Source organism: Nocardioides pacificus (assembly GCF_054775955.1).
In genome coordinates, this window is the sequence record NZ_BAAHCI010000008.1 from 170790 (window position 1) to 226033 (window position 55244).

The 55244-nt window shown below is 71.9% G+C and carries 54 protein-coding genes and 1 pseudogene (2 of these 55 cut by a window edge); 33 read left to right on the forward strand and 22 right to left on the reverse strand.

Annotation, left to right across the window (positions count from 1 at the left end; translation table 11 throughout):
* On the reverse strand, positions 1-136 hold the 5' portion of the coding sequence (locus ACYU7L_RS12975; RefSeq protein ID WP_460797232.1) for a hypothetical protein. Its footprint begins 62 nt before the window's first position; 136 of the gene's 198 nt are visible here — the first part of the coding sequence; its start codon is at positions 134-136; its stop codon lies off the left edge, out of view.
* A gap of 31 nt (positions 137-167) precedes the next feature.
* On the opposite strand from ACYU7L_RS12975, the gene ACYU7L_RS12980 reads away from it, so the two are divergent.
* From ACYU7L_RS12980 to ACYU7L_RS13005, 6 genes are all read left to right on the forward strand, one after another.
* Positions 168-1169 (forward strand): methylenetetrahydrofolate reductase, encoded by a 1002-nt coding sequence (locus ACYU7L_RS12980; RefSeq protein ID WP_460797234.1) that lies wholly within the window; start codon positions 168-170, stop codon positions 1167-1169.
* Positions 1166-1927, forward strand: a complete 762-nt coding sequence (locus tag ACYU7L_RS12985; protein WP_460797236.1) for a class I SAM-dependent methyltransferase — start codon at positions 1166-1168, stop codon at positions 1925-1927. Before ACYU7L_RS12980 ends, ACYU7L_RS12985 begins: the two co-directional genes overlap by 4 nt.
* Positions 1928-1996: 69 nt before the next feature.
* Positions 1997-2575 (forward strand): helix-turn-helix domain-containing protein, encoded by a 579-nt coding sequence (locus tag ACYU7L_RS12990; RefSeq protein WP_460797238.1) that lies wholly within the window; start codon positions 1997-1999, stop codon positions 2573-2575.
* Positions 2572-3918 (forward strand): MFS transporter, encoded by a 1347-nt coding sequence (locus ACYU7L_RS12995; RefSeq protein ID WP_460797241.1) that lies wholly within the window; start codon positions 2572-2574, stop codon positions 3916-3918. The genes ACYU7L_RS12990 and ACYU7L_RS12995 overlap by 4 nt, the downstream gene beginning before the upstream one ends.
* Before the next feature lie 61 nt (positions 3919-3979).
* Complete coding sequence (locus ACYU7L_RS13000) at positions 3980-4684, forward strand: PaaI family thioesterase (protein ID WP_460797243.1); 705 nt, start codon at positions 3980-3982, stop codon at positions 4682-4684.
* An 87-nt stretch (positions 4685-4771) separates the two neighbouring features.
* Positions 4772-6904 carry an oxidoreductase gene (locus ACYU7L_RS13005; protein WP_460797245.1) on the forward strand — a complete coding sequence of 711 codons (2133 nt, stop codon included), beginning with the start codon at positions 4772-4774 and terminating at the stop codon, positions 6902-6904.
* A 22-nt stretch (positions 6905-6926) separates the two neighbouring features.
* On the opposite strand, the gene ACYU7L_RS13010 is transcribed toward ACYU7L_RS13005, so the two are convergent.
* The 8 genes from ACYU7L_RS13010 to ACYU7L_RS13045 all read right to left on the reverse strand — a co-directional run bounded on the left by ACYU7L_RS13010 (position 6927) and on the right by ACYU7L_RS13045 (position 15126).
* Positions 6927-7733: an ABC transporter permease gene (locus tag ACYU7L_RS13010; RefSeq protein WP_460797247.1), complete on the reverse strand. Its 807-nt coding sequence runs from the start codon at positions 7731-7733 to the stop codon at positions 6927-6929.
* Positions 7730-8668, reverse strand: a complete 939-nt coding sequence (locus ACYU7L_RS13015; protein ID WP_460797249.1) for an ABC transporter ATP-binding protein — start codon at positions 8666-8668, stop codon at positions 7730-7732. The genes ACYU7L_RS13010 and ACYU7L_RS13015 overlap by 4 nt, the downstream gene beginning before the upstream one ends.
* 120 nt (positions 8669-8788) lie before the next feature.
* Positions 8789-9076 carry an acyl carrier protein gene (locus ACYU7L_RS13020; RefSeq protein ID WP_460797251.1) on the reverse strand — a complete coding sequence of 96 codons (288 nt, stop codon included), beginning with the start codon at positions 9074-9076 and terminating at the stop codon, positions 8789-8791.
* The gene (locus ACYU7L_RS13025; protein WP_460797254.1) at positions 9073-10377 is read right to left on the reverse strand and encodes a dihydrolipoamide acetyltransferase family protein; all 1305 of its coding nucleotides are present in this window, start codon (positions 10375-10377) and stop codon (positions 9073-9075) included. The genes ACYU7L_RS13020 and ACYU7L_RS13025 overlap by 4 nt, the downstream gene beginning before the upstream one ends.
* 3 nt (positions 10378-10380) lie before the next feature.
* On the reverse strand, positions 10381-11364 hold the full coding sequence (locus ACYU7L_RS13030) for an alpha-ketoacid dehydrogenase subunit beta (protein ID WP_460797256.1): 984 nt from the start codon (positions 11362-11364) through the stop codon (positions 10381-10383).
* Positions 11361-12371 (reverse strand): pyruvate dehydrogenase (acetyl-transferring) E1 component subunit alpha, encoded by a 1011-nt coding sequence (gene pdhA, locus ACYU7L_RS13035; protein WP_460797259.1) that lies wholly within the window; start codon positions 12369-12371, stop codon positions 11361-11363. Before pdhA ends, ACYU7L_RS13030 begins: the two co-directional genes overlap by 4 nt.
* Complete coding sequence (gene acsA, locus ACYU7L_RS13040) at positions 12368-14137, reverse strand: acetate--CoA ligase (protein ID WP_460797262.1); 1770 nt, start codon at positions 14135-14137, stop codon at positions 12368-12370. Before acsA ends, pdhA begins: the two co-directional genes overlap by 4 nt.
* A 140-nt stretch (positions 14138-14277) precedes the next feature.
* Positions 14278-15126: a universal stress protein gene (locus ACYU7L_RS13045; protein ID WP_460797264.1), complete on the reverse strand. Its 849-nt coding sequence runs from the start codon at positions 15124-15126 to the stop codon at positions 14278-14280.
* Between the two features lie 267 nt (positions 15127-15393).
* Between ACYU7L_RS13045 and ACYU7L_RS13050 the strand changes: the two genes are divergently transcribed.
* Genes ACYU7L_RS13050 through ACYU7L_RS13095 form a run of 10 tightly spaced genes read left to right on the forward strand, consistent with a single transcriptional unit; the run spans position 15394 to position 23548 of the window.
* Positions 15394-15753, forward strand: a complete 360-nt coding sequence (locus tag ACYU7L_RS13050; protein ID WP_460797266.1) for a hypothetical protein — start codon at positions 15394-15396, stop codon at positions 15751-15753.
* A complete protein-coding gene (locus tag ACYU7L_RS13055; RefSeq protein WP_460797270.1) occupies positions 15750-16694 on the forward strand; it encodes a hypothetical protein in 945 nt (314 codons plus the stop codon). Before ACYU7L_RS13050 ends, ACYU7L_RS13055 begins: the two co-directional genes overlap by 4 nt.
* Positions 16681-18132: a V-type ATPase 116kDa subunit family protein gene (locus ACYU7L_RS13060; RefSeq protein WP_460797272.1), complete on the forward strand. Its 1452-nt coding sequence runs from the start codon at positions 16681-16683 to the stop codon at positions 18130-18132. Before ACYU7L_RS13055 ends, ACYU7L_RS13060 begins: the two co-directional genes overlap by 14 nt.
* Positions 18129-18566, forward strand: coding sequence for an ATP synthase subunit C (locus tag ACYU7L_RS13065; protein ID WP_460797274.1), 438 nt, complete (start codon positions 18129-18131; stop codon positions 18564-18566). Before ACYU7L_RS13060 ends, ACYU7L_RS13065 begins: the two co-directional genes overlap by 4 nt.
* A 4-nt stretch (positions 18567-18570) precedes the next feature.
* Complete coding sequence (locus ACYU7L_RS13070) at positions 18571-18792, forward strand: V-type ATP synthase subunit F (protein ID WP_460797276.1); 222 nt, start codon at positions 18571-18573, stop codon at positions 18790-18792.
* Positions 18789-19316 carry a hypothetical protein gene (locus ACYU7L_RS13075; protein ID WP_460797278.1) on the forward strand — a complete coding sequence of 176 codons (528 nt, stop codon included), beginning with the start codon at positions 18789-18791 and terminating at the stop codon, positions 19314-19316. Before ACYU7L_RS13070 ends, ACYU7L_RS13075 begins: the two co-directional genes overlap by 4 nt.
* Complete coding sequence (locus tag ACYU7L_RS13080) at positions 19313-21025, forward strand: V-type ATP synthase subunit A (protein ID WP_460797281.1); 1713 nt, start codon at positions 19313-19315, stop codon at positions 21023-21025. Before ACYU7L_RS13075 ends, ACYU7L_RS13080 begins: the two co-directional genes overlap by 4 nt.
* On the forward strand, positions 21022-22446 hold the full coding sequence (locus ACYU7L_RS13085; RefSeq protein ID WP_460797284.1) for a V-type ATP synthase subunit B: 1425 nt from the start codon (positions 21022-21024) through the stop codon (positions 22444-22446). The genes ACYU7L_RS13080 and ACYU7L_RS13085 overlap by 4 nt, the downstream gene beginning before the upstream one ends.
* Positions 22443-23093, forward strand: coding sequence for a V-type ATP synthase subunit D (locus ACYU7L_RS13090; protein WP_460797287.1), 651 nt, complete (start codon positions 22443-22445; stop codon positions 23091-23093). The genes ACYU7L_RS13085 and ACYU7L_RS13090 overlap by 4 nt, the downstream gene beginning before the upstream one ends.
* Positions 23090-23548, forward strand: a complete 459-nt coding sequence (locus ACYU7L_RS13095) for a universal stress protein (protein WP_460797289.1) — start codon at positions 23090-23092, stop codon at positions 23546-23548. Before ACYU7L_RS13090 ends, ACYU7L_RS13095 begins: the two co-directional genes overlap by 4 nt.
* A 9-nt stretch (positions 23549-23557) precedes the next feature.
* Here ACYU7L_RS13095 and ACYU7L_RS13100 read toward each other — a convergent pair whose 3' ends face one another.
* Together ACYU7L_RS13100 and ACYU7L_RS13105 are read right to left on the reverse strand one after the other, a co-directional pair.
* Positions 23558-23764 carry a DUF1918 domain-containing protein gene (locus tag ACYU7L_RS13100; protein WP_460797291.1) on the reverse strand — a complete coding sequence of 69 codons (207 nt, stop codon included), beginning with the start codon at positions 23762-23764 and terminating at the stop codon, positions 23558-23560.
* 92 nt (positions 23765-23856) lie between these two features.
* Positions 23857-24834, reverse strand: a complete 978-nt coding sequence (locus ACYU7L_RS13105) for an exonuclease/endonuclease/phosphatase family protein (RefSeq protein ID WP_460797294.1) — start codon at positions 24832-24834, stop codon at positions 23857-23859.
* 121 nt (positions 24835-24955) lie between these two features.
* Here ACYU7L_RS13105 and ACYU7L_RS13110 point away from each other — a divergent pair, with 121 nt between their 5' ends.
* Genes ACYU7L_RS13110 through ACYU7L_RS13120 form a run of 3 tightly spaced genes read left to right on the forward strand, consistent with a single transcriptional unit; the run spans position 24956 to position 28617 of the window.
* Positions 24956-25477, forward strand: a complete 522-nt coding sequence (locus ACYU7L_RS13110) for an RNA polymerase sigma factor (protein WP_460797295.1) — start codon at positions 24956-24958, stop codon at positions 25475-25477.
* On the forward strand, positions 25474-26895 hold the full coding sequence (locus ACYU7L_RS13115) for a hypothetical protein (protein WP_460797297.1): 1422 nt from the start codon (positions 25474-25476) through the stop codon (positions 26893-26895). Before ACYU7L_RS13110 ends, ACYU7L_RS13115 begins: the two co-directional genes overlap by 4 nt.
* A gap of 57 nt (positions 26896-26952) precedes the next feature.
* On the forward strand, positions 26953-28617 hold the full coding sequence (locus ACYU7L_RS13120; protein WP_460797299.1) for a GMC oxidoreductase: 1665 nt from the start codon (positions 26953-26955) through the stop codon (positions 28615-28617).
* 4 nt (positions 28618-28621) lie between these two features.
* Here the strand turns inward: ACYU7L_RS13120 and ACYU7L_RS13125 are convergent, their stop codons facing one another.
* The 4 genes from ACYU7L_RS13125 to ACYU7L_RS13140 all read right to left on the reverse strand — a co-directional run bounded on the left by ACYU7L_RS13125 (position 28622) and on the right by ACYU7L_RS13140 (position 32579).
* The gene (locus tag ACYU7L_RS13125) at positions 28622-29494 is read right to left on the reverse strand and encodes an SDR family oxidoreductase (protein ID WP_460797301.1); all 873 of its coding nucleotides are present in this window, start codon (positions 29492-29494) and stop codon (positions 28622-28624) included.
* Positions 29495-29601: 107 nt separating this feature from the next.
* Positions 29602-30582 carry a quinone oxidoreductase family protein gene (locus tag ACYU7L_RS13130; protein ID WP_460797303.1) on the reverse strand — a complete coding sequence of 327 codons (981 nt, stop codon included), beginning with the start codon at positions 30580-30582 and terminating at the stop codon, positions 29602-29604.
* Positions 30583-30586: 4 nt separating this feature from the next.
* The gene (locus tag ACYU7L_RS13135) at positions 30587-31417 is read right to left on the reverse strand and encodes a citryl-CoA lyase (protein WP_460797305.1); all 831 of its coding nucleotides are present in this window, start codon (positions 31415-31417) and stop codon (positions 30587-30589) included.
* Positions 31410-32579 carry a CaiB/BaiF CoA transferase family protein gene (locus ACYU7L_RS13140; protein WP_460797307.1) on the reverse strand — a complete coding sequence of 390 codons (1170 nt, stop codon included), beginning with the start codon at positions 32577-32579 and terminating at the stop codon, positions 31410-31412. Before ACYU7L_RS13140 ends, ACYU7L_RS13135 begins: the two co-directional genes overlap by 8 nt.
* 216 nt (positions 32580-32795) lie before the next feature.
* Between ACYU7L_RS13140 and ACYU7L_RS13145 the strand changes: the two genes are divergently transcribed.
* The gene (locus ACYU7L_RS13145) at positions 32796-34253 is read left to right on the forward strand and encodes an amidohydrolase family protein (RefSeq protein WP_460797309.1); all 1458 of its coding nucleotides are present in this window, start codon (positions 32796-32798) and stop codon (positions 34251-34253) included.
* 20 nt (positions 34254-34273) lie between these two features.
* On the opposite strand, the gene ACYU7L_RS13150 is transcribed toward ACYU7L_RS13145, so the two are convergent.
* Positions 34274-35092 (reverse strand): IclR family transcriptional regulator domain-containing protein, encoded by an 819-nt coding sequence (locus ACYU7L_RS13150; RefSeq protein WP_460797312.1) that lies wholly within the window; start codon positions 35090-35092, stop codon positions 34274-34276.
* A 104-nt stretch (positions 35093-35196) separates the two neighbouring features.
* On the opposite strand from ACYU7L_RS13150, the gene ACYU7L_RS13155 reads away from it, so the two are divergent.
* Both ACYU7L_RS13155 and ACYU7L_RS13160 read left to right on the forward strand, forming a co-directional pair.
* Complete coding sequence (locus ACYU7L_RS13155) at positions 35197-36057, forward strand: DODA-type extradiol aromatic ring-opening family dioxygenase (RefSeq protein ID WP_460797314.1); 861 nt, start codon at positions 35197-35199, stop codon at positions 36055-36057.
* The gene (locus tag ACYU7L_RS13160) at positions 36054-36416 is read left to right on the forward strand and encodes a hypothetical protein (RefSeq protein ID WP_460797316.1); all 363 of its coding nucleotides are present in this window, start codon (positions 36054-36056) and stop codon (positions 36414-36416) included. Before ACYU7L_RS13155 ends, ACYU7L_RS13160 begins: the two co-directional genes overlap by 4 nt.
* A gap of 13 nt (positions 36417-36429) precedes the next feature.
* On the opposite strand, the gene ACYU7L_RS13165 is transcribed toward ACYU7L_RS13160, so the two are convergent.
* The 3 genes from ACYU7L_RS13165 to ACYU7L_RS13175 all read right to left on the reverse strand — a co-directional run bounded on the left by ACYU7L_RS13165 (position 36430) and on the right by ACYU7L_RS13175 (position 40156).
* Positions 36430-37269, reverse strand: a complete 840-nt coding sequence (locus ACYU7L_RS13165) for an LLM class flavin-dependent oxidoreductase (protein ID WP_460797318.1) — start codon at positions 37267-37269, stop codon at positions 36430-36432.
* On the reverse strand, positions 37266-39437 hold the full coding sequence (locus tag ACYU7L_RS13170) for an LLM class flavin-dependent oxidoreductase (RefSeq protein WP_460797320.1): 2172 nt from the start codon (positions 39435-39437) through the stop codon (positions 37266-37268). Before ACYU7L_RS13170 ends, ACYU7L_RS13165 begins: the two co-directional genes overlap by 4 nt.
* Before the next feature lie 77 nt (positions 39438-39514).
* The gene (locus ACYU7L_RS13175) at positions 39515-40156 is read right to left on the reverse strand and encodes an FMN-dependent NADH-azoreductase (RefSeq protein WP_460797322.1); all 642 of its coding nucleotides are present in this window, start codon (positions 40154-40156) and stop codon (positions 39515-39517) included.
* Positions 40157-40253: 97 nt separating this feature from the next.
* Here ACYU7L_RS13175 and ACYU7L_RS13180 point away from each other — a divergent pair, with 97 nt between their 5' ends.
* Both ACYU7L_RS13180 and ACYU7L_RS13185 read left to right on the forward strand, forming a co-directional pair.
* Positions 40254-40790 carry a MarR family winged helix-turn-helix transcriptional regulator gene (locus ACYU7L_RS13180; RefSeq protein WP_460797324.1) on the forward strand — a complete coding sequence of 179 codons (537 nt, stop codon included), beginning with the start codon at positions 40254-40256 and terminating at the stop codon, positions 40788-40790.
* A gap of 58 nt (positions 40791-40848) precedes the next feature.
* A complete protein-coding gene (locus ACYU7L_RS13185) occupies positions 40849-41265 on the forward strand; it encodes a hypothetical protein (protein ID WP_460797326.1) in 417 nt (138 codons plus the stop codon).
* Between the two features lie 24 nt (positions 41266-41289).
* On the opposite strand, the gene ACYU7L_RS13190 is transcribed toward ACYU7L_RS13185, so the two are convergent.
* Positions 41290-42621 (reverse strand): ATP-dependent 6-phosphofructokinase, encoded by a 1332-nt coding sequence (locus ACYU7L_RS13190; RefSeq protein WP_460797328.1) that lies wholly within the window; start codon positions 42619-42621, stop codon positions 41290-41292.
* Positions 42622-42787: 166 nt separating this feature from the next.
* On the opposite strand from ACYU7L_RS13190, the pseudogene ACYU7L_RS13195 reads away from it, so the two are divergent.
* From ACYU7L_RS13195 to ACYU7L_RS13215, 5 genes and pseudogenes are all read left to right on the forward strand, one after another.
* A pseudogene (locus ACYU7L_RS13195) lies at positions 42788-42850 on the forward strand (zinc-ribbon domain-containing protein); the annotation flags it as partial.
* A gap of 117 nt (positions 42851-42967) precedes the next feature.
* Complete coding sequence (locus ACYU7L_RS13200) at positions 42968-43732, forward strand: hypothetical protein (protein ID WP_460797424.1); 765 nt, start codon at positions 42968-42970, stop codon at positions 43730-43732.
* 45 nt (positions 43733-43777) lie between these two features.
* Entirely contained in the window at positions 43778-45190 is a 1413-nt protein-coding gene (locus ACYU7L_RS13205) for a 3' terminal RNA ribose 2'-O-methyltransferase Hen1 (RefSeq protein WP_460797330.1), read from the forward strand.
* Positions 45187-47745: a polynucleotide kinase-phosphatase gene (locus tag ACYU7L_RS13210; RefSeq protein ID WP_460797332.1), complete on the forward strand. Its 2559-nt coding sequence runs from the start codon at positions 45187-45189 to the stop codon at positions 47743-47745. The genes ACYU7L_RS13205 and ACYU7L_RS13210 overlap by 4 nt, the downstream gene beginning before the upstream one ends.
* Positions 47746-47864: 119 nt before the next feature.
* Positions 47865-48323, forward strand: coding sequence for a tellurite resistance TerB family protein (locus ACYU7L_RS13215; RefSeq protein ID WP_460797334.1), 459 nt, complete (start codon positions 47865-47867; stop codon positions 48321-48323).
* Between the two features lie 29 nt (positions 48324-48352).
* Here the strand turns inward: ACYU7L_RS13215 and ACYU7L_RS13220 are convergent, their stop codons facing one another.
* Positions 48353-48757 (reverse strand): BLUF domain-containing protein, encoded by a 405-nt coding sequence (locus tag ACYU7L_RS13220; protein WP_460797336.1) that lies wholly within the window; start codon positions 48755-48757, stop codon positions 48353-48355.
* Between the two features lie 147 nt (positions 48758-48904).
* On the opposite strand from ACYU7L_RS13220, the gene ACYU7L_RS13225 reads away from it, so the two are divergent.
* Complete coding sequence (locus ACYU7L_RS13225; RefSeq protein ID WP_460797338.1) at positions 48905-50536, forward strand: acyl-CoA synthetase; 1632 nt, start codon at positions 48905-48907, stop codon at positions 50534-50536.
* Positions 50537-50703: 167 nt separating this feature from the next.
* Entirely contained in the window at positions 50704-52194 is a 1491-nt protein-coding gene (locus tag ACYU7L_RS13230) for an HNH endonuclease (protein WP_460797340.1), read from the forward strand.
* A gap of 124 nt (positions 52195-52318) precedes the next feature.
* Here ACYU7L_RS13230 and mraY read toward each other — a convergent pair whose 3' ends face one another.
* Entirely contained in the window at positions 52319-53404 is a 1086-nt protein-coding gene (gene mraY / locus ACYU7L_RS13235; RefSeq protein WP_460797342.1) for a phospho-N-acetylmuramoyl-pentapeptide-transferase, read from the reverse strand.
* A gap of 129 nt (positions 53405-53533) precedes the next feature.
* Between mraY and ACYU7L_RS13240 the strand changes: the two genes are divergently transcribed.
* On the forward strand, positions 53534-53920 hold the full coding sequence (locus ACYU7L_RS13240) for a DUF6394 family protein (protein WP_460797344.1): 387 nt from the start codon (positions 53534-53536) through the stop codon (positions 53918-53920).
* 11 nt (positions 53921-53931) lie between these two features.
* Positions 53932-55244: the 5' portion of a potassium channel family protein gene (locus ACYU7L_RS13245; RefSeq protein ID WP_460797346.1), read on the forward strand. Its footprint extends 484 nt past the window's final position; only the first 1313 of its 1797 coding nucleotides appear in the window; its start codon is at positions 53932-53934; its stop codon lies beyond the right edge, outside the window.

Here is a 55244-nt window from a genome sequence, read left to right on the forward strand (position 1 = left end):
CCTCCTCGCCCCCGTCACAGGTGAACAGCCCGATCGTGACCTCACCGTCGCGCCGGCTCAGCACCCGCCAGACGGCGCCGGTGTCCTCCCACCGTCGTAGCACTTCCACGGGGTCGTCCGGTTGCTCCTCGCTCATCTCGACAGTCTGGCTCACATAGGGTCGGCGCGTGGAGTGCCCGAAGTCGATGACGTATGGCCCCTGCGGGGGAGTCCGCGACGACGCGTCCTGCGAGATGGACGCGCGACCGTGTCCGTTCGCGGGCCCGGGCGCCGGAGTCGTCGCCTGGGAGCAGGCGACGGCGACGGCCGCCACGCCGACCAGCGCGCTGCTCGACGCGGCCGGGCGGGGACCCGTCGTGCTGACCGACCTGACCATCCCGGCGTACGACGTAGCGGGGCTCGCCGCCGTCACCGAGACGCTCGCGGGCTCGTGCGACGCCGTCCTGGTGGGGGAGCACCAGAACCGGCCGGACTTCCCCCCGACGCTGATGGCGGCCCTGATCGCTCAGGCCGGGGGCGTCGCGTGGGTGACGCTCGCCTGTCGCGACCGCAACCGACTGGTGCTGGAGCAGGAGCTGGCAGGCCTCGCGGTCGCCGGCGTCGACGGGGTCCTGTGCGTGACCGGGGACGGGCGGGCCCAGGGCGTGCGGCCCGGGGTCACCCAGGTGTTCGACCTCGACGGCACCCGTCTCGCCGCGCTGGCCGCCGAGACCGGCCACGCCGTCGGCGTGGTCGAGTCACCCTGCGCGATGCCCCGCGAGCTCCGCCCCGAGCGTCTGCTGCAGAAGCAGCGTGCCGGGGCTCATCTCGCCGTGCTCAACCACGTCCGGCGCCCGAGCGAGGTCGCCTCCTTCGTCGCCGCCACCCGGGAGCTGGGCCTGACCGTGCCGGTGATCGCGGCCGTCGCCGTCTACACCGACGAGCGGTCCGCGCGCGTGCTGCAGCGCTTCCCCGGTCTCCAGATGGACGACGAGCAGGTGACGAGGGTCCTCGGCGCCCGCGACGTACGCTCCGCGGGCATCGAGACGGCCGTGGCGGAGGCGGGGGCGCTGCTCGCCATCGATGGCGTGGCCGGCGTCAACCTCTCCGGGCTCGCCTCCGGCGAGGGGGCAGCCGCGGGTGCGCGGGTCAAGGCCGAGGTCGGCACACGAATCCGGGAGGACCGATGACAGAGAACGACCCCATGGAGGACGAGTTCGACACCGTCGCCTCGTGGACGGCCACGGCGGTGGCTGAGCTGGGGGAGGATCACGCTCTGCCGGCCGCGTGCCGGGGCAGCGGGAGCCCTGCCGCACTGGACTGGCTGGCCGGCTCGATGGGGCTGGGGGAGGGGGACAGCCTCCTGGACTCCGGTGCCGGGGTCGGCGGTGCCGCCGAGTACGTCGCACGGACGCTCGGGGTGCGCCCCACGCTCGCGGAGCCGATGGAGGGCGCCTGCCAGGCCGCGCGCGCCCTCTTCGACAGCCCCGTCGTGGTCGCCGACGGCGTGCAGCTGCCCTTCCCCAACGCGGCCTTCGCCGGCGCCTGGTCCCTCGGCGTGCTGTGCACGATCCCGAACAAGCGTGCGTTCCTGCGCGAGCTGAGCCGGGTCGTCGTTCCCGGCGGGGCCGTCGGGCTGCTGGTCTACACCCGCGCGGTGGATCCGCTGCCCGACCAGCCCGAGGGCAACTCCTTCCCGAGCCGGGCAGAGCTCCTTGCCGACCTGTTGGCGACCGGGCTGACGGTGGAGGGCGAGAAGCTGCTCAGCGAGACCGAGGACCCGCCCGAGGAGTGGCAGCAGGCCGCCGACGCCGTCGAGGACCTCGTCGAGCGCCGCCACTCCCACGACGAGCGGTGGCAGCGGGCGCACGAGCAGCAGGAGACGATCACCGGCCTGATCCGGGACGGACTCGTGGTGGGGCTCCTGGTGAGCTGCCGCAAGGAGTGAGCGCGCCTCTCGCGGCCCCTGCAGAAAAGTCTATGCAGAAAACTCTCTGCATGGTCTAGGGTCTCCGGCATGGCCCAGGACAAGACAGTGCGCACCGTCGACGACGCATCCGCGATGAAGGCGCTCGCGCACCCGTTGCGGGTGCGGCTGCTGGCCCGGCTGCGCGAGGACGGGGCGGCCACGGCCACCGAGCTGGCCAAGCACCTCGGAACGGAGTCTGGGTCGACCAGCTATCACCTGCGGGTGCTGGCCGAGCACGGATTCATCGAGGACGCGCCGGGAGAGCGCCGGCACCCGCGAGAGCGCCGCTGGGCGGCTGCCCACCAGCTCAACACGTGGAGCAACACCGCACTCGCCGCCAGCCCTGCCGGGCTCGAGGCCTCCGCGGTGATGCGTCGCCAGCAGGTCGCGGTGCTGATGCGCGACGTGGAGTGCTTCGACCAGGCGGTGACCGGTCTGGAGGCCCCCTGGGCGGAGGTCTCCGGCATCGGAGACCGCCTCGAGCGGCTCACGGTGGAGTCCCTGACCGAGCTCTGGGACCGGTTCTACGCCCATCTCGACGAGCTCGCCGCCCGTGACCGCGACAACCCGCAGGCTCGGCCCGTCTCGGTCGTGGCCGCGGGCTTCCTGGCCGAGGAGTCGGCATGACCTCGACCCCGTCTGCCGCGACGGGGCCAACAGCGTGGGGGCCTGCTGCGTCGGGGCCGCCCGCCGATCCGACCCGGCGCTACACCGTGCTGTCGTTCCTGCAGTGGCTGCCGGTCGGGCTGATGATGGTGCCGATGGTGCTGCTGCTCCTCGAGCGCGGACTGAGCCTCGGGCAGATCGCGGTCGTCGTGGGCGTCTCGTCGGTCAGCGTCGCGCTCCTGGAGCTCCCTACCGGCGGCCTCGCCGACACCCTGGGGCGCAAGCCGGTGCTGGTCGTCTCCGCTCTGGTGCACGCGGTGGCGCTGGTGATCCTCGGCCTGGCGGCGGGCATGGCGCTCCTCCTGTTCTCGGCCGTGCTGCGCGGGCTCTCCCGGGCCCTGTCCACAGGCCCCTTGGAGGCGTGGTACGTCGACTCGGTCCAGGCGCTGCGCCCCCTCGACGACGACACCACGCCCCTGACGACGGGGTTGGCCCGCGGGGAGATGGCCTCTTCGGTCGCCCTCGCTGTCGGGACCCTGGTCGGAGGCGTGCTCCCCGTGGGCTTGGGGCTCCTCGCGGAGCGCGGCCTCACACTGCCGGTGTCCGTTCTCGCCGTTCCGATCCTGCTCGCAGCCGCGGTCGAGGTGGTGCGCGCGGCGCTCACGATCGGTCTGCGGGACACGCCCCGCGCTCAGGAGGGCGCCCGCATCTCGTGGCGGAGCGTGGCCGCAACCGTCGGCTCGGGGGTGCGGCTGGCCGGCCGCGACCGGGTGGTCCTGCGCCTGCTGCTGGTCGCCGGGACGACCGGCGTCGCGCTCGCCGTACTCGAGCTGATCACGCCGGCCTGGCTCGACCGGATGCTGGCCGACCCCGAGCGCGCGGCGGCGAGCTACGCCGTCCTGGTGACGGTCGGCTTCGGCGCGGACGCCCTCGGTGCTGCTCTCGCACCGGTGGCGCGAAGCCGGCTGTCGAGTCCGGTCCGGGCGTCGGCCGTCGCGACAGGGGTCGCCGTCGTCGGCGTCCTCGGCCTGACGGTCGCCACCCCGCTCGCCGGCAGCGGTGCCGTCGTGCTGGCCGCTGCCGGATACGTCGTGTTCTTCGTCGGCCTCGGTGCCGCCGGCCCGCCCCTCGGGGAGGTGCTGCACGGGCAGGTCCGCGGCTCGGAGCGGGCCACCGTGCTCTCGGTGCAGTCGCTCGTGCTGCAGCTCGCCGGCGCCGCCGGTGCGCTGGTCGCCGGAGTGCTCGTGACCCGGGAGGGGATGTGGGTGGGATTCGCGATCGCTGCCGCCGCGCTGGCTGGCGGGGTCCATGTGCTGGTCCGACTGTCCGGTTCCGGTGGGCGGGAGTCTGCTCGGCCCGCCTGAGCGCGGCGTCCTAGGTTCGGCGCATGCTGCCCCACGTCGCCGCTTTCGAGGAGACCGCCCGATGCGCCTGACCGTCGAGGACCTGGATCCGGTGCGGCGGGAGAGGCACGAGGCCCTGGTGAGCGCCGTGCGCGACCTGAACCTCGCCGCTGGGACCACTCTCATCGACGCCCCCGACCTCGATGAGGTGACGGCGGCGGTCACCGAGCTGAGCCGGGTCCTCAGCAAGGAGCGCACCCCCCGGGTGGTGCGCTCGACCTTCACCGAGCCGAGCCGGCGCGCCCGTGCCGGGCTGCCCCTGGACCTCAACGCGGTCAACCCCACCCTGCTGGGGGTGCGGGTGGAGTTCGGCCACGACGCCGACACCGAGGCTGACCCCGAGACTGGCACTATGGCTGGGGGAGCGGCGGGGCTGGTGCAGGCACTGGACGGCGGCGACCCGGTGGGGATGACCGCCCGGGCCGAGCTGACCGTGGATGCGCTCCACGAGGGACCGCCCGACTCGGTCCACGGCGGCGTCACGGCCTTCCTGATGGACTGCCTGCTCGGGATCCTCGTGCAGGCGACGGGCATCCCGTCGGTCACCGGGACCCTGGACCTGCGCTACCTGCGCCGTACCCCGCTCGAGGAGCCGGTCGTGCTGGTGGCGAGGCTCGTGCGGCACGAGGGCCGCAAGCTCTGGGCCGAGGGGTGGATCGAGCACGAGGGCCAGCGCACGGTCGAGGCGCACGGGCTCTTCATCTCGGTCGCCCCCCGCCAGTCCTGATCCAGGGCTCCGGGAGGCCGCCCGGAGATATCCCGTTGTCCGGGAGATCGCGCGTCCGACGGCGTGATGACACCTACCGTCTCGCCTATGCGCATCCGGCGAACCCCACCGACCTTCACGCACCTGCTGTCTCCCGGCAGGATCGGCCCGATCACCCTGCCCAACCGGGTGATCATGCCGGCGATGGACATGAACGTGTGCCACGACGGCGTGATCGTCGACGAGGACATCGAGCACTACGTCGCCCGCGCCGCCGGCGGCACCGGGATGGTCATCACCTCCGCCTCCGCTGTGGCGTTCCCGGTGGGCGCGACCAGCCTCAAGGAGCCGGGTCTCTCCGAGGACCGGTTCATCCCCGGGCTGCGGGCGCTCGCCGACGCGGTCCACGACGCGGGCTCGCTGCTCTGCGTCCAGGCCACCCACCACGGCAAGGTCGCGCGCATCGACACCGCGCAGGGGCGGCCGATGCTGGTGCCCTCGGTGCCGGCGGAGAAGCCCGACCTCAGTTCGCTGCGCGACAACACGCCCGAGGAGCTGCGGCTGATGGCCGGCGTGACCCAGGGCCAGGCACCGAGCTATCGCGAGGCAACCGAGGAGGACATCGCCTGGGTCATCGACCAGTTCGCCCAGGCCGCCCGGCGGGTGATGGAGGCGGGCGCCGACGCGATCGAGATCCACTGCGCCCACGGCTACCTCCTCGGCGGCTTCCTGAGCAGCGCCGACAACCGCCGTACCGATGCGTGGGGCGGGTCGCTGGAGAACCGCGCCAAGCTGGCCTGCGAGGTGATCGCGGCCGTACGACGGATGGTGGGCGACCGCCTGGCGGTGCTCGTGCGCGTCGCCGGTGAGGAGTACGGCGAGGAGGGCGCGCTCAGCGTCGAGGAGACCATCGCGGCGGCGCGGCTCTTCGAGGCGGCCGGCGCCGACGCCATCCACGTCACCGGGTGGGGACGCAACCCGTTCCGCGACTTCCTCAAGGGCCCGCTGCCGGACGGGGTCGGGGCCTACCGCGCCAACGCCCGGCGGGTGAAGGCGGCCGTCGGCATCCCCGTCATCGCGGTCGGCCGGGTGCTGCCCGAGGTCGGTGAGGCGATCGTCGCCTCCGGCGACGCGGACTTCGTCGCGATGGGCCGCCAGCTCCTGGCGGACCCGGAGCTGGTCAACAAGTTGAAGGCCGGGCGTCCGGACTCCGTGCGGCCCTGCATCAACTGCTATGTGTGCGTGGAGCAGAACTTCTGGGACGAGACCCCCGTGTGTGCGGTCAATCCCGCCCTGGGCGACGAGAGCGCGGCCACCCTCCTGCCGGTGCCGTCCCCGCGTCACGTCGTCGTGGTCGGCGGCGGTCCGGGAGGGATGGAGACCGCCCGCGTCGCCCGCGAGCGCGGCCACCGGGTCACCCTGGTCGAGGCGGGGGACCGGCTGGGCGGGTCGGCCTGGTTCTCCCAGCTGACGACGCCGCCCAACGGTCCGCTGCTGGACTGGCAGAGGCACGAGCTGGAGCGGCTCGGGGTGGTGGTGCTGCTCGGTCACCGGGCGAGCGCCGACTCGATCGAGGCGCTGCGGCCGAGCGTCGTGGTGCTCGCCACCGGTGCCCACCGGGGCCGGCCGGCCATCCCCGGCGCCGAGCTCGCCCACGTGCAGACCGGCGACACCCTGCGAGCGCTCATGACCGGGACCGGCGACACCGACGGAGCCTCGGCCGGGCGGACCATGCGCTGGGCCGCCCGTGCCGGCCGCCTCACCGGCGCCACCCGACACCCTGAGCTGATGCGCCGGGCTACTCGCACGTTCCTGCCCGTGGGCAAGGACGTCGTCGTCATCGGCGGGTCGCTGGTGGGGCTCGAGCTCGCCGAGTTCTTCGCCGAGCGCGGCAAGACGGTCACCGTGCTGGAGGCCGGCGCGCAGGCGGGCCTGCCGATGGCGATGCCGCGGCGGTGGAACGCGGTGCGCAAGGCGACCGACCACGGGGTCCGTCTGGAGCGCCAGGCGACCGTCGAGGAGATCACCGCGACGGCCGTCCGGTTCCGTGACCAGAAGGGCGCGGAGCACTCGGTGCCGGCCGACCTGGTCGTCGTCGCCTCCGAGGTGGCCGCCGGCGCTCCGCTGGCCAAGGACCTCGCCGACCGCGGCATCGCCGTGGAGATCGTGGGCGATGCCGCGGAGGTGGGCTACATCCAGGGGGCGATCCACTCCGCCTGGGGGGTGGCCCGCGGGCTGTAGCCGCGGACCACCACGGAGATCGCTACTTCACCTCGGAGCGCAGCACGCCCCACAGGCCGATCGTGAGCGGGACCAGCAGCCACACGAACCCGGTAACGCCCAGCTGGGCCCACATCTCGCCGGTCATCGAGGAGCCCTCAGTGAGGGCGCCCTGGCTGTAGTTGAGGTCCACCCACGGACGCAGGTCGGCGAACCAGTCCTGGGTGGCCGCGAGCATCTCGGTGAGGGTCACCAGCACGAAGCTGAAGACGAAGTAGCCGACGATCGCGACGGCGGAGCTGCGGAACAGCACGCCGAGCGTGAAGCCGATCAGCATGTTGATGATCTGGAACAGGATGAGCGTGGCAAAGCCGGTGGGATCGATGTCCCAGACCGGTTCGACGCCGACGATCGACGCGCCGAGGACGTTGCCCAGCGCGCCGACGGCGAAGGCCACCAGCATCGAGGCGACACCGACCGTCAGCGCGACGACGAGCTTGGCCGCGATCACCCGGCCGCGGTGCGGCACGAGCGTGAACGACGTGAGCCCGCTGCGCTGACTCCACTCGCTGGTGACCGAGAGGATCGCGATGATCGGCAGCAGCACCGCCATCGGGATGCCGATCGCTGCGCCGAAGTTCTCATAGGTGATCTGGTCGTCGGGCGCGAAGGCGATGGTGGCCGCGGTCGCCAGGATGGCGGTGATCCCGACGCCGGCGAGCAGCCAGAACCCCGACCGGGTGTCGAAGGACTTGCGGAGCTCGACCGAGACGAGCCGGGTCAGGGGGATCGGGGCGGGCACGGGCCGCGTGGGGCGCGCGGTCTGCCGCTCGAGGACGGTGGTGCTCATGCTGCTTCTCCTTGGGCGTCGATGGTGGTGGTGCCGGACTCGCGCTGGGTCTCGGCGGTGAGCTCGAGGAACATCTCCTCCAGCCCGGCCCCGTCGGCGGCGCGCAGCTCGACGAGGGGCACTCCGGCCTGGTGGGCGACCAGGCCGACCACCTCGGGATCGGCGTCCACGCGCAGCGCGTCGTCCCCGCCGGAGGCCCCGCTGGCGACCGGCGTGTGCCCGGCGGTGGTGAGGGCGCGGGCGAGCCCCGGCACGTCGCGGGTGCGCACGAGTGATCCGGCGGTGGCGAGGAGCTCGGCCTTGGTGCCCTGGGCGACGACCCTGCCCTGGCCGATCACGATCAGGTCGTCGGCGATGACCTCGATCTCATGCAGGAGGTGGGAGGAGAGCAGGACGGTGCCGCCGGCGTCGGCGTACCCGCGGAGCAGGTCGCGCATCCAGCGGATGCCCGCCGGGTCGAGGCCGTTGGCCGGCTCGTCGAGGATCAGCACCTCCGGGTCGCCGAGCAGCGCCGTCGCGAGGCCCAGGCGCTGCCGCATCCCGAGGGAGTAGTTGCGCACCCGGCGCCCTGCCTCGGTCGGCGTCAGGCTGACCCTCTCGAGCATCTCCTCGACGCGGCGGGCGGGGAGGCCCATGGTGCGTTGGGCGATCGTCAGGATCTCGCGCCCGGTGCGGCCGGCGTGCTGGGCGGAGGCGTCCAGCAGGACGCCCACCTCGAGACCGGGGTTGGGCAGCTCGGCATAGCGCCGGCCGCTGATCGTCGCGCTGCCGGAGGTGGCCGGCGTCAGCCCGACCATGATCCGCATCGTGGTGGACTTCCCGGCGCCGTTCGGGCCGAGGAAGCCGGTGACGCGGCCGGGCCGCGCCGTGAAGGTGACGTCGTCGACGGCGGTGAAGGCGCCGTAGTTCTTGGTGAGGCTCTCGATCGTGATCATGGGCCCCAGCCTGTCGGCAGGTGACCCGCGCCACATCAGGGAGCGACGCTGACCCGACCCCCAACCCCGGCGAGCCGGTCTCGGGGTCGGCTCGGGGGTTCACCCCGAGACCACGGGTGCTCAGTCTCGCGAGTCGGAGCCGAGGAACTCCGTGCACTTCGCCATCGTTGCCAGGCGTGGGTAGTCGGCCTCGTCGATCCGGACGCCGGTGCGCTCGCTCAACAGCTCGACGAACGAGAGGAAGTCGAGCGAGTCGAGCTCGAGCTCGGAGCGCAGCGACTCGTCGGGACCGATCGAGTCGAGGTCCGCATCGGGCACGATCCTCAAGATGGCCTCGGTGACCGCCTCCCGCGCCTGGGTAGCGCTGAGCGGCTGGCGGGCGGGCGGGGAGACGGCATCGTCGGTCATAGTTCCTCCGGTCGTTGCAGATGCTGATCGATGGCGGCCAGGAACCTGGCCCCCGTGAACCCGTCGGTCGCTCGGTGGTCCGCGGAGAGAGTGAGCTCGGTGACCGGGCGCACGCCGAGCAGGCCGTCCACGGCCCATGGGCGCTCGACGACGCGCCCGAACCCGACCAGGGCGACCTGCGGCGGGTAGATCACGCCGTACACGGCATCCACGCCCTGATCACCGAGGTTCGTGACCGTGATCGTCGGGTCTCTCAGCTCTGAGCCACGAAGCCGCCCGCTGCGGGCTCTTGTCACCAGGTCGCGCATGCCCGCCATGACCTCCGCGAGGCTGAGCTGGTCGGCATGGTGCAGGGCAGGGGCCACGAGTCCGCCACCGCGAAGCGACACCGCGACTCCGAGATGGACGCCCGAGCCTGGCTGGAACGTCCCCTCCACCCAGAAGCCGTTGAGTGCGGGGGTCTCGGCCGCAGCCAGGGCAGTGGCCCGCAGCATCAGCGCGGCCGGGACCATCCGCTCGGTCACGGGCAACGTGAGGTTGCGCTCGCGCATCCAGCCCAGGGCCCGACCGAGGTCGATGCTCAGGGACAGGTAGTAGTGCGGGATCTCCCTCTTCGAGCGGGACATCAGGGCGGCGATCGTCGCGCGCATCTGGTCGGCCTTGGAGGCACCGGTGACCGGAGCGGCTGGGCCCGCGGCTGGGCCCACGTCTGCGGCGGCGTGGACGTCGGACGCCTGGATCGGCCCTCCGTCTGGCCGAGCGAGCGTCGAGACGTCGATGCCCAGCTCGGCCGCGAGCCGTCTGGCGTACGGCGTGATGCGGCCGGCGGGCCGGCCGGCGGGGCTGGCGGTGGGGCTGGATGGACTGGCGGATTGTCTGGGAGGGGCAGGCCGCTGCTCCCCGGCCGCCTCCGCAGCCTGGGTGACGTCGGCGCGGGTGATGGAGCCGTCTCGACCGGTGCCGGTGACCAGGCCGAGGTCGACGCCGCGCTCCCGTGCCAGCCGGCGCACCAACGGCGAGTGCACCTCGGGCCGGCCCGGTCCAGGCCTCTGGGCGGTGGGCAGTGCGACCGGCTCGATCGTCGCCAGCACGGCCCCGACCGGGACGACGGTTCCCGGCTCGACCAGCAGCCGCCCGACCACACCGTCGGTGAAGACCTCGACCTCGACCGCGGCCTTGGACGTGTCGACCACTGCCACGATGTCGCCCTTGTGCACGGCGTCACCGGGTCTCACCAGCCACTCGAGGAGGGTGCCCTCCTCCATGTCCGCGCCGAGGGACGGCATCGTGAAGTCGGACATGGCTCAGCCCAACGCCTGTCGCGACGCCGCCAGGATCGTCTCGACCTGGGGCAGGGCGGCCTCTTCGAGGTGCTTGGCGTAGGGCAGGGGCACCTCGGCGGTGCACACGCGCTGGACCGGCCCGTCGAGGTCGTAGAACGCCTGCTCCATGATCCGGGCGCTGATCTCGGCGGAGAGGCTTCCGCTGCGCCAGCCCTCGTCGACGACCACCACATGGTGGGTCCTCCGGACCGAGGCCAGTAAGCACGCGTCGTCCAGCGGTCGCAGGGTGCGCAGGTCGATCACCTCCGCGGAGACGCCGTCCTCGGCGAGCCTCTCGGCCGTCTCGAGGGTCTTGCCCAGCGTGCCTCCGTAGGTGATCAGCGTGATGTCGTCACCGGCCCGTCGGACGACCGCGTGGTCGATGTCCACGGCCCCGGCGTCGGCGCTGAGCTCTCCCTTCATCGGGTAGAGCGAGCCGTGCTCGAAGATCAGGACCGGATCGGGGTCCTGCAGCGCGGTCCACAGCATGCCGCGGGCGTCCTCGATGGTCGCGGGGGCGACGATCCGGAGGCCGGGGATGTGCGCATACCAGCCCTCGAGGCTGTGCGAGTGCTGGGCAGCGAGCTGGCGACCCGCCCCGGTGGTCATCCGGATCACGAGGGGGACGTTGTACTGGCCGCCGGACATGTGCAGCAGCGACGCGGCGTTGTTCATGATCTGGTCGAGTGCGAGCAGGCTGAAGTTGACGGTCATCACCTCGACGATCGGCCGCATGCCGCCCATGGCGGCGCCGATCCCCGCGCCCACGAACGCCGACTCCGACAACGGGGTGTCGCGCACCCGCTCCGGACCGAACTCCTCGAGCAGCCCGAGGCTGACGGCGAAGCAGCCGCCGTAGCTGCCGACGTCCTCGCCCATCAGGAACACGCGGTGGTCCTCGCGCATCGCCTCGCGCATGGCCTCGCGCATGGCGTCGCGGTAGGTCGTGGCGATCATCGCGGTCATGGCCGGTCACCGCTCTCGGAGTAGACGAAGCGGGTCAGCGACTCCACCGGCTCGACGGGGGCCTGCTCCGCGACCTCCACGGCGTGCGCGATCTCGCTGGACACCTCCGACTCCAGCCGGGCGAGGTCCGCGTCCTCGAGCTGGCCCTCCGCGCGCATGGCCGCAGTCAGCGCGTGAATGGGGTCGTGCTCCTTCCAGGACTCGATCTCCGGCTTGTCGCGGTACCGATCCGGGTCGTACATCGAGTGGGCGCGGAAGCGGTAGGTGCGCAGCTCGAGGAAGTGCGGCCCGGCGCCGCCCTTGATCTCCTCGACGGCCCGTCGCGCGGCGTCCTCGACGGCCAGGACGTCCATGCCGTCGACGGGCCAGGCCACGACGCCGTACGACGCGGCGCGCAGCGCGAGGTCGGTCTGGGCGTGCTCCTTGCTCAGCGCCGTGCCCATCGCGTACCGGTTGTTCTCGCAGCAGAAGAGGACCGGCAGCCGCCAGAGCGCGGCCAGGTTCATCGACTCGTGGAACTCGCCCTCGGCCAGCGCACCCTCGCCGAAGAAGCACACGGTGACGCGGGTGCGGCCCTGGAGCTTGTCGGCCAATGCCAGGCCGACGGCCAGCGGGATCCCGCCGCCGACGACAGCATTGCCGCCGACGAAGTTCGTCGCCCGGTCGAAGATGTGCATCGATCCGCCGCGGCCACGGCTGCACCCCGTCACGCGGCCGAGCATCTCCGCCATCAACGCCTCGACCGCGACCCCGCGGGCCAGGGCGTGGCCGTGCTCGCGATAGGTCGAGACCACCGCGTCGTCGGCGCCGAGCGCGCTGAGGACTCCCGTCGCCACGGCCTCCTCCCCGACGTACAGGTGGAGGAAGCCGCGGATCTTCGTGGCGCTGTAGAGCTCGGCACAGGTCTCCTCGAAGCGGCGGATGAGCAGCATCGTCCGGAGCAGCCCCAGGCGGTGCTCGGCGACCGGACTCGCCTGCGGGCCCGCCGCGGTGCGTCGTGAGGTCATGGCGTCCTCTCCAGGGTCGACAGGTCGCCCTCCGGCAACCCGAGCTCGCGGGCCTTGAGCAGCCGGCGCATCACCTTGCCGCTGTTGGTGTGGGGGAGGTGCTGGTCGAACGCGATCTCCTTCGGGGCGAGCCCTCCGAGTCGACGCCGGCCGAAGGCGAGGAGCTCCAGCTCGAGATCCTCGGAGGCGACGAAGCCGGGCCGCAGCGTGACGAAGGCCTTCACGATCTCGCCCGCGAGGGGGTCCGGCTTGCCGATCACGCCGGCCTCGATCACCGCCGGGTGCTCCATCAGTGCCGTCTCGACCTCGAAGGGGCCGACCAGATGACCGGCCGACTTGATCACGTCGTCGGCGCGCCCGACGAACCAGAAGTAGCCGTCGTCGTCGACGCGGGCGAGGTCTCCGCTGAGGTACCAGCCCCCCGCGAAGCAGTCCTGATAGCGCTTCTCCTCGCCCAGGTAGCCGCGGAACATCGATGGCCAGCCCGGGCGCACCGCGAGCTCGCCCGTCTCACCGGTTGCCGCAACGCTCACGGCACCCCCGTCGACGAGGGCTCGCCCGTCGGGGCCGCGCGTGAGCACCGTGGCCTCGACTCCCGGCATCGGCCGCCCCATCGACCCCGGGCGCACCTCCATGCCGCGGTAGTTGCTGACCATGATCGCGCCGGTCTCGGTCTGCCACCAGTTGTCGTGGATCGGCAGCCCGTAGGCCTCGAGCCCCCAGGCCACCACCTCGGGGTTGAGCGCCTCGCCCACGCTCGCGATGTGCCGCAGCGACCCGAAGTCGTAGCGGTGCGCCAGCTCGGCGCCGTACTTGACCAGCATGCGGAGCGCCGTCGGTGCGGTGTACCAGACGTTGACCCGGTGCTCGGCGAGCACCTGGTACCACGCGGACGCCTCGAACTCGCCTGCGTAGCTGATCAGGGTCGCCCCGTGGGTCAGCGGCGCGATGATGCCGTACGACGTGCCGGTGACCCAGCCCGGATCGGCGGTGCACCAGAAGACATCGCCGGGGCGGAGGTCGAGGGCGTAGGCCGAGGTCGCGTGATGGGCCACCACTGCCTCGTGCACGTGCACGGCCCCCTTCGGCGTCCCGGTCGTCCCGCTGGTGAAGTGGAGCAGGGCCATGTCCTCGGGATCGGTCGGCGGGATCTCGAACTCGGGTGACGCCTGCTCCATCAGCGTGGCGAGCTCGGCCGTCGTCTCGTCGCCGGTGCCGCCCACGATCAGCACGTGCTCAAGATCGGGAAGGTCGGCCCGGAGCTGGGCCACCTTGCGCCGGTAGAGCGACGCGGTGGTGACCAGCACCCGTGCCCGGCTCAGCCGCAGGCGTTCGCGGATGGGCTCGGGACCGAAGGACGAGAAGAGCGGGGAGAAGACGGCCGTGCACTTCAGCGTCCCCAGGGCGGCGACGTACTGCTCGCGCTGCCTGCCGAGGAGGGACACCACCCGGTCACCCTTGCCGATGCCCAACCCGACCAGGACGTTGGCGAACCGGTTGGTCACCTGTCTGAGCTGCTCGTACGTCGTCTCGCTCACGGCGCCCCCCTCCGCGACGAAGCGGAGGGCGATGGTGTCGCCACGGCCCTGCGCCACGTGCCGGTCGACTGCTTCGTGAGCGATGTTGAGGCCCCGGCCACCCGGCAGCCCGGCCATCGTCCGGCGGGCCAGCTCCCAGGTGAAGCCGCGACGTACGTCGTCGTAGGGGGGCAGGTCCGGCCCTGACGGAGGGATCGTTGCCCAGGTTGCGTTGGAGTCGATGCCCATAGCGGTCTCCTCAGGCGGTCTGCCTCCAGCAGACCTCGGTGCCGACCGCGCCTCCAGAGGCGTTGGACCCGGATCGGATGTTCGCCACCGACCGGGTCGGCTCTCGAGCCGAGGGAGTCGCCCCCGTCCGGGCGAGGAGGCTAGGCCGATCCGGCCTCCTCGGGGACCACTGCGACCGTGGCGTGGGCGCGCTCGATGACAGCGGTGGCGATGGACCCGGTGAGCGCTCGGACGAGTGAGGTCATCGGGTGGCGGCCCACGACGATCATGTCCGGTCCGCCGCGACGCGGGCTGAGAGCCTCATCGACCAGGCCGTGCTTGAGGGTGAGATCGACCGCGACGTCGGGGTACCTCTCGGCCAGCCCGGCCACCGACTCCGACAGAACGGCGCGCAGGTCCTCCAGCTCGGGCGCGTCGGGGCTCTCCCCCTGCGCCTCGCGGTACTGGGCCACCGCGGCCGCTGCGTCCCAGAAGCAGTGGAGGACGGTGAGGGGCAGGCCACGCAGGGAGGCCTGCCGATAGGCGAACTCGATGACGGGCAGTGACTCGGGTGTTGCGTCCGCACCCACGACGATCCCGGTGTGCGTGTGCTCGTCGGCAGGGGGTCGAGAGACGACCACCGGGCATGCCGCGTGGGCGCTCACCGCGGTGCTGACGGATCCGAGCAACATGCTCCGCACCACGCCGCGACCTCGCGACCCGACGACCAGCAGGTGCGCGTGCTCCGACAGGTCGATCAGGACCTGGCGAGGGTCGCCGGGCACGGCCGAGTCCACGACGGAGAGGTCGGGCTGCTGGCGCCGGGCGGCCGCGGCGGCGTCCGCGGCCAGGTCGTCCGCCTTGTCACCCACTGCCACGACGACCAACCGGCGGTGCTCGAGGGACGCCTGCTCGACCGCCCATCGCAGGGCCCGCTCGGCGTGATCGGAGCCATCGACGCCGACCACGACGCTGCCGAGGAGGGTGGCACGTTCGAGGGATGTGCTCATGAAAACAGCCTCGCGCGTGCACGCCGGCGATGCCATGGTCGAAGGGCTGTCTGTCGGGGGCACTCCTCCCTGGAGGGGGACGCGATCAGGGGACGAATGTCCCAGGGTCGCCGGACCTTTGGTCCTGCGGCGCCGGCACGTCCTGCCCTAGCCTGAGAATGGTCCGATCTGGGAGGCCGTATGCCGCGATCGCGTGACATTCTCCAGCGTTTCCGTCCTTCCGGCACCCCAGGCGCCGCCTCGAGCGGGGGCGTCCCAGCGGATCGGGTGACCGAGCTCTCCGTCGAGCTGGGACCGGTCATCGACCAGCTCGCCGACGCCCAGGCGGAGGCGGAGCGAATCCGCGCCGATGCTGTGCTGGAGGCCGAGAAGCGACGGCAGGCTGCGCTGAGACGAGCCAGCGACCTGGTCGCCGCCGCCCGCCGGGAGATGGCGGCAGAGCGAGCCGATGCCGCGACCCAGGTCAGCCGGCGGGTGGAGGAGGAGGACACGGAGCTGCTGGCCGCAGCTGCGAGCGAGGCGGCCGCGGTGCGCCGTCGAGCCGATGAGCGGATGCCGGCCTACGTCGATCGCGTGCTGACCGGGATGCGGGCGATCCTTGCGCAGCCCGAGGGGAAGAGCAGATGACCACCGCCTGGGTCGCCGGCGTGGTCCGGGCCAAGGCGCTCGCCCGGCGGAGGATCGGTGCCGGGGCGGCACGGGCCGTCGCGACGGCGCCGAGCCTGGACCACGCGGTGGCGGCCCTCGTCGCATCGCCGTACGGGCATGACGTGCGGGTCGGGCAGACACTCGCGGAGGCCCAGCACGCCGTCGGGGCGTCGCTGCTCTGGGACATGCGGGTGCTGGCCGGGTGGTTGCCCCGATCCGGCGCCCAGGTCGTCAGGCTGCTGGCAGCGGGGTTCGAGCTGGCGAACCTCGCCGAGCGCCTCTCGACGCTGGAGGGCGGGCCGGCCGAGCCTGCCTACTCACTGGGAGCCCTCGACACGGCATGGGCACGGCTCTCGACCACGAGCACACCCGGCGCCGCAGCCGAGGTGCTCGGGGCATCACCCTGGCGTCTGCGTGGGCTGACCACGCGCCGGGAGCTCTGGCTGGGGACTCGTCTCGCCTGGGCGGACTCGGTCGTCGCAGGCGTCCCGGAGGCAGCCGCCTGGGCCCGGGGCGGCGCCGCGCTGCTCGTGCTCCGCGAGATCGCGCTCGAGGGACGGGGCCTGTCACCGGCTCTCGCCCGGCGCGCGTCGTACGTGCTCGGCCCGGGGCTCCTCGAGGCGATGTCCGGGCCGCGGACCGACCTCTCGGTGGTCCGAGCGGCCCTCCCCGGTGACACTCGATGGGTCCTCGAGGGCGTCGGCGGTGTCGAGGAGCTCTGGTCTGCCGAGGGGCGCTGGTGGTTGCGGGTCGAGCGTGACGCCTTCGCCCTGCTGACCCGCTCCGGCTATGACCAGGGCCCGGTGGTCGGAGCCATCGCCGTCCTCGCCGCCGACGCCTGGCGGGTCCGAGCTGCGCTCGAGATCGCGGCTCGCGGCGGCACCGCTGCGGCTATGGAGGCGTTCGATGCCATGGCGTGATGCCGGTGCACCGGTGCGGATGCAGCGCGTGGCCCTGGTCTGTCCCAAGGCCGACCTGCGCGACCTGCTCGTGCACGTCGCCGACGCCGGTGTCGTCGACATCGACAGGGTGACCGTGGGGGAGACCGCGGGCCCTGCTGTCGAGGCGACATCGGGCCTCGGCGCCGGTGGCACCGACCTCCCGGTCCTGTGCGCCACACCACCGGACCTCGACGCGCTCGCCCGAGACGGCCGCTCCGACCTGATCGCCGGTGAGAGTGAGCTGAGGTCCCATGCCGCGGGGGCGGTCGTCCGCGGTGACGTCGCGGCCCTCGTGGGGTGGGTGCCCGTCCAGGAGATGCCCGGTCTCACCGGCAGGCTCGCCGCGCTCGGCGGTGGAGTGGTGCCGCTCCCTGCCCCGCGCGGCGTCGACCCGCCGACCATGCTGCATGACCGGGGAGGCGCACGGGGCTCGTTCACGCCCTTGGTGGAGACCTACGGGACCGTGCCGTACGCCGACGTGGATCCCACCGTTCTCGCCGGCATCGCCTACATGCTCATGTTCGGGATGATGTTCGGCGACGCGGGCCACGGCGCGCTGCTCGTCGTCGCCGGGCTCGTGCTGCGCGCCGGAAGGCCGCGCAGGCTGGCTCGGCTGCGCAAGGTGTGGCCCTTCCTGGCCGGGTCCGGGGTGGTCGCGATCGGGTTCGGGCTGCTCTACGGAGAGTTCTTCGGACCGACGGGAGTGGTGCCCGTGCTGTGGCTGGCTCCGCTCGAGGAGCCGGTCACCCTGATGGTCGTCGCGCTGTGCCTCGGGGCCGCACTGCTCGCGGGGGCCCAGTTGCTCGGGACCGTCAACCGCTGGCGTGAGGGCGGCTGGCCCCTCGCCCTCAGCGCCCCGTCCGGAGTCGCCGGCGCGGCGCTGCTCTCCGGGACCAGCCTGGTCGCGCTGGGGATCATCGCCGGGCCCGGGTGGGTCGTGCTCCTCGGAGCGCTCCTGACGGTCGCGGGGGTGGTGCTGGTCGCCCTCGGGTTCTTCGCCTCCTCCGGTGGCGGCGCCACGGGAGTCACCCAGGCGTCGGTGGAGGTGTTCGACGCGGTTATGCGCGTCGGCACGAACCTGGTGTCGTTCGTGCGCCTGGCGGCCTTCGGGCTCACCCACGCCGCCATCGGCATGATCGTGTGGGACGCGACCACCGGCCTCTGGCGTGCCGGCGGCCCGCTCGTCCTGGCGGCGGTCGTGGTCCTCGTGGTCGGCAACGCGCTCGCGTTCGCGCTCGAGGCGCTCGTCGCGGGGGTGCAGGCCCTGCGCCTCGAGTACTACGAGCTGTTCTCGCGTGTGTTCGCTGGCGAGGGCAGGCCGTTCCGTCCCTGGCAGGTGCCCACGGCCGCGGCACCGGACCGCCCATCAGCCAGAGCTTCCGAGACTCTCGCCACCGCTGTCAGGAGACAGTCATGACCCTGTGGTTCCTCGCTCTCCCCGTGCTTCTCGCCGCATTCGCGGCGACCCATCTGCTGCTGCGCCGACGTGGCCGACAGGCTCTGCAGTTCCTCGTCGCGCTGGACGCGGTGGTGCTGGTCGCCGCGCTCGTGGTCATCCTGGTCACCGCGACGGGCGCGCCCAGCGGGGCCGAGACGACGGCCGCCGTCACCGCGGCCCAGTCCGGTGGATCCGACGGCGACGCCTGGGCCGCGATGCTCGGTGCGGCCATCGCCGTCGCCGGATCGTCACTGGGTGCTGCGATCGCGGTGGCCTACACCGGGGCGGCTGCTCTCGCCGCGATGAGCGAGCGGCCCGAGATCTTCGGGCGGGCGATGGTCATCGTGGGGCTGGCCGAGGGCATCGCCATCTACGGGCTGATCGTCGCGATCATCCTCATCGGCCGAGCGTGACGTCATGGGACACATCGCGGTCATCGGCGAGGGGACGGCCGTGGCCGGCTACGCCCTGGTCGGCGCCGTCGTGGTCGCCGCCGAGGACGATCAGGCGGTCCAGCGGGCCTGGGAAGCCCTCCCCGACGACGTCGATGTCGTGGTGCTGACCGAGCGTGCAGCCGGTGCCCTGGGTCCGCGCCGCATCGCGCGGACGGCGCCGCTCACGGTGGTGATGCCGCCATGACCCCGTCACACCCGGCCGGGGGCGCCGACCCACTCGGGCCGGTGCGTGCGGCGCTGCTGGCGCGAGCCGAGGCGGAGGCCCAGCGGTTGCTCGCCGAGGCCGACGAGGAGGCGTCCGGAGTCCTGGCGCAAGCCCGCGCAGAGGCGGACGGGATTCGCGCGGCGGCCCGTGCCCAAGGGGAGCTCGATGCCGCGCGAGAGCTCGTGAGCGCCAGGGCGCGCATCCGGCGTCGGGCCAGGACAGCCGTGCTCTCCGCGCAGCGCGACGCCTACGCGGAGCTGCGTGCCCGCGTGCTGGACGAGCTGGCCGGCCTCCGTGGCGATCCTGGGTACGGCGCGTGGTGCGACCGACTGCGCGAACGCGTGCAGGCGGTGCTCGGTGCGGACGCCCGTGTCGTCGACAGCCCCTCCGGCGGCGTGGTCGCGGAAGCGGACGGTCGTCGGGTCGAGTGCACCCTGGTGGGGCTCGCCGACCGGGTGATCGACGGGCTCGGCGCCGACGTCGAAGGGCTGTGGGCGCAGTGAGCGCCACCGTGAGCCGGGTCTCGGGTTCGCTGGTGGAGGTGGACCACCTGCCGGGGGTGGCGATGTACGACGTGGTGCTGCTCGGGGAGAGCCGGCTCGCCGGAGAGGTCGTCGCGATCACCGACCGCCGAGTCGTGGTGCAGGCCTACGACGACACCGGCGGTCTCGGTCCCGGTGCCACGGTCCGCCCCCAGGGCGCCCCGCTCTCGGCGAGGCTGGGCCCCGGCCTGCTCGGCGCGGTGTTCGACGGCCTGCTGCGCCCGCTGTCGGGGGCCGGCGACTTCCTGGTCCCGGGCGCCGTGGGGACCAGGGACGAGCGACGCTGGCGGTTCACCCCGACGCAGGCCCGGGGCAGCCGGGTGTCGGCCGGCGACCAGCTCGGCACCATCGCCGGTGATGGGCCGGTGCAGCTGCGGGTCCTGGTGCCGGTCGATGTCGCCGGAGTGGTGCAGCGGGTGGCCCCCACCGGCGACTACCAGGCCGACGAGATGGTCGCCAGCGTGGAGGGGACCGACATAGCGCTCACGACGCTCTGGCCGGTGCGCAGGCCGCGGCCGTACCGCGAGCGACTCAGCAGCGCGGAGGGGCTGCATACCGGTCAGCGGGCCCTGGACCTCCTGTACCCGGTGGCACGCGGCAGCAGCGCGGCCGTGCCCGGTGGATTCGGCACCGGGAAGACGATGCTGCTGCAGCAGATCGCGAAGTGGTGCGACGCGGACGTCATCGTCTACGTCGGCTGCGGCGAGCGGGGCAACGAGATGGCAGACGTGGTCGACGAGCTCGGCTCGCTCGTCGACCCGCGCACCGGCGACCCGCTCAGCCGCCGCACGGTCGTGATCGCCAACACCTCCAACATGCCGATGATGGCGCGGGAGGCCAGCATCTACACCGGGGTCACGGTCGCCGAGTACTTCCGGGACATGGGCCATCACGTGGTCGTCATCGCCGACTCGACCTCGCGTTGGGCGGAGGCGATGCGCGAGTTCGCCTCCCGGACCGGGGCGCTGCCCGCGGAGGAGGGCTATCCGGCCGGACTGGCCTCTGCGCTGGCCGCGTTCTATGCGCGGGCCGGACACGTCGTGACCCTCGGCGGCCGCACCGGGTCCGTCACGGTCATCGGTGCCGTCTCACCGGCGGGCGGCGACATGACGGAGCCGGTGACCGCTCACACCCAGCGCTTCGTCCGCTCCGTGTGGATGCTCGACCGCGAGCTGGCCTACGCGCGGCACTACCCGGCCGTCGCTTGGTCGGGCTCCTTCTCACGCGACGCGGAGGGGCTCGGGTCGTGGTACGCCCGCCGAGGCGACCCCTCGTGGGCCCGCCGCCGGGAGCGGGCTGGCGCCCTGCTGGCGGACGCCGACCGGTTGGCCGCGCTGGCCGACCTGGTCGGGGTCGCGGCCATGCCGGGGGCGGAGCGAGTCGTCATGCTCGCCGGACGCCTGCTGCGGGAGGGGGTCCTCCAGCAGAGTGCGCTCAGCCCCAACGATGCCTTCTGCTCCACGGCCAAGGGGGCGGCCTTGCTCGACGCGGTGCTCACGGTCGTCGACCGATGTGACGCCCTCATCGCCTCCGGCGTGCCCGCGACGAGGATCGAGGAGACGGACTTCGCAGACCTGGTGCGCGCGGCGGGGGAGACCGGCCCCGACGACGTGCTCGGCGTCCAGGACCACCTCGACCTCGTGCTGGGCCGGCTCGGGGAGCTGTCATGAGCGGGCCGTCGCCTGAGTCGATCGGCGGTCTCGGGGCGGTGGAGTACACCGATGTGGCCGAGCTGCGGGGGCCTCTGCTCGTCGTACGCGGAGTGAGCGGAGTCGGCTGGGACGAGTCAGCGCGAATCCGGCTCAGGTCGGGGGAGGTGCGCAACGGGCTCGTCCTCGAGGTGGATCGTGACCTGGCGGTCGTGCAGGTGCTGGAGGGGACCGGCGGCATCCAACCGCAGGGGACACACGTCCGCTTCGCTGCGGAGACCCTGCACGTCCCCGTCGGAGTCGGGTGGCTCGGACGGGCGTGCAACGGGCGGGGAGAGCCCATCGACGATGGTCCGCCGATCCTGGGCGGCCGGCGTGCCCCGGTCGGTGGCGCGCCGCTCAACCCGACGCGCCGGGAGCCGCCCTCGGACCCGATCATCACCGGTGTCTCGGCCATCGATGCGCTCACCACCGTGGTGAGGGGACAGAAGCTGCCGGTGTTCTCGCTGGCCGGGCTGCCGCACCTCGAGCTCGCGACACAGGTGGCTGCTCAGGCCACCGCCGGGGACGAGCCCTTCTCGGTGGTGTTCGCGGGGATGGGCCTGACCCACCTCGACGCGGCCGCCGTCCGCGACGCGCTCGAGGGGCGCTCTGCCGCGGGCGAGCTGGTCCTCCTCCTGAACACGGCCGACGACCCGGTGGTGGAGCGGATCCTCACGCCCCGGATCGCGCTCACCGTCGCCGAGCACCTCGCCTTCGAGCTCGGCCGGCACGTGCTCGTGGTGATGGCAGACATGACGGCCTACGCGGAGGCCCTGCGCGAGGTGTCCGCGGCGCGGGGTGAGATCCCGGGCCGCCGGGCCTACCCGGGCTACCTCTACAGCGACCTCGCCTCGCTCTACGAACGCTGCGGACGGATCCGCGGTCGACCGGGCTCGGTGACCATCATCCCTGTCCTGACCATGCCGGCCGGAGACATCACCCACCCTGTCCCCGACCTCACCGGCTACATCACGGAGGGCCAGATCGTGCTGTCGGCAGACATGCACGCGGCCGGCATCTACCCGCCGGTCGACCCGTTGAGCTCCCTGTCGAGACTGATGCGCAAGGGGGCAGGCCCGGGACGCACGCGCGATGACCATCTCGACGTGGCGGCCCAGAGCCTGGCCTCGCTGGATCGCGCGCGCCGTGCCCGGGAGCTGGCCGACCTCGTCGGCGAGGACGCCCTGAGCCCCACCGACCGCCGCTACGTGACCTTCGAGCAGGCGGTCGCCAGCAGACTGCTCGACCAGGAGCCCCATGAGTCGCGCACTCTGGAGGAGACGCTCGACCGCGCCTGGGACGCCCTGCGCCTGCTCCCGCGCAGGGAGCTCACGATGCTTCCGACAGCCCTCCTCGACGCGCGGTACGACGTCGCCGAAGTCGCGGGGCGAGAGCGGTGACGGGGACCCTGCACGCGCCTCCCGGACGAGCCGGGAGGCTGTGGCTGCAGCATCGGCTCGCCGTCGCCCGTCAGGGCGCCGATCTGCTGGATCACAAGCTCCGGATCCTGCGCTCGGAGCGCGAGCGGCTCTCCTTGCGCCGGCAGCGAGCCACCGAGCGCTGGACCGCGACGAGCCGGGAGGCGGCCGGTTGGCTGCTGCGGGGGGCCCTGATCGGGGGCGAACGGTCGGTCCGGCTCAGCGGTGAGCGGCGGCAGGCCGAGGTCCGGGTCCTGTGGGAGCAGCCGATGGGTGTGCGCTACCCGGCCGAGGCGATCTGCGAGGTGCCCGACCCACAGCCGGAGGCAGCACCTGCCGGCAATGCCGCCCTCGTCTCGGCGACGCAGGCCCATCAGCGGGCGCTTGAGGCAGCCGTCGAGCTGGCGGCCGTCGAGGCGGCGTTGCGTATCCTCGAGGCCGAGGAGACCGTGACGCGTCACCGGCTCCGCGCGATCGAGCATCGGTGGGTCCCGCGACTGGAGAGGGCCCTGATCGCGGTGCAGTTCGCCCTCGAGGAGGAGGAGCACGCGGACGGCGTGCGACTGCGGTGGGCCGCTGGACGTCAGCGGGACTCGACGCCCGGACGAGACAGGACGGGGATATCATGACCTCCCGCGCCTTCACCAGGATCCTCGTCGCGGTCGACGACTCGCCGGCGGCGCTGGGGGCCGTGCAGGTCGCCGTCGACCTGGCGCTGCTCAGCGGCGGGCGGATCCGCTTCGTGCACGTCATCGGCGACGGTGACCTGCTGCGCGCGCTGTCTGGCATCGGTCACGATGCCGGGCTCGCCGCCAAGCGCGAGCAGGCTGCCACCTCGCTGCTGCGCCACGTCGCTGCGGTGGCAGGGCGTGCCGGCGTCGCCGCGGAGACGGCGCGTCTCACAGGCGAGCCGGCCGGCTCCCTCCTCGCCGCCGCACGGGACTGGGACGCCCACCTCATCGTCATGGGGCTGTGGGACGTCCGCGGTGCGGGACGTGCCTATGTGGGGTCCGTGACCCGCGCGGTGCTCGAGTTCAGCGACGTGCCCGTCGTCGTGATCCCGCGCTCGCCCGACGGGAGGTAGGCAACCGCCTCAGCGCTGCGTTCCCTCGTGGGCGAAATGCTGGATGTAGGCGTCGGGCCCGGGGAAGAACAGCGACTCGTGGTCGTTGTCGGACCAGCGGACCTGATAGGGCGGAGCCCCGCCGGGCCCTCGCACGGCGAGGATCTCGCCGTCGCGAACGGCCTCACCTACGTGTGCACTTCGGATGACGACGCGATCTCCAACCTCGGCGTACATCGCACTCCTCCTGTCGGGTGGTGGCTTGACTGCACCTCCCAGGGTGCCGTCCTCGCTGTGGCCGAGGTAGAGGCGAACGACTCGCGACGCCGTCAACGCGCGGCGTAGAGACGGACCCGGGCGAGCAGGGGCCGGTGGTCGCTGCGGAACCCGCCCAGGCTCCGGTGCTGCACGAACTGCGCGACGCCCGACCCGTCGCGGCGGCGCACGGAGCGGTCGGCCAGCCAGACGTAGTCGATCCACCGGGTGCGCTGCGTCGGCTCGACCCCGCCGAGCCCGAGCGCCTCGTACGACGACTGTGCGGCGCGGCCGACGGTACGGCTGATGCCCCCTCGCGGGCGGTACGCGCTGTCGTCGGCGTAGTCGAAGTTGTAGTCACCCGTCCCGATCACGACGTCGCCGGGCGCCTCGGCGTACGCCTGGGCGAGCGTGCGGTAGTGGACCCGGGCCATCTCGGCGTTGAGGTTGTCCTGCCAGCCGTGCCCGGTCTCGATGGTCTGGTTGACGTGGGTGTTGAGCAGGGTGACCCGCAGCCCGCTGGCGCGGTGTCGCAGCGAGACCTGCGCGATCCAGCGTGCGGGGAACGGCGCCTGCGTCTCGCTCGGGGAGCCACCGCGGTGAGCCTGGGTGATGGCGACGTGCTCCAACCTGAAGGTGCTGGTGCGCCAGCTCACCGCCACCGGTCGCGGACCGTCCTCGTCCGGCCAGTGCCAGGTGCCCCAGCCACGGGCACGGTAGCTCCGGGCCTGCGCGGTCCAGGCCTCGGACTTCGACTCCTGCCAGCCGATGAGGTCGACGTCCTCGTCGCCGGTGATCCGGGCCCAGTCCTGGCGTACCCCGGAGCGGCGGAGCTTGTGCCAGACGTTGAAGGACACCACCCCGATCGTGTCGACGACGCGCCCCTGAAGCCGGGGCGGCACCCGGGCGACCCCCATCTCGGGTGCCGCCTCGCGAGCCGGCGGGTCCGGGCCCGGGTCCAGCCACAGCCCCGTGGCGCCCAGTGCCAGCACCGCGACGACGACGAGCACCAGCAGCCGCCCGCGTGTCAGAGCGCCCCCGAGCGAGTTCATCGATCGCCGTCCCTCTCCTATCGTCCCCTGATGAACGGTAGTGCAGCCGGAGCAACCATCGGCTCGGGTGGACGTCTATCAAGGTGTGGCCACCCACCGACCCAGTCCCGCGAGGAGCAGTGTGACCGGCATCCGAACGAGAGGCGGGCACGGCGTCGACATCGCCGAGCTCTATGCCGCGCACCGGCTGGCGCTGGTGCGGCTCGCCGTGCTGCTCGTCGACGACATCGCCTCCGCGGAGGACGTCGTCCAGGACGCGTTCGCTGCCCTGGCGCGACGCCGCGGCGCCCTGGACGACCCGTCCAAGGCGCTGGCCTATCTGCGGGTCGCGGTCGTCAACACCGCCCGGTCGGCGCTGAGGCGTCGTCGGACGGCGCGGGCCTACGTCCCGACACGTGAGGTGCCGGCCGACACCCCGGAGGACTCGACGGTGCTGGCCGAGGAGCACCGGGAGGTGCTCGCGGCCGTGCGACAGCTGCCGCCACGGCAGCGGGAGGTGCTCGTGCTCCGCTACTGGTCGGGACTCTCCGAGGCGGAGATCGCCGCCACGCTCGACATCAGCCCGGGGACCGTGAAGTCCACGGCCAGCCGGGCGCTGGACGCCCTGGAGCGGACCCTGCAGGGCAAGGGAGAAGACCGATGAGCAGGCACACCGATCTCGAGGCCAGGCTGAGCGCCGCCTTCGCCGCCCGCGCCGAGCAGGTCACTCCTGAGCAGCTACCCGCGGCACTCGCCCCCGTGGTGCCCCTGCCGCGCCGCACGCCGCGACTGCTGCTCGCTGCCGCCAGCGTGCTGCTGGTGGCGGGTGTGGCCGTCTTCGTCACCCAGGACGACCCCGTGGTCCAGCCGGCGCCGGATCCGGACGCTCCGGAGATCGTGATCCCCCCGGACGTCGGCGCGGACTGGGGACCGGTCAGGCTCTCCTCGCGGGCTGCCCTCGACCTGGACGGCGACGGCACCGAGGAGAGGGTGCGCTTCCGCGCCGAGCCGTCGCCGGAGTACGACGGTCGGGTGCGCCTGGAGACGACGCTGTCGGGCGACGGACGCGACGCCTACGGGGTCGTCTCGCTCGGGACCAGCCTCGCCGTGGACTCGCTCGACCCGATCGACGCCGACCGCGACGGCGACCAGGAGCTCGTCCTCCTCCACGAGATCGACGCGACCGAGTCGGTCCCGATGGTGCTCGACCTGCGCGACGGCGTCCTGGTCGAGGCTCCGCCCACCGACGGGCAGCTGCTGCGCCGGGGGAACGTCGCCACGCCCGGAGGGACGTCGTATTACGACATGGTGCGGCTCTCCGACTACTGGTTCGAGGACGGCACGCTGCGCTCGGGGCAGTCGGTGAGCACGTTCGCCACCGCCGGCATGACGATCTACCGTCCCGAGGAGGTCGTGATGGACGTCCTGGACTGGCGGCTGCGCGAGGACGGCGTCCTGGCCCCCGAGCCGGCGGGATGCGTCGTCGACACCGCGGACGGACGCCGCCCATGCGCGGAAGGCGAGAGCGACCCGGTCCCTGAGCTGGGGCCGGTGGCGGAGGAGCAGATCGGCGTGGGGGAGTCCTTCGAGGTGGCGCAGCCCTATCCGTTCACGGTGCGGCTGGAGAGCTCAGGGCAGGGTGGTCGGGTGGAGGTCGTCACCTCCTCGGGAGCGGACGGCCGTGACCTGCGGGTGTCGCTCGACCTGGGCCCCGGGGCGCGGCTGTTCACCACGCCGCCCACGGGAGTCTTCAGCGACGGGGTCTCGCTGCTCGCCGCCGGGGAAGACGCTCAGGGCGAGCAGGCCCTCCGGGTGCTGATCCAGGGGCGCGACACCCTGCTCGAGCTCGAGCCCACCGGTCCGGTCCCGTTGGGCACGGGGGAGTCCGAGGGCCGCCGCTACCGGACGTGGCTGAGCGTCGATGGCGCTCTCCACACCGCGGTGGCCGCCTCCGGCGAGGTGAGCGGGGCGTGGGAGGTGTGGTCGTGGGGCATGACGGGTGCACGTGAGATGGTTGCGTTCCCGCTGGCCACGGTGTGCTTCGACGACCATCTCGTCCCCTCGACGGCGAGGAGCTGCTGAGCAGCGACTTGTCCGTCGACTCCTTGCCGGGAGCGGCGGGGGGTGAGACTGTCAGCCATGCCCAGCAGCTCGCCCACCAGGTCGTACGACGTGGTGGTCATCGGGTCGGGCTTCGGCGGGAGCGTCAGCGCCCTGCGCCTCGCGGAGAAGGGCTACCGCGTGGCCGTCCTCGAGGCGGGCCGGCGCTGGACCGACCGGGACTTCGCGGAGCAGGGCTCGCGCGACATGCTCTGGATGCCCCGGCTCGGGATGTTCGGCCCGATGCGGCTGAGCATGCACGGCCGCCTCTCGCTGTTCAGCGCCGTCGGCGTCGGGGGCGGCTCGCTGATCTATGCCAACACGCTCTATGAGCCGCACGACGCCTTCTTCGAGGATCCCGCCTGGGCCGGCATCACCGACTGGCGCGCCGAGCTCGCGCCGTACTACGACCAGGCGCGGCGGATGCTCGGCGTCACCCGCAACCCGCGCATGTGGCGCTCCGACGAGATCCTGCGTGAGGTCGCCGCGGACCTCGGCGTCGAAGACACGTTCCGGGCGACCGACGTGGGCGTGCTCTTCGACGAGGACCGTCCCGGTGGCGAGGTGGCCGACCCGTTCTTCGGCGGAGCAGGGCCGACCCGCAACGCGTGCGTGCACTGTGCGCGGTGCACGTCGGGGTGCCCGTTCAACGCCAAGAACACCCTGTCCAAGAACTACCTCCACCTGGCGGAGCAGGCCGGCGTCGAGGTCCACGCCCTGCACGAGGTCGTCGGCGTCCGCGAGCGGGCCGACGGGCGCTACCTGGTCACCGCACGCCATCCGGGACGGCGACGGGGGAGCGTGCATGAGCTCGATGCCGAGCACGTGGTCTTCGCTGCGGCGGCGCTGGGCACCCAGAAGCTGCTGCACCGGCTCAAGGACTCCGGTGCGCTGCCCGGCATCTCCGACCGCCTGGGGCAGCTGTCCCGGTCCAACTCCGAGGCGATCGTCGTCGCCTCCTCGCCGGTGCCGCTGGATCTCCAGCACGGCGTCGCGATCACGTCGTCGTTCCATCCCGAGCCGCACACCCACGTCGAGCTGTGCCACAGCAACGAGCAGCAGGATGCAGCGTCGGCGATGAACGTCCCTCTCGTGGACGGGGGCCGGCTCCGCCTGCTCCGGTTCGTGGTCCAGCAGCTCCGCAGCCCGGGGGTCTTCCTGCGCTCACGGCGTACGTCGCTCGCGTCGACGCGGACCGCCTCCCTGCTGGTGATGCAGTCGCTGGACAACTCGCTGACCTCCTCGCTGAGACGCGGACGGCTCCGGCTGCGGCAGGGCACCGGCGTCCCCAACCCGTCGTGGATCCCGCTGGCGAACGACATCGCGCGTCGCTATGCCGACAAGATCGGGGGCGAGGCGATGATGCTGGCCAGCGACCTCATCGGACGGCCCGCCACCGCGCACTTCATCGGGGGCGCCACCATCGGTGACTCGCCGGCGACCGGCGTGGTCGATCCCTATCACCGGCTCTGGGGGCACCCGAACCTGCATGTGGTCGACGGCTCCACGATCGGCGCGAACCTCGGCGTCAATCCGTCCCTGACCATCGTCGCCCTGGCCGAGCGGGCGATCGCCCTGTGGCCCAACAAGGGGCAGCAGGACCCGCGCCCTCCGACGGGGAGTGCCTACCGGGCGGTCGCCCCCGTGCCCCCGACCCGGCCCGCCGTGCCGGCGCACGCGAGCGGGGCGCTCAGGCTCGGGTGAGCGATCAGTCCCGGCGGGCGAACCGCTTCATGTCCCAGAGGTAGCGCCCCAGTCCGCGGCCGGGAACGGGTCGGGGCCAGGCGTCGGGCCGGAACCACGCGTCGGACCCGCCGTCGACGAAGATCACGCTGCCACACAGGAAGTCGGCGGCCTCGGTCGTCATGAAGACCGCCCACGAGGCCAGCTGCTCCGGATCGCCGAAGCCGCCCACCGGCACCGGGAACGCCCGGATCTGGCGTGCCTCCGCGGGGCTGGCCAGCTGCTTCTCCAGCAGCGGGGTCAGGATCGCGCCGGGCGCCAGTGCGTTGAGCCGGATCCCCGCGCCGGCCCACTCCGGCAGCACAGCGGTCCGCCGCACCCAGTGGCTCAGCGCGATCTTGGAGGCGGCGTAGGCCCAGGGCCCGCGCAGCTGGGGTATCCGGCCGACGCGGCGCAATGCGAGGTCGGTGTCACCGTCCCGGAGCGCCCTGATCGCTCGTCGGGGGACCATCGGCGTCGTGGTCGTGGAGTTGCTGGAGAACACCACCACCTTGGAGTCGCCGCTGGCGGCGAGCGCCGGTCGCCACTGCTCCAGCAGCTCGGTCACGCCGAGGTAGTTGACCTGCAGGATCATCCGGGGGACGTCCTTGCCAGGTCGGGGCCCGACCCCGGCCGCCAGCACCGCACCGTCCAGCCGACCGTCGCAGGCGTCGAGGACCTCGCGGGCGACTCGCGCGCGACCCTCCGGGGTGGAGAGATCGGCGGTGATCGTCGACCGCGCGATGTCGACGTCGATCACCCGGTGGCCGGCGGCTCGCAGCTGCGCGGTCACGGCCGCGCCCATGCCGGAGGCGGCTCCAGTGACGGCGTACGTCTTGGGGGTGGGGTGGGGGTTCACGAGACTCACTTTCCAGGGAGGCCCCGATCCCAGCACAGTCGGCGCGATCACGCACCGGGGCGTTCCACCGCCGGGGACCCAGCGCCGGGGGACCCAGCGCCGGGGACTCAGCGCCGGAGGTCGATCACCGCCCGTCCACGGATCCGGCCGTCCGTCTGGCCGGCCCAGGCCGCTGCTACCTGGTCGAGACCGAAGACCTCGTGGTCGACCCGGAGCCGTCCCGCGGCGGCCTGCTCCTCGATCCACGCCATCGCCGAGGCGCGCTGCTCGGGCGTCAGGTCGTTGTTGGTGTACCCGAGCACCGAGCGGGAGCCGCTGCGCAGGTGCGCGGAGGAGAAGGTGGCCGTGGCGCCGGCACTGCTGCCCAGGTTGACCAGGCGCCCATGGGGAGCGAGGCAGGTGAGCGCAGCCGTGGCGGGAATCCCGCACAGGGGGTCGAGGATCAGGTCGACGTCGCCGACGCTGTCGTGCAGGCGCTGTGCCAGCTCGTCGGCGGTGTCGCCGTCGCGGAGCTCGACGAACCCGTCCGCGCCGAGACCCAGCGCAGCGTCCGCCGCCGACGCACCGCGTGCGGCGCCGTACACCGCCCCGGCGTGGCTCAGCCGCGCGACCTGGAGCGCGACGCTGCCCACGACGCCACTCGATCCCAGCACCAGGACCCGCTCACCGGCCTGCAGACCGCCCCGCAGCAGCAACGCCGCCCAGGCTGCGACCGCGGAGAGTCCGAGGGCCGCCAGCTGGAGGGGGTCGACCGACCCGGTCAGCTCCACCAGGTCGGACTCGCGGACGGCGACCTGCTCGGCGATGCTCCCGTCGCCGGGGGCCATCCCGGCCGACGTCGGGAACCACACGACGGTGCCGGCCGGCAGCGTGTCGGACTTCAGCACGGTCCCGATGCCCTGCACCCCGGGGACGTAGGGGGCCGCCGGCGCCCCGAAGTACGACGTGCCGCTGGCGCAGAGCAGGTCGAGAGGGGTGAGCGGCGCGGCGTCGGTGCGGATCAGCGCCTGGCCGGCCGTCGGGACGGGGGCCGGCCATTCGCCCGTGCGGGGCGCTCGCCCGGGCTCGTCGACGATCGCCGCGCGCACGGGCTCAGCCCTCGGCGCCGGGGGCGCGGTAGACCGCGTTGCGGTCGACCATGCGATAGATGTCGTTGGCGACGCCGGGGCTGCGGATCTCCTCCGCGATGTGGCCCAGCAGCCCCGCGCAGCGAGCGAGCAGCACCGTGCCGCGCAGCAGCTCCAGGGGGATCCCGATGTCCGCCAGGGCGGCACCGCTCACGCCGGCTCCGTTGAGGGGCAGGCGCTTGCCGAGGACCTGCTCGTGGGTGCGACCGACCGCCTCGAAGAGGGAGAGGTGCGCGCCGTAGAGACCCTCCTCGCGGGCGATCTGCACGAGCCTGGGGGTCCGCGGGTCGCCCTGCTTGTGGACGGGGTGTCCGAGCCCCGGCACGAACCGGCCGGCCTCACGCTGGGCTCGCACCGCGGCCAGCGCCAGCTCGTCCCAGCCTGCATCGTCGCGAGGAAGCGCGTCGGCTCCGGCGAGGACGTCCGCGAGGAAGCGGCCGGTGTCCTCCGTGACCCCGAGGAAGCGCGAGCCGCCGCCGAGCAGGCCGGCGGCCAGCGCGCCCTGGATCGAGTCGGGAGCGCTGAGGAAGGTGAGCCGGCTCGCGATCGCCGTGGGGGTGAACCCGTGGTCCGCCAGTCCCAGCAGCACCGCCTCGAAGACGCGGGTCTGCTGCGGCGTCGGCCGCTCGAGCGTGATCAGCCAGAAGGCCAGCTCGCCGAAGGAGACGTTGCCCATCAGCTCCGCGGTGACGTCACGGCCCATCAGCGACATGGTGGCCAGATCGGAGGTCCCCAGGGACGTGGGGAACTGGGGGGTTGCGGACTGGGGGGTGGCGGACTGGGGCAGGTCAGACATCGTTCCTCTTCGCGTCGTCGGGGGAGGCGACGCCCAGCCAGGCGCGGATCTCGTCGCCGTGGGCGTCCAGGCCGGGCGGGGCCAGGTCGTAGCGGGCAGGGGTCGCGCTCATCCGGATCGGGTTGCGGACCGTGGGAACATCACCGGCCATCACGACCGGCTCCAGGCCGAGCCGCTCGCCGAGCTCGACGCCGCCCTGGACGTCGTTGATGGGGCCGCAGGGCACGCCGGCCCCGGTCAGCACGTCGAACCACTCCTGGGCCGACCGGGTCGAGAGCGCCTCCAGGAGCAGCGGGCGCAGCTCCTCGCGGTTGTCGTTGCGCAGTCCCACGCTGGAGAAGCGCGCGTCGTCGGCCAGCTCAGGCACCTCGAGAGCAGCCACGAGACGACGGAACTGCCCGTCGTTGCCGGCCACCACGATCAGGTCGCCGTCCCCGGTGGCGAGGGGCTCATAGGGGAACAGGCTCAGGTGCGCGTTGCCCATCCGGTGCGGCACCACGCCGCCGGCCACATAGGCGGAGGTCTGGTTGACCAGCGAGGACAGGGCGGTGGAGAGCAGGTTCGTCTCGACGTGCTGGCCCTCGCCCGTCGCGTCGCGGTGACGCAGGGCGGCCAGGATGCCGATGACGGAGTTGAGGCCGGTCATCACGTCGAAGACCGAGATCCCGGCGCGGTACGCCGGCCCGTCCGGGCTGCCGGTCAGGCTCATCAGACCCGACATTCCCTGCACCAGCAGGTCGTAGCCGGGCAGCGAGGCACCCTCCGCAGACCCGAAGCCGCTGATCGAGCAGTAGACGGCCGCCGGGTTGCGCGCCGCCACGTCGTCGTAGCCCAGCGCGAAGCGGTCGAGGCCGCCCGGCTTGAAGTTGTGGATGAAGACGTCGGCACGCTCGGAGAGGGCGTGGGCCACCGCGAGGTCGTCGTCGTCCTTGAGGTCGAGCGCGATCGAGCGCTTGTTGCGGTTGATCGCCAGGTAGTAGGTGCCGTCGTCGCCACGTCGCGGAGGGACCCAGTGGCGGGTGTCGTCACCCGCGGGGCTCTCGACCTTGATGACCTCCGCCCCGAGGTCCGCCAGCAGCATCGTCGCGTAGGGACCCGCCAGCACACGGGAGAAGTCGGCGACGAGGACGCCGTCGAGCGGGCCGGGCTGTGGTGCGTTCATGAGCCACCTCTGAAGGGGACGGACAACTGTCCGTGAACTGTCTCCGGCGACTGGTGGAGATGTCAAGAGGCGGGGCGAGAGATCACTCGGGAGTGCTGGTGGACCCCGGGCGAGGTGGGTCAAATCTGCTCGCGTGGGGCTTGACAGGTGATCCGGGTTACACCAATCTTGCGATTGCGGACGAGTGTCCGTTTCACGATCACGGAGGTGTCCGACATGACCCACAGCGCCGAGACCCGCGCCGTCACCGAGGCCCCCGCGGTCGTCTTCCGTGGCGGCACCGTCCTGCCGATGGACGATCGGCACTCCGTGCTGGAGAGCTGCGACGTGCTGGTGGTGGGGGAGCGCATCGAGGCCGTCGGGCCGCAGCTGGAGGTGCCGGAGGGCACTGCCGAGATCGACGCCACCGGCGGCATCGTGATGCCGGGCATGGTCGACACCCATCGTCACATGTGGCAGACGGCTCTGCGCGGCTACGGCGCCGACTGGACCCTCACGCAGTACTTCGTCTGGAACTACCTGGAGCACGGCAAGCACTTCCGCCCCCAGGACATCTACGCCGGCAACCTGCTGAGCGGCCTCGAGGCGCTCGAGGCCGGGGTGACCACCAGCGTCGACTGGTCGCACAACCTCCAGACCGTGGAGCACGCCGAGGCAGCCGTCGATGCGCTGGAGGAGGTGCCCGGGCGGTTCGTGTTCGCCTACGGCAACATCCAGGCCGGACCGTGGGAGTGGGCGACGTCGCCGGACTTCCGCTCGTTCGTCGAGCGTCGGATGAAGCGCACGGACATGCTGGGATTCCAGATGGCCTTCGACGTCACGGGCGACCCGGAGTTCCCGGAGAAGGCCGCCTTCGAGGTGGCCCGCGAGCTCGGGGCACCGGTCACCACCCACGCCGGTGTCTGGGGAGCGACCAACGACGACGGCGTCCGGCTGATGCACGAGCACGGCTTCATGACGCCCGAGACCGTCTACGTCCATGCCGCCACCCTGAGCGAGGACTCCTACCTGCGCATCGCGGCCACCGGAGGGCACGCCTCGGTGTCGGCGGAGAGCGAGGCGAGCTGCGGTCAGGGCTACCCGTCCAGCTGGGCCCTGCGCAAGTACGGCGTCCCCATCTCCCTGTCGGTGGACACCAGCGTGTGGTGGAGCGGCGACGCCTTCTCCGCGATGCGCTCGACCCTGTCAGCCGACCGCACCCGCGAGCACCACGAGGCGCACGCCAACAACGACACCGTCACCCACATCGGGCTGCGCGCCAGCGAGGTCGTGTCGTGGGCGACCCGCGGAGGCGCCCGGGCCCTCGGGCTGGACAGCGTCGTCGGCAGCCTGGAGGTGGGCAAGAAGGCCGACGTGGTGCTGATCAAGAACGACGCGTCGCCGGTGATGTTCCCGGTGCTCAACCCCTACGGCCACGTGGTGTTCCAGGCCCAGCGCGGCGACGTGCACACCGTCCTCGTCAACGGCCGCGTGGTGAAGCACGAGAACCGCCTGGTCGACGCGGACCTGGTCAAGGCCCGGGCGGTGGTCGAGGAGACGATCGAGCACCTGCGCAGCACGCTCGGGGACGACGAGTGGCGCGCGGGCATGAGCCCGGACATCCCGGAGTCGAAGGTGCTCGACAACCCCTACACCTACACCGACTACGCCGACTCCTCGACCCACCGCCGCTGATGTCGGGCCGCCCTCAGGCGTCAGGGCCGGTCGCGGTGCGCCGGCTCTCCTTCGCTCATCGGTCGCGACAGCCACAGGGCCCAGTCGGCGGAGATGTCGCTCGCCGCCTGGGTGAGCAGTGGGAGATAGGTGCCGGTCAGCGTCTCGACGCTGGTCTCGGCCGCGTGCACGGTGACGTTCATCGCGGCGCGCACCTGCCCCTCGCCGTCGCGCACGGGTACGGCGATCGAGCGGACGCCGCGCGCCAGCTGCTCGTCGGCCAGCGCCCAGCCCCGCGCGCGCACGTCGCGCAGCTCCGCCTCGAGCCCGGCTCGGTCGATCTCCGGCTGGGGAAGTCCCGAGCGGGTGGGCAGTGCGAGCACCCGCTCGCGCTCGTCCGTGGTCAGCGAGGCCAGCAGCACCTTGCCCTGGGACGTCAGCACGGCTGGGAAGAGGGTCCCGACGTCGACGCGCAGCGCGATGATCTTCGGCACGGCGGCGCGCGCGACGTACACGATGTCGGAGCCGTCCAGCTGCGACATCGAGGACGACTCGCCGGTGCGGCCCACCAGGGCCTCCAGGTGCGGCCGGGCCATCTCCCAGAGCCCGAGCGAGCTCGCGTAGGCCGCGCCCAGCCGCAGCACCTGCGGCGTGAGGGCATAGCTGCCGCTCCTGGAGCGGACGTAGCCGAGCTCCTCGAGCGTGAGCAGCAGGCGTCGCGCGGTGGGTCGGGCGAGGCCGGTCGCGCCCGCGACCTCGCTCAGCGTCAGCTCGCGCCGGGTGGCGTCGAAGCACGTGAGAATGTCCAGTCCGCGCGCCAGCGCCTCGACGAAGTCGGCGCCCTGTCCTCGTCCTGCCATGCGGCCATGCTCGCACAGCGGACGCTCAACCGACAGGCGGCCACGCCCATCAACCGCACACCGGACGGCTGTACGCAGCCTCCCCACGAGAAGGACCACTGACGATGGCGAAGCTGGTCGCGATCCTGGCCACCACCCACCACCCGTTCTACTACCGCACCAGCCAGCTGGCGCCGCAGGACGCTCCGCCGTTCGCGGCGGAGTGGATCAGCAAGGTCGCGTCCTACCGCGAGACGCTGACGCGGATGCGCCCCGACGTCCTGGTGATGGTGGGCTCGGACCACTTCCACCAGCTGTGGCTGGACAACATGCCGCAGTTCCTGGTCGGCAAGGCGCCGTTCTACGACGGCAACTGGGAGAACGAGCTCCGCGAGTTCGGGATGCCCAAGCTCCTCTTCAAGGGCCACGAGGAGCTGTCGGCCTACATGCTGCGCGAGGGGATCGACAAGGGCTTCGACCTGGCGTTCTCCAACGAGCTCCGCGTGGACCACTCGATCACGTGTCCGATCTTCACGGTGCGGCCCCAGAACGACCTGCCGATCGTGCCGATCTACACCAACATCTTCGCGCCGCCGCTGCCGCGTCCCGAGCGGTTCGTGAAGTTCGGCCAGACGATCCGGGAGCTGATCGACGCCTGGCCCAGCCACCTGCGCGTGGCCGTCATCGGCACCGGGCACCTGTCGCTCGAGCTCGGCGGGCCGCGCCAGTTCGGACCGCACGGACCCGACCCGGAGTTCGACGCCAAGGCTGTCGAGTGGATCGCGAACGGCGACATCGACGGGGCCCTGGCCAACGTGACGCTCGACAGCCTGCACGCGCCGGGGAACGCCACGCACGGGTTCATGGACTTCATGCTGATGATGGGCATCGCCGGCTACCAGCGCGCCGACTATGCGGACAACCTCGACCTCTTCCACACGATGGAGGCCTACTTCACCTGGTACCCGAACGGAGTGGACGCGTGAGCAAGTACCTCGTCAACAAGTTCCTGTTCACCATCGACCGGGATCGGGCTCTGACCGAGCGCTACCGCGAGGACCCGGCCGGCACCGTGGCCTGGTGGGAGGCGGAGGAGGCCAACCGGATCCTCAACTGCATCGAGGCGGAGAGGAGCACCTGGCTCTCCTTCACCGACCAGGAGCGCGACGCCCTGTCCCGCCACGACCACGTGACGCTCTTCGAGATCGGGGCGCACCCGTTCCTCACGCTGACGCTCTGGATCGCGATGTTCGAGCGCGACTTCGAGGAGCCGCTGGGGATGCAGCTGGACTACGCGGCCAAGCTCGCGCACTTCGAGCTGCCCTACCCGGACATCGCTACCTGAGCCGCGCCGGGGGTCAGGCGCGCGCCTGCTCGACCTCGCGTCGTACGGCGGGAGCCACCTCGGCGGCGAACAGCTCGGTGGTCGCGGTGTCGTCGGAGGCCAGGATGAAGCCGCTCGTGCCGTAGGTCAGGGCGGTGTCGGCGAGCTCCTCGACCCACTGGTCGGGCGGGCCCTGGAGGAAGCCTCGGCTCGTGGTGTCGAAGCGGCCGGCGATGTTGAGGAAGCGGCGCACGTCGCGGGGGGCGCGGCCCGCGGCCCGGACCCCCTCGTCGACGTGCTCGTTGAGCTCGGTGAGGTCGTCGACGCCGCCGGGCAGGTACTGCAGCGAGGGCAGCCAGCCGTCGGCGATGCGCCCGGTGGTGCGCAGGATGCGGGGCTTGTAGGCGCCGATCCAGATGCCCGGGCGGCGGGCGGCCGTGGGCGCGTCCTTCTCCCAGGTGCCGCGGATGGTCGTGACCGCCTCCTCGAGGGCGGTGATGGACTCGCCCGGGGTCAGCCGGCGCCCGCCCATCGCCTCGATGCCGTCCCAGAACGCGCCGGCGCCGAGGCCCAGCTCGATGCGGCCACCGGACAGGGCGTCCGCGGTGGCGACGCTGCGGGCCAGCATGGCGGGCGGTCGCAGCGGCAGGTTGGTGACGTTGGTGGTCAGATGGATCCGCTCGGTGCGAGCGGCCGCGTAGGCGATCAGCGTCCAGGTGTCGTGGAACTTAGCGATGTAGGGATGGTCCTGGAAGGTGACCAGGTCCAGACCCGCGCGGTCGGCCACGACGGCCTGCTCCACCGCCTGGTGGACGGGCCGGTTGGTCGGGGTGACGAAGGTGCCGAACAGGAGATCGTGTCCGTAGTCGCTCATGCGGGGCTCCCGGCGTGCGTGGCGGCGACGAGGTTGAAGTTGTCGCGGAACAGGTTCGTCGGGTCCAGCTCGCCCTTGAGGGCGCGCAGCCGAGCCAGCGTGGGCGGAGGGAACGCCTCGAGGAGCCGATCGGGGCTCGTGTCGGTCTCGAAGCTCAGATAGCTGCCGCTGAGGTGGGGGCGGAGCTGTGCCCACGACCGGTCGACGCGTTGGGCGTTGGCACCCATGGCGGTGATCGAGAAGCCGGCGTCGCGGTGGGCGAACGCCATGGCCTCCGGGGCGACGTCGCCGATGGCGCCGCCCATGCTGCGGATCTGGAACCAGTGGACCGCCCCGCTGCTCATCAGATGGGCGCTCGCGGCGGCGACGTCGGGGGTCAACGTGGTCACGAGACCGGAGCGGGAGATCGGCTCGCCGCGCCCCTGGTGCGGGGCGTCGGGGAACATGTTCATCACCGCGGCGTAGGGCGCCATCACCACCTGCTGCTGGACCAGCGGCGCGATCTGGGCGAACGGCTGCAGCTGCGCCACCACGACGTCCGGGTCGTCGGAGGCGACCATCGCCATCACCTGGGCGACACCGCTGCCTCCCATGATCAGGAACGGGGTGGTCTCCCGGGGTGCGGCGGCCACCGTGCGGCCGAAGTCGACGAGGAACCTGGCCGGGTCCGTGACCTGGAAGGCGAGCTGGGCCCAGCCCACGTCGCCAACCTCGTCGACCTCGAACTCGAAGGCGGTGGCGATGCCGAAGTTGGCCCCGGCGCCGCGCACGGCCCAGAACAGCTCCGGGTGCTCCTCCTCGGTGGCGCGCACCTGCGAGCCGTCCGCGAGCACCAGCTCGACCGCGCGCAGGTGGTCGATGGTGAGGCCGTGCAAGCGGCCGAGGAACCCGATGCCGCCGGCGGTGGCCAGGCCGCCGACCCCGACCCCGCCGTAGTCGCCCGAGCTCAGCGCCCAGCCCCGTGGTGCCAGCGCGGCGGCCACGTCCTTCCACCGCGCCCCAGGTCCGATGCGGACCAGTCGGCTGACCTCGTCGAGCACCTCGACGGTGTTGAGGGCGCCGACGTCGATGACGAGTCCACCGTCGTTGGTGGAGCGGCCGCTGATGCCGTGACCACCGCTGCGCACCCCGAGCGGGACGTGCCGGTGCCGGTGGGCGAACGCCACCGCCTCCGCGACCTCGTCGGGCGTGCGGGGGCGCAGCAGGAGGCCGGGACTGCCACCCCGCATGTACGTCGAGCGCGCGGCGCCGTAGCCGGGGTCGCCCGGCTCCACGGCCGTGTCGGCCAGCCTCTCCGGGACCGCGTCGTAGTCGATCCCGGGACGACGCCGGGCCCGGACGTCCGCGCGGCGCCGGGGGAGAGGGGAGAGGGAGCCGTCGGCAAGGGCCTGGGCGCCGGCTTCGCGCAGCTGCGGTGCCACGTCCCGGGCGAACCGCTCCAGGAGGTCGGCCGGTGAGGCGTCATCGATGCGGAGCACGAACGAGGTCACCCCGTGGCGGATCCAGGGGATCAGTCCGGGCGCGTCCGCGAGGGTGCCCGGCAGCGTGACGATGCGCTGGACCTCACGTGGGTCGCGACCTGCCTGGGTCGCGCTCTCGTCGAGCATGCGCAGTCGCGCGACCAGGTGATCGTCACCGCCGGCGTCCAGGCTGCGTGCCTCAAGTCGGCCCACCCAGCCATCTGCCGATCGGCCGGCGATCTCGAGGGCCACGGAGTCGTCGCCGCTCACCCACAGCGCGATGTCGTGGGCCGGCGCGGGACCCGGCTCGGCTCCGGAGACGCGGTGACGCTGGCCGTCGTGGCGGACCGGTGCCGAGGTGTCTCCCATGGCGCGCAGCACGGCCAGGGCGTCGACCAGCGCCGGCGCCGCGCCCGTCGTACCGGCCGCCAGCGCCAGGGTGACGCGACCGCCGCTCAGCAGGTCGAGCCCGTTCGCCGCCCGGGCCAGCACCGCCGGAGGACGGAGCGGGTCGAGCTGCGAGGCCACCAGCCCGACCCGCTCGGTGCGAGCGGCGATCCAGCTCAGCAGCGTCCAGGCATCCGGTGCGGCGCCCTCGGAGGTGTCCGGCCGGTCAGGTACGACGACCAGGTCGTAGCCCAGCTCCTCGGCGCGGACGGCGATCGCCGCCGCCGTGGCCGGGTCGCGCACGTCGAGCTGGACGCCCACACTGATGATCGGCCTGATGGGCGGCCCGTTGGTGGGTCGGACTGCTGGCTGCTGAGCCATGTGCGGTGCCGGTGTCGTCAGGCGGCGTGCTGGGCGGCGAGGGCCGTGCCGGCCTCGGCTGCCGCTTGGACGGCCTGCTCGTGCAGGGTCGCGGCCAGGTCTGTGAACTCGTCGAGGGCGGGGTTCACGCCCACGAGGGTGAACTCGCGCTCCACCACCGTCAGGTCGGCGCCCCAGATGTCGACAAGGATCTGGCGCAGGTAGTGGGTGTTGTGGTCCCAGCCGGCGCGAGGGGTGCCCGGTCCGTAGGCGCCACCCCGGGTGACGACGAGCACGGTCGGCGTGCCCTCGAGCAGCCGGGTGCCCTGCGGAGCGCCGGCGAGGGCGAGGTCGATCCATGTCTTGGCGTGCTGGGAGACCCCGAAGTTGTAGAGCGGCATCGCCAGGACGGCGCTCGTGGCCTGCTGGAGCTCGGTGGCGACCTCCGCGGCGAGTGCGAGCGCATCGCGCTGTGTCTCGGTGCGGTCGTCCTCGGGGGTGAAGCTGCCGCCGATCGCGGCGGCCCAGGCCTCCGCGGGGAGCGGGTCCTGTCCGAGGTGGCGCCGCACGACGGGGACGTCGGGGCGGGTGGCGGTGACCTGGTCGAGGACGAGGTCGGCGAGTGCGCTGCTGGCGGAGCGGTCACCCTGGATGCTGGCGTCGACGCGGAGGATGGACAAGGGATCTCCTGGAGTGAGGCGGGGTTCGAGTTGAATGTTCAAGTCGACGGTACGGCGTTCAACTTGAATGTTCAAGTCATCGGGTAGGCTGGTGTCCGTGACCGACCTGAGCCCCCGCCCCGACAGCACGTCGGACGTGCGCTGGCTCTCTGCGGAGCAGATGCGCGAGTGGCTCGCTCTCGTCGATCTGCTGGCCACGCTGCCGCCCGCGCTGGACGCGCAGCTCAAGCGCGATGCGGGAGTGAACGCATTCGAGTACCAGCTGCTGGCCCTGCTCTCGGAGGCTCCCGAGCGCACCCTGGGCCTGAGCGACCTGGCGGAGTCGGCCCAGGGGTCGCTGTCCCGGCTTTCCCACGCGATCACCCGGCTGGAGCGGGCGGGATGGGTGGAGCGGCGCACCTGCGTGGAGCGCCCCGGGCGCCGGGCGGAGGCCCGGCTGACCTCGGCGGGCCAGGCCAAGCTCGAGGAGGTCGCGCCAGGACACGTGCGCGAGGCGAGGCGCCTGGTCGTCGACGTGCTGACACCCGAGCAGCTCGCCGCGCTCGGGGACGCAGCACGCGCCATCACCGCCGTCACGACGGCACCTGCCACGGCTCGCGCGGTCGAGGCGTGCGGTCGCGCCGAGGACTGCTGAAGGGGCGGGTCCGTGTCGGGACCTTGTTCGCGCCGTCCCTCAGGGCGATGATCGAGAGGTGCACGCGGGCCTGTTGCTCCAGGCCGGTCTGGTCGCCGCCCTGTTGGTGATGCTGTGGGTGATTCCGAGCTGGGACACCTATCGCCGGCGTGCCCGAAGGCTGGCCGAGCGGGTCGGTCTCCTGTCGCCGGCGCCCCCGTCCCCACGAGGTCTCCCGGTCGAGCGGATTGCCGCCGACGCGCGCCGGATCCGGACCGCGATCGAGCACGCGCCGCCGGGCACGCCCGTCGCCCGCAGGCGCGGCTGGCTCGCGGCGTACGACGAGGTGCTGGTCGATGCTTGCCGGGCCCTCGGGCTCGAGGAGCACCTGGCGGCGCGCCGCGACGGGCCGCTTCGCGACTTCGAGCGCGAGCGCGTCGAGAGAATGCTCGTGGCGGCGGGTCTGCTGGCCGACCCTGGCGACCGCCTCAGCTGAACGGGCACTCAGCTGAACTGGCACTCAGCTGAATTGGGCCGGCTGTCCGGTGGTCTCCAGCACCGACATCCACAGGTCGCCCGCCGGGTCGACGTGGTTGCGGTGGCTGACCGCGAGTGGCATCGGGATGTGCACGAACCGCCGGCGACGGCGCCCGACGAGGACCTCGGTGCGGCCCGCCATCGCTGCGTGCACGCCGGCGTGAGCCAGCCGGAGGCAGTAGGCGCTGTCGAACGGGTTGGCCGGGACGCTGCGGATCGAGTAGCTCGGGTCGAAGTAGCGCACGTTGTGCTCCAGACCGTGGGCGTCGAAGTCCTCCACGATCTTGCGGCGCAGCATCCGGCCGATGTCGCCGAACCGGACGTTGCCCGAGGCGTCGGTGCCGGGCTCCTCGACCTCGAGGTGCTGCTGCCCCGCGCCCTCCGCCACCACCACGACCGCGTGACCCCGGGTCTCGACCCGGCGGCGCAGATGCGTCAGGAACCCCTCAGGCCCATCCAGGGTGAAGGGCACTTCGGGGATCAGCACATAGTCGGCGTCGTCCTTGGCCAGCGTGGCGTAGCAGGCGATGAAGCCGGAGTGCCGCCCCATGAGCTTGACCAGACCGATGCCACCCGGAGCCGAGCGAGCCTCGACACTGGCGTTCTGGATCGACTTCGTGGCCTCGGCCAGCGCCGTCTGGAAGCCGAAGCTCTGGTCGATGTGTGGGATGTCGTTGTCGATCGTCTTCGGGATGCCGACCACGGCGACCTTGAGACGGCGTTCGGTCACGACCCGGACGATCTCCATCGCCCCACGGATGGTGCCGTCGCCGCCGATCACGAAGAGGATGTTGATGTTGAGCCGCTCGAGGGCGTCCACCATCTCCTCGGGGTCCTGGCCTCCGCGGGAGCTACCCAGGATCGTGCCACCCTCGTCGTCGATCTGCTGGACGTTCGCAGGGGTCAGGTCGACCACGTCGTCCCCGTAGGAAGGGATCATCCCGCGGTAGCCGTTGCGGAACCCGACGATGCGGGTGACGCCGTAGTGCCGGGACAGGCCCAGCACCAGGCCACGGATCACGTCGTTGATCCCCGGGCACAGCCCGCCACAGGTCACGATGCCCACGCGGGTCTTGGCGGGGTCGAAGTAGATCTTCTTGCGGGGTCCGCCAGGCTCGAGGCTGGGCAGCTGCTCGATCGGCACGCCGCGCCCGCTGGCCAGCGCCACGGTGTCGTCGAAGAGGAGCCGGTCCTCCTCGACGACCGAGTGCTGGGTGGTCTCGCGCGACATCAGCGTCGATGCCAACGGAGAGTCGACGCGACACGCGCCGAGGGTGCGGACGACGAGGTCCTCCGCGGTGACCATGCCTGACATCCATGAGCCTTTCGATCGATCCAACCGGAGTGACGATAGCGGGGTCGAGCGGGCGCGAGTGACCCGCGACACCCGTTTTGGGACAGCGGGCTCACAGGGGAGGGGCGAACGTGCGTGGCGTAGCCTCGCTCTCGAACGCAAACCGGGAGACAGGCCCACCATGAACATGTGCCCGAGCTGCGGCGCCCCCCTGCCGGACAAGGTGAACTTCTGCGCCCACTGCGGGGCGCCCATCTCCAGCGCGGCGATCGAAGACACGTCGGTCCGGCCTCCGGTCGAGGCGCCCCCGACTGAGGGGTCGCCTCCCGCGCCCCCGCCACCGCTCCCGCCGCCGCGGCCGCTCTTCGTGGACGAGGTCGTCGCGCCGGACGAGCCTCCTACCCTCGCGTCCGAGCTCCTGGGTCCGGTCCCGTCGTACCCCGCAGCGTCGTACCCCGCAGCGTCGTACCCCGCAGCGCCGTACCCCGGACCGCCGTACGCGCCGGGGACGCCGCAGGGAAGCCCCGAGGGGCAACCCCGGCGCCGGCGCGGCCCGCTCGTCGCCGCGGGCGTGACGGTGGTGGTGGCGCTCGGCGTGGGTGCCGGCTTCGCCATCGCGCCGTTGACCGACGACGGCGGCGCGGACCCGCAGCCCGCTGCGATGACCGGCCCGTCGTCCGGCGCGACAGCGGCCGAGAGCCCGGCGGGCGGGGCCGCCTCGCTGGACGCCGGCGACGAGCCGTCGGCAACGGCCGGGCTGCCGCCGGTGGACCGGCTCAAGACTGGTCTGAAGTGCGTCGACCTCGAGGGGCGCGGCTACGACTTCGCAGCTGCCGACCGCTACTGGAACCTGCACGGCCAACCGGCTCTGATGGACGCCGACGTCAACGGCATCCCCTGCGAGACGAAATATCCCGAGGACGCCATCCGCGAGGTCTACGGCAGTCGCGTGGACACGGCGGAGACCGACGTCTCGAGGCTGCCATCCGGTCTCGGCTGCGCCACGCTCAAGCAGTTCGGCGTCGACTATCCCGCGGTGGAGGAGTACTGGACGCTCGAGGGGACGCCCAAGCGGCTCGACCGCAACGGTGACGGCAGTCCCTGCGACGAGGCCTATCCGGACCTGGCGTAGTCCGCTCACGGAAGTCCGTGGAGGGCGTGCCCCTTCCAGGGCAGGATGTCCCGCGTGTACCTGACCCTCACCTCGACCGCGGAGTCCGCGACCGACCTCGGCTACCTGCTGCACAAGCACCCGGAGCGGGCCCAGAGCATCGAGGTGTCGGCCGGCCGGGCCCATGTCTTCTATCCCGAGGCAGGCTCCGCGAGATGCATTGTGGCCGTGCTGCTGGAGATCGACCCCATCGCCCTGGTGCGCGGACGGCGGCGAGGGGCCGACTCCTTCAGCCTGGGGCAGTACGTCAACGACCGGCCCTATGCCGCGGCGTCGATGATGGCGGTGGCGCTGGGCAAGCTCTTCCGTACGGCGCTCGCGGGGCGCTGCGACGCCCGCCCGGACCTGGTGGGCCGCGCGAGCCCGCTCGAGGTGCGGGTCCCGGCGCTGCCGAGCGTCGGCGGCGAGCAGCTGGTGCGGGACCTGTTCGCGCCGCTCGGCTGGGACGTCACGGTCGAGGAGATCGCGCTGGACGACACCGTGCCGGCGTGGGGCACCTCGCCGTACGTCTCCCTCACGCTGCGCGCAGAGCAGACGCTCGCCACCCCGCTGTCCCACCTCTACGTCCTCCTGCCGGTGCTCGACTCGCGCAAGCACTACTGGGTGTCCGACGACGAGGTGGACAAGCTTCTGCGCGTCGGAGGCGCGTGGCTGGCCGACCACCCCCAGAGCGAGCTGATCACCCGCCGCTACCTGGCCCACCAGCGTGACCTGGTGGCCTCGGCGACCGCACGGCTGGCCGAGGTAGATGACGCCCCGGGTGAGCGCCTCGACGACGCGGTGGGCGACGACGAGGCGGTCGCCGCGCGGCCGCTGGCCGTCGCACGGAGACAGGCGGTGGCCGGGGTCCTGCGACGGATCGAGGTGCGCCGCGTGCTCGACCTCGGCTGTGGCGAGGGAGCCCTGCTACGCGAGCTGATCAAGGACGCGTCGTTCTCCGAGGTCGTCGGGACCGATGTGTCGCCGCGTGCCCTCGACCTGGCCGAGCGACGGATGCACCTCGACCGGATGCCCGACACCCAGCGCGCGCGGCTGCGGCTGCTGCAGTCGTCGCTGACCTATCGCGACGAGCGGCTCACGGGCTTCGACGCGGCGGTGCTGATGGAGGTCGTCGAGCACGTCGACCCCGAGCGGCTGCCGGCGCTCGAGGCAACCGTCTTCGGCTTCGCGCGGCCCGGGGCCGTCGTGGTCACCACGCCCAACCGCGAGTTCAACGCGCGCTACGACCTGGCGCCGGGGGAGATGCGCCACCGCGACCACCGCTTCGAGTGGGACCGGGCGGAGTTCGCCGCCTGGGCGGCTGAGGTGGCGCAGCGGCACGGCTACGCGGTGGAGCACCTGCCGGTGGGCGAGGAGGATCCCGAGCTCGGCCCGCCGACCCAGCTCGCGCTCTTCCGCCTATTGGGGAGCGCCGCATGAGCGGGCTGAGGGAGAACCGGCTGGGCATCCCCGAGCTGAGCCTGGTGCTGCTCGTCGGGGTCTCCGGCTCCGGCAAGTCGACGTTCGCAGCCCAGCACTTCGGGCCGTTCGAGGTGCTCTCCAGCGACTACTGCCGGGGGCTGGTCTCCGACGACGAGAACGATCAGGCCGCCACCAAGGACGCCTTCGAGGTCCTCCACTACATCGCCGGCAAGCGGCTCGCCGCGGGCCGGCTGACGGTCGTCGACGCCACCAACGTGCAGCGTGATGCGCGCCGCCAGCTCGTCCAGCTCGCGAAGGACCATGACGTGCTTCCGGTGGCGATCGTGCTCGACCTCCCCGAGAGCCTCTGCGTCGAGCGCAACCGCACGAGGCAGGACCGCGACTTCGGCGCGTCCGTCGTACGCCGCCAGCGCGACCAGCTGCGTCGCTCCCTGCGCGGCCTGGCCAAGGAGGGGTTCCGCAAGGTGCACGTCCTGAGCAGCGTCGAGGAGGTCGAGGCCGCGAGCGTCGTGCGCGAGCGGCTGCTCAACGACTTCCGCGACGTGCACGGGCCGTTCGACGTGATCGGGGACATCCACGGCTGCCGCTCGGAGCTCGAGAGCCTGCTCGGCGAGCTCGGCTACGCGATCGTCCGCGACGAGGCGGGGCGGCCGGTGGACGCGTCACACTCCGAGGGACGCGAGGCCGTCTTCGTCGGCGACCTGGTCGATCGCGGTCCTGACTCGCCCGGGGTGCTGCGGCTGGTGATGGGCATGGTGGAGGCCGGTCATGCCCGCTGCGTGCCCGGCAACCACGAGAACAAGCTGGTGCGGGCACTGCGCGGTCGCCAGGTCACCGTCAGCCACGGACTCGAGACCACGCTGGCCCAGCTGGCCGAGGAGCCGGAGGACTTCCGCAGGTCCGTCACCGAGTTCTGCGACGGGCTCGTGTCCCACCTGGTGCTCGACGAGGGGCGACTCGTGGTCGCGCACGCCGGGCTCAAGGAGGGCTACCACGGTCGGGCATCGGGTCGGGTGCGCAGCTTCGCGCTCTACGGCGACACCACCGGGGAGACCGACGAGTTCGGCCTGCCCGTGCGCTATCCGTGGGCGAACGACTACCGGGGCCGAGCCATGGTCCTCTACGGCCACACGCCCACTCCCGAGCCGGAGTGGGTCAACAACACGATGTGCCTCGACACCGGATGCGTCTTCGGCGGTCGGCTGACGGCCTTGCGCTACCCCGAGAAGCAGCTGGTCTCGGTCCCGGCCGAAAGGGTCTGGTACGAGCCGGCCAAGCCGTTCCTCACCGGCTCGGCGACCGAGCGTGCCCCTGAGCAGCTCGACCTCACCGACGTCCTCGGCAAGCGCGTCATCGACACCGCGCACCTGGGTCGGGTCACGGTGCGCGAGGACAGCGCGGCCGGCGCCTTGGAGGTGATGAGCCGCTTCGCGCTGCACCCGCGCTGGGTGCCCTACCTGCCACCGACGATGGCACCGGTGGCCACCTCGAGGCGTGTGGACCTGCTCGAGCACCCGGCCGAGGCCTTCGAGGCCTACGCGAGCCAGGGGACCACCGACCTCATCTGCGAGGAGAAGCACATGGGGTCGCGCGCGGTGGCGCTGGTGTGTCGCGACGCCGCGGCCGCCGCGGCGCGCTTCGGCGCCACGGCGGGGGAGAGCGGCGCGGTCTACACGCGCACCGGACGCTCCTTCTTCGAGCGCGACCTCACCGAGCGCCTGCTCGAGGGGCTGCGTGGGGCGGTCGGGGCCGCGGGACTCTGGGAGGAGCTCGGGACCGACTGGCTGCTGCTGGACGCCGAGCTGCTGCCCTGGTCGGCCAAGGCCGAGGAGCTGTTGCGTGAGCAGTACGCCGCCGTGGGCGCGGCTGCGGGGGCGATGCTGCCCGCCGCGGTGTCGGGGCTGCAGCAGGCCGCCGACCGGGGTATCGACGTGTCGGACCTGCTGGGGCGCACGCGCGCCCGGGAGGATGACGCCGAGAGGTTCACCGCTGCCTACCGCCGCTATGTGTGGCCGACGGACGGGCTCGACGGGGTCCGGCTGGCGCCGTTCCAGGTGCTCGCCGCTCAGGGGGCGACTTACCACGACCACGACCACGGCTGGCACCTCGCGGTGGCGGACCGGCTGGTGGAGGCGGCTCCCGCACTGGTGCGTACGACGCGACGCGTGCGTGTCGACGCCACCGATCCGGACTCGCTGGCGGCCGCGACCCGGTGGTGGGAGGACCTGACGGAGGCGGGCGGCGAGGGGATGGTGGTCAAGCCCTTCGCCAACCTGACCCGCACCCGAGGGGGACCCGCTCAGCCGGGCCTGAAGGTGCGTGGGCGGGAGTACCTGCGCCTGATCTACGGCCCCGACTACACAGCGCCGGAGCACCTCACCCGGCTCCGCGACCGGAACCTCGGACACAAGCGCTCGCTCGCGCTCCGGGAGTATGCGCTGGGCCTCGAGGCCCTGGAGCGGCATGCGCGCGACGAGCCGCTCTGGAGGGTGCACGAGGCCGTGTTCGCGGTCCTGGCACTGGAGTCGGAGCCGGTCGACCCACGGCTGTGAGAAGGGACCGGGAGCGTCCCGTGCGCGTGAGGAACGCCTGGGAAGTCCCCGTAGGGTCGAGCCCGTCAGCACCGGGTCGCGCTCGCGGCCACCCCCGACCACTGCAGAGGAATCGCTCCATGGCCTTCTGGGACCAGCTCAAGCAGCGCAGCAACGACATGAACGACCAGCTCCAGACGAAGGTCGGCCAGTTCAAGAACAAGGACTTCGCCAAGGCCTCCATGGCGATGTGCGCCTTGATCGCGGCGGCTGACGGCAACGTCGACCCGGCGGAGCGCTCCAAGGTCGTGGGGCTGATCTCGAGCAACGACGTCCTCAAGGTCTTCCCCGCCGCCGACCTGCGGGCCGACTTCGACAACTACTGCGACAAGCTGAACAACGACTACGACTTCGGCAAGCTCGAGGCGATCCAGGCGATCGGGAAGCTGAAGAAGAAGGAGGACCAGGCGCGGGCCGTCGTCCAGGTGGGCATCATCATCGGCGGCGCCGACGGCGTGTTCGACGAGAACGAGAAGCGTGCCGTGCGCGACGCGTGCCTGGCTGTCGGGATCGACCCCGTGGAGTTCGACCTCGGCTGAGGTGGCGGGCTCGCTCGGGCGAGCCCTGCTCAGCGCATGCTCTCCTTGAAGACCCTCAGCAGCCGCTCGGCGGGGCCGACGTTGGTGTCGCGGGGACCGGACTGCTGCAGGAAGGCCGTGAACCCCTCGGGCTGGTAGTCCCTGCGGACCTGCCGGTAGCCCATGGACCAGTCGGGGAAGGCGCGCTCGACGATCGGCTCCTCGAGCATCAGGATCAGGCCGCGGTGTCGGGGGTCCTGCCCGATGCGGTCGAAGGTCTCGCGAACCTCGGGCTCGGGGCCCTCCAGCGTCTGGATGATGTTGCCACCGCTGTAGAGCAGCATCCCCGACAGTCCGCGCGCGGCGTTGCGGGGGCGGATGCTCGTCAGCATGGCCTCCAGGTCTGCTTCGCCCATCAGCTCGGTGGCGGAGCTCAGGTAGGTCAGAGAGAGCATCAAGGCTCCTCCCGTGCTCGATCGGTGTGCCAAAGGTCCGTAGGACGTATCGGCAGGGCGATCCGCTTCTGGAGGGATCGCAGGGCGATGTGGCTCACGTTACAAGTGGCTCTGGTGCAGAACGAGAACGTGTTCTAGTCTTCCGGCGTGGCCCTCAACATCGCTGACCTCTTCGAACACGCCGTCGACGCCGCTGCCGATAAGCCCGCCGTGAAGGTGGGGGACCGGCTGGTGACCTATGCCGAGCTGGAGGCCGACGCCAACCGGCTCGCGCACTTCCTCGCCTCCCGTGGCGTCGGAGCCGGCGACCATGTGGGCGTCTATGCCAAGAACAGCATCGAGCACGTTGTCGCGGTGCTCGCGGTGACCAAGATCCGTGCGGTCAACGTCAATGTGAACTACCGCTACGTCGAGGGAGAGCTGGACTACCTCTTCGACAACGCGGACCTGGTCGCGCTCATCCACGAGCGCTCCTACGCCCCGCTCGTGAGCCGCTGCGTGCCCAAGCACGACAAGCTCCAGACGGTCGTCGTGATGCCCGACGTGATGGAGCCCGACAACGCGGCCGACGTCTCGTCGTACGACGGGGTGCTGTGGGCGGACGCCCTCGCGGGCCAGAGCGCGGAGCGCGACTTCGACGAGCGCAGCCCCGACGACATCCACATCATCTACACGGGTGGCACGACCGGGTTCCCCAAGGGCGTGATGTGGCGCCACGAGGACTTCTGGCGGGTGCTCGGTGGCGGCATCGACTTCATGTCCGGCACGCCGTTGGCGGAGTACGACCAGTCCGAGCAGGCCAAGCAGGACGGCCGGATGGTCACCTTCCCGCTCAGCCCGCTCATGCACGGCGGAGCGCAGGCCGGTCTGCTGATGCACCTGTTCGCCGGGCACCTGACGATCCTCGAGCCGAAGTTCGACCCCATGCGCACCTGGGAGATCATCGAGCGCGAGGGCGTCCAGCTGATCTTCATGACCGGCGACGCGATGGCCCGTCCGCTGATCGAGGCCTACGAGGCCGGCAGCTATGACTGTCCCAACCTGCTGGCGATCTCCAGCTCCGCCGCCATCTTCAGCCGCTCGGTCAAGGAGCGCTGGATGGCCGCCTTCCCCAACAGCTTCTTCACCGACTCCATCGGCGCCTCCGAGACCGGCTTCCAGGGCACGGGTCTGCAGGAGAAGGACAACATCCGTAGCGACGGACCGCTCGTCTCGTTGGGCCCCTCGACCGTCGTCCTCGACGAGGACAACAGGGTCATCGACCCTGCGACCAACATCGGCAAGGTCGGTCGTCTCGGCCGAATGGGCCACGTGCCCGTCGGCTACTACAAGGACCCGGTGAAGTCGGCCCAGACGTTCCTCGAGATCGACGGAGCGCGCTGCTCCGTCCCGGGCGACTTCGCCCGCATCGAGCCCGACAACAAGGTCGTGCTCCTCGGTCGCGGCTCCAACTGCGTCAACACCGGCGGCGAGAAGGTCTACCCCGAAGAAGTCGAGACCGCGCTGATGGCCCACCCGAGCGTGTACGACGTGCTCGTGGTCGGCGTCCCGGACGAGAAGTACGGCCAGGCCGTGGCCGCAGTGGTCCAGCCGCGCGAGGGGCACACCGTCGAGCTCGACGAGCTCCGCACCTTCCTGCGCACCTCGCTCTCCGGCTACAAGCTGCCGCGGGTCCTCGCCGTCGTGGACAAGATCCCGCGCAGCGCCGCCGGCAAGGCGCAGTACCCCCGCGCCAAGGAGATGGCCACCGCCGTGCTTTCCAGCACAGCCAGCGTCTGACCCCAGGTCCTCGCTGGCCGAGCAGCCTGCGCAGCCCCGCTCGTTGGTCGAGCAGGTTGCGCAGCAACCGACGTCGAGACCCACCCGCGAATAAAGTTCTCCACAGATGGCGCGTCGCGCCGCTTCTGGGCGGGGGCAATGTCGGCGCCCCCTGCTTGACTATTTCCATGCCCCAGACAGCCGCCCCCGACACCGCCGCCGCGGTGCTGGAGGCTGCCCGGCTCTCGCGTGCAGGGGCTGATGCGGCCGAGGTGAGGCAACTGCGGTCGGCCGTCGACTGGGCGGCGATGCATTCGGCCGACTCCCTCACCGACGCCGCACTCGCCCACGACGGGTACGGCGACCACGGCCTCCCTATCGCCGGCCCCGGTGCCCCGTTGGTGGCGGAGTTCGCGATCACCGAGTTCGCCCTCGCCGTCGGACTCTCCACCGACGCCGGTGGCCGCTACATCGGCCAAGCCGTCGAGCTCAGGTATCGCCTCCCCAAGGTGTGGAAGCGGGTCTGCTCCGGGGATCTCGTGGCGTGGAAGGCGCGCCGCATCGCCGACGCCACGATGAGCCTCGTGCCCGAGGGCGCGGCGTTCGTGGACCGTCACGTCGCGTCGGTCGCGCACAAGATCAGCATCGCGGCCCTGGACCGGCTGATCGAGGAGGCCCGGGTCCAGTTCCAGCCCGAGGACGCCGAGCAACGCCGCCGCAACGCGGCCGACGGCCGCTGTTTCGATGTGGACACCGACCAGGTCTCCTACGACGGCACCATGGCTATCCGCGGCGAGCTGGATATCGCCGATGCGATGGACCTCGACGCCGCAGTGGCAGCGGGTGCGGAGGCACAGCGTGCCCTGGGCTCGGAGGAGCCCCTCGATGTCCGCCGAGCGAAGGCGGTCGCGGACCTCGCCCGCCGCCAGTTGGCGTTCGACCTCAACACCACCAGTGATGACCCTGGCGCCACCGACGATGTCGCCGCACCGGCTCAGCGCGGTGGATCCGACTCACCCCTTGCTCCCGATCAACCGCGCTCATCCACCCCGGCCCCTGACGGCCCGGCCCCTACGCGCGGGACAGCGCGTCGTCCGCGGCAGGTGGTGCTCTACGTCCACCTCTCCCACGACGCACTACGCGCCCGGGGCCTCGACAACAGTGTCGACGCTGATGGCGACGGGGGCCGGGACGGTGTGCGCCTCGCACGGGTGGAGAACACCCGTTCCTTCGTCTCGGTCGATCAGGTCCGCGACTGGTGCGCCAGCCCTGATGCCCAGGTCGTCGTGAAGCCGGTCATCGATCTCGAGGACCACGTCCACGTCAACGCCTACGAGCTCCCCGACCGGCTCGTCGAACGCGTCGGGTTGATCAACCACACGTGCGTGTTCCCGTGGTGCACCCGGCCCGCCCGCAAGCTCAAGCCTGACGGGCACCGGGCGGACTGCGACCACGTCCGAGAGCACTCCGCCGGCGGAAGCACGTGTTCGTGCAATCTGGCTCCGTTGTGTCGGCGGCATCACCGTCACAAGACGCATTCGCCGTGGTCCTACACCGTCATCGACCCGGGCACGTTCTTGTGGACGAGCCCTCAGGGTTATCAGTACCTGCGTGACCACACCGGCACCCTTGACGTCACCCGCGACCGGGCCCGCGCCGTACCACCGCCCGACGAATAGCTGCACCGCCCCGCACCCCGCCGTAGGCACCACGCGGTGGGGCCAGCGGCATGTCTGGCCACCGGCTCGAACAGGCTGTGAATCACGAGTGCTGGCGCCGAGACGCGGCAGCCACGGTGGTGGCTCAGGGCAGCCACGCCGCATAGAAGATTCCCAGCCCAGCCGCGACGAAGAGGCCGGCGACGATCCAGAAGCGGATCACCACGGTGACCTCGTCCCAGCCCAGATGCTCGAAGTGATGGTGGATGGGGGCGATGCGGAAGACGCGACGCCCCGTGCCGGTGAGTCGCTTGGTCACCTTGAAGTAGCTCATCTGCACGAGCACCGACATCGTCTCGAGCACGAAGAGTCCGGCGATGACGGCCATGAGGAGCTCGGTGCGGGACATGATCGCCAGCCCGGCCAGGGCACCCCCGATGGCGAGGGAGCCGACATCGCCCATGATGATGCGGGCGGGCTTGGCGTTCCACCAGAGGAAGCCGACGCAGGCGGCGGTGATGGCAGCGGCGAAGACCGCCAGGTCGAGCGGGTCGCGCACCTGGTAGCACTGTGACTCCACCACGTTGGGGCGCGTGGAGTCGCACAGCTGGTTGTTCTGCCAGACGTTCACGATCATGTAGGCGCCGAAGATCAATGCCGAGGCCCCCGCGAGCAGCCCGTCGGCGCCGTCGGTAAGGTTGGCGCCGTTGGACGTCGCGGTGACGATGAACCAGATGATCAGCAGGACCACGACCAGAGGGAGCTTGATCCCCCAGTCCTGGGTCGTAGAGAGGTGCTGCGACGCCGGTCTGACACCACGCTCGTCGGCGAAGAACTGCGTGGCCAGGACACCGAAGGCGAGCGCCACGAGCGTCTGTCCCGCCATCTTTGCTCGACTGCTCAGTCCCTGGTTGTGCTGGGTGTAGACCTTGATGAAGTCGTCGAGGAATCCCACCGCTCCACAGCCGAGGAACAGCAGCATGAGGAGCCAGGCGCTGGCGCTCGGGGACCCGCGCGTCACGACCGTCGCGGTGAGGTACGCCGCGGTGGCGGCCAGCAGGATCACGAGACCGCCCATCGTCGGCGTGCCCCGCTTCACGTGATGGGTCGTGGGTCCGTCGTCTCGAATCGGCTGGCCGAAGCCGTGTCGGGTGAACCATCTGATGGCGAGCAGGGTCCCCAGGAGCGACAGGATCGCTGCCAGGGCGCCGCTCAGGAGTATCGCCCGCATGCAGGCCACCCTCTCAGGCGCTCGCGCGCTGGCGGCTGCGCGCCACGCGGTGCGACAACTCCTCGACCAGCGTTGAAGTCGACGGCCTTGCCGCTACGATGCCGGAAGTCCGCGATCGGGGGAGGTGCCATGAATCTGGAGAACGTCGTCTTCGGCTTCTTCGTCCTCCTGGCGGCGACCCTCAACTTCGGGTTCTTCATCGGGGACATCGGTGACCCCGCGGTGCACAACGTCTATGAGCTCTTCGCCGCTGTCGTGGTGAACCTCATCGCGACGGTGCTGAAGTTCGGCGACCGAACCCAGATCGGGGCGGTGCACCTGGCGACCAGCCTGGTGGCGAGCCTCCAGCTGATCGCGGCGGCCGTGGTCTGGTCCTACGCCAACAACGTCCACGAGGCCGGGCTGTCCGTCGAGATGACCTCCGCGGTGGTCTCGCTGTCCGCGGGGGCGCTCTTCGCCAACGTCGTGTCGGTGGTCCTCCTGGTCGTCGAGACCGTCTCGTTCCAGCGTCGCTGAGGCGTCGCGCCATGGGGAGTCGGCTGCCACGCTCGTTGTCCTGGCTGGTGGGCGGACGCTCCCGACGTGAGCACGTGGAGGCGGCCGAGCCGCAGATCCCCGACCTCGTGATCGAGCGCGGTACGGCGGGGATCCTGCTCGTCCTGCGTCGGATGCGTGCACCGCTGATCGTCCTGATCGTGATCTTCGCCGTCAGCGTCCTCGGCCTCTCGCTGATCCCGGGCACCGACGGTGAGGGCGAGTCCCATCGACTGACCCTCTTCGACGCGTTCTACTTCATGAGCTACACCGCCACCACGATCGGCTTCGGGGAGCTGCCACACCCCTTCACGCCCGCTCAGCGGATGTGGGTCATCGTCTCGATCTTCATGTCGGTCATCGGCTGGGCCTATGCCATCGGCTCGATGCTGACGCTGGTGCGCGACCGCGCGTTCCGGCGTGCGATCGCCCGCCGGCTCTTCGAGCGGAAGGTGCGCCACCTCGGCTCGCCGTACGTGCTGCTGATCGGGTACGGCGAGATGGGCCGGCGCATCGCCCGCTCGGTCGACGACATGGGCCGCCGCTTCGTCGTGATCGAGCGGGACGAGGACCGGGCGGCGTCCATCGACCTGGACGCCTATCAGGCCGACGTCCCGGTCCTGGTGGGGGACGCCCGCGAGACCGACAACCTGATCCTGGCCGGCCTGGGCAGCGCCGACTGCGAGGCGGTGCTCGCCCTGAGCGAGCGCGACGACGTCAACCTGGACGTCGCCATGACCACGGCGCTGATCCGCCCGGGGTTGCCGGTGATCGCCCAGGCCAGCACGCTGGAGATCGCGGACCGGATGCGGGCCTTCGGCGCGCCCGAGGTCGTCAACCCGCTGGAGCGCTTCGGCAACCACCTGCGGATCCTGCAGCGCTCCCCGGCCGCCTATCAGCTGATGATGTGGCTGACCAGCGCCCCGGGCACCCCGATCCCGAAGCGCCGCCCGCCGCTGCCGCGCGGTCGCTGGGTGGTCTGCGGCTTCGACACGTTCGGTCGCGAGATCACCGCCGACCTGCACCGGGAGGGCCTGGAGGTCACCGTGGTGGAGGGGGAGCACGTCGAAGGTGGAGCAGACCGCTTCGCCCCGGAGGACCTGGAGGCCGCCGACCTGCCGAACGCCGTGGCCTTCGTCGCCGCGACGCACAACGACATGACCAACCTGTGGCTGATGGAGGTCGCGCGGCAGGCCAACCCGGACATGGTCCTCGTCGCGCGTCACAACGAGCCCGGCAACGCAGCCCTGTTCGAGGCGCTGGGCCTCGACTACGCGATGGTCCGCGCCGAGGTCGTGGCCCACGA

Excerpts from the sequence above, each read along its gene's own strand:
- ACYU7L_RS12985 (WP_460797236.1), top strand. The coding sequence starts at position 1,166 with ATGACAGAGAACGACCCCATGGAGGACGAGTTCGACACCGTCGCCTCG.
- ACYU7L_RS12990 (WP_460797238.1), top strand. The coding sequence starts at position 1,997 with ATGGCCCAGGACAAGACAGTGCGCACCGTCGACGACGCATCCGCGATG.
- ACYU7L_RS12995 (WP_460797241.1), top strand. The coding sequence starts at position 2,572 with ATGACCTCGACCCCGTCTGCCGCGACGGGGCCAACAGCGTGGGGGCCT.
- ACYU7L_RS13000 (WP_460797243.1), top strand. The coding sequence starts at position 3,980 with ATGCGCCTGACCGTCGAGGACCTGGATCCGGTGCGGCGGGAGAGGCAC.
- ACYU7L_RS13005 (WP_460797245.1), top strand. The coding sequence starts at position 4,772 with ATGCGCATCCGGCGAACCCCACCGACCTTCACGCACCTGCTGTCTCCC.
- ACYU7L_RS13010 (WP_460797247.1), bottom strand. The coding sequence starts at position 7,733 with ATGAGCACCACCGTCCTCGAGCGGCAGACCGCGCGCCCCACGCGGCCC.
- ACYU7L_RS13015 (WP_460797249.1), bottom strand. The coding sequence starts at position 8,668 with ATGATCACGATCGAGAGCCTCACCAAGAACTACGGCGCCTTCACCGCC.
- ACYU7L_RS13020 (WP_460797251.1), bottom strand. The coding sequence starts at position 9,076 with ATGACCGACGATGCCGTCTCCCCGCCCGCCCGCCAGCCGCTCAGCGCT.
- ACYU7L_RS13025 (WP_460797254.1), bottom strand. The coding sequence starts at position 10,377 with ATGTCCGACTTCACGATGCCGTCCCTCGGCGCGGACATGGAGGAGGGC.
- ACYU7L_RS13030 (WP_460797256.1), bottom strand. The coding sequence starts at position 11,364 with ATGACCGCGATGATCGCCACGACCTACCGCGACGCCATGCGCGAGGCC.
- pdhA (WP_460797259.1), bottom strand. The coding sequence starts at position 12,371 with ATGACCTCACGACGCACCGCGGCGGGCCCGCAGGCGAGTCCGGTCGCC.
- acsA (WP_460797262.1), bottom strand. The coding sequence starts at position 14,137 with ATGGGCATCGACTCCAACGCAACCTGGGCAACGATCCCTCCGTCAGGG.
- ACYU7L_RS13045 (WP_460797264.1), bottom strand. The coding sequence starts at position 15,126 with ATGAGCACATCCCTCGAACGTGCCACCCTCCTCGGCAGCGTCGTGGTC.
- ACYU7L_RS13055 (WP_460797270.1), top strand. The coding sequence starts at position 15,750 with ATGACCACCGCCTGGGTCGCCGGCGTGGTCCGGGCCAAGGCGCTCGCC.
- ACYU7L_RS13060 (WP_460797272.1), top strand. The coding sequence starts at position 16,681 with ATGCCATGGCGTGATGCCGGTGCACCGGTGCGGATGCAGCGCGTGGCC.
- ACYU7L_RS13065 (WP_460797274.1), top strand. The coding sequence starts at position 18,129 with ATGACCCTGTGGTTCCTCGCTCTCCCCGTGCTTCTCGCCGCATTCGCG.
- ACYU7L_RS13070 (WP_460797276.1), top strand. The coding sequence starts at position 18,571 with ATGGGACACATCGCGGTCATCGGCGAGGGGACGGCCGTGGCCGGCTAC.
- ACYU7L_RS13075 (WP_460797278.1), top strand. The coding sequence starts at position 18,789 with ATGACCCCGTCACACCCGGCCGGGGGCGCCGACCCACTCGGGCCGGTG.
- ACYU7L_RS13085 (WP_460797284.1), top strand. The coding sequence starts at position 21,022 with ATGAGCGGGCCGTCGCCTGAGTCGATCGGCGGTCTCGGGGCGGTGGAG.
- ACYU7L_RS13095 (WP_460797289.1), top strand. The coding sequence starts at position 23,090 with ATGACCTCCCGCGCCTTCACCAGGATCCTCGTCGCGGTCGACGACTCG.
- ACYU7L_RS13100 (WP_460797291.1), bottom strand. The coding sequence starts at position 23,764 with ATGTACGCCGAGGTTGGAGATCGCGTCGTCATCCGAAGTGCACACGTA.
- ACYU7L_RS13105 (WP_460797294.1), bottom strand. The coding sequence starts at position 24,834 with ATGAACTCGCTCGGGGGCGCTCTGACACGCGGGCGGCTGCTGGTGCTC.
- ACYU7L_RS13115 (WP_460797297.1), top strand. The coding sequence starts at position 25,474 with ATGAGCAGGCACACCGATCTCGAGGCCAGGCTGAGCGCCGCCTTCGCC.
- ACYU7L_RS13120 (WP_460797299.1), top strand. The coding sequence starts at position 26,953 with ATGCCCAGCAGCTCGCCCACCAGGTCGTACGACGTGGTGGTCATCGGG.
- ACYU7L_RS13135 (WP_460797305.1), bottom strand. The coding sequence starts at position 31,417 with ATGTCTGACCTGCCCCAGTCCGCCACCCCCCAGTCCGCAACCCCCCAG.
- ACYU7L_RS13140 (WP_460797307.1), bottom strand. The coding sequence starts at position 32,579 with ATGAACGCACCACAGCCCGGCCCGCTCGACGGCGTCCTCGTCGCCGAC.
- ACYU7L_RS13145 (WP_460797309.1), top strand. The coding sequence starts at position 32,796 with ATGACCCACAGCGCCGAGACCCGCGCCGTCACCGAGGCCCCCGCGGTC.
- ACYU7L_RS13150 (WP_460797312.1), bottom strand. The coding sequence starts at position 35,092 with ATGGCAGGACGAGGACAGGGCGCCGACTTCGTCGAGGCGCTGGCGCGC.
- ACYU7L_RS13155 (WP_460797314.1), top strand. The coding sequence starts at position 35,197 with ATGGCGAAGCTGGTCGCGATCCTGGCCACCACCCACCACCCGTTCTAC.
- ACYU7L_RS13165 (WP_460797318.1), bottom strand. The coding sequence starts at position 37,269 with ATGAGCGACTACGGACACGATCTCCTGTTCGGCACCTTCGTCACCCCG.
- ACYU7L_RS13190 (WP_460797328.1), bottom strand. The coding sequence starts at position 42,621 with ATGTCAGGCATGGTCACCGCGGAGGACCTCGTCGTCCGCACCCTCGGC.
- ACYU7L_RS13205 (WP_460797330.1), top strand. The coding sequence starts at position 43,778 with ATGTCCCGCGTGTACCTGACCCTCACCTCGACCGCGGAGTCCGCGACC.
- ACYU7L_RS13210 (WP_460797332.1), top strand. The coding sequence starts at position 45,187 with ATGAGCGGGCTGAGGGAGAACCGGCTGGGCATCCCCGAGCTGAGCCTG.
- ACYU7L_RS13215 (WP_460797334.1), top strand. The coding sequence starts at position 47,865 with ATGGCCTTCTGGGACCAGCTCAAGCAGCGCAGCAACGACATGAACGAC.
- ACYU7L_RS13220 (WP_460797336.1), bottom strand. The coding sequence starts at position 48,757 with ATGCTCTCTCTGACCTACCTGAGCTCCGCCACCGAGCTGATGGGCGAA.
- ACYU7L_RS13230 (WP_460797340.1), top strand. The coding sequence starts at position 50,704 with ATGCCCCAGACAGCCGCCCCCGACACCGCCGCCGCGGTGCTGGAGGCT.
- mraY (WP_460797342.1), bottom strand. The coding sequence starts at position 53,404 with ATGCGGGCGATACTCCTGAGCGGCGCCCTGGCAGCGATCCTGTCGCTC.
- ACYU7L_RS13240 (WP_460797344.1), top strand. The coding sequence starts at position 53,534 with ATGAATCTGGAGAACGTCGTCTTCGGCTTCTTCGTCCTCCTGGCGGCG.